This window comes from Marinitoga sp. 1155 (assembly GCF_001021175.1).
Classification (GTDB): domain Bacteria; phylum Thermotogota; class Thermotogae; order Petrotogales; family Petrotogaceae; genus Marinitoga.
In genome coordinates, this window is the sequence record NZ_AZAX01000008.1 from 1 (window position 1) to 57,671 (window position 57,671).

The window sequence follows — 57,671 nt, forward strand, 5'->3', positions numbered from 1 at the left end:
TAATTTTAGCAAAAAAAAAAAAGAAGTCAACTATACCATGTAAAATTTAAGTAAAATTATAATTGTTTTTTATTTTCTAAAATTAAAAATTTTCACATAATTATTATATCAACTGATATATTTTTATTTTTATTTTTTTGTTTAATTTCAATAACATAATCATCTTTTTGTGTGTCATATCCTTTTATTTTTATTTTTCCTCTATCTGGTATTATAAACATTCCTATTGTTTTTATTAATGTTGTTTTTCCTGCTCCATTTGGTCCAAAGATTGTTACTTTTTCTCCTTTGTTTATTGTAAGATTTATATTTTCCAGTGCTTTTATTTTGTTTTTATATATTTTTGTCAAATTTTCGGGGGAGCAAATCGCATCTTCTAAGCCATCATAATCTTCAAAAGAAATAAAAATAGGTAAATATTTATCTTTTATTTTTTCAACTATATCTCTTAAAAATGTTGTTTTTCCACTTTCTACATCCTCTTCATTATTTAAAAAAAGGTTTTTTACTTCAAAATTATTTGATCACCTGATATATTAATTATCAACTTAATTATTGAAAATATACTGTAAATTTTTTTATTTGTATTGACTTTTCTTTTTTTTTTTTTATATAATACTTGTGAATAAAATTTTAAAATGAAGATTTAGTATAATTTTAATTTAAAAAGGGGTTTTTGTATGTATTTGATTGATGCTACATATATTTCTAATTTCATTCTTATACAAAAAGATAATAAATTTAATACATTGAAAAAGATTCCGATTTCAACTTTATCAAATAAACTTATAAAAGATATTAGTTTCTATAAAGTAAAAACTAATAATAATGTAGAAGTACCATTACCAATATTAAACAATAAAATTATCAAAATAAAAAATAAATTAATATGTGCAAATGAATTAATGAAACAAATTCCACTAAAGTAAACTTTTCACAGGAGGTGGCTTTATGGGCATTAGAATGGATGCTATTTATGAAGGGAATGTTAGTGGGTATGGACATGTTAATCAAGGAAGATACGTTACAGGTTCAGAAGCATGGGAAAAATTTCAACAAAGGAAAGCTCAAAAAATTGAAGAATTTAACCAAAAAGGCATTGAAGGATGGAAAGAAACTAAAGAAGCAGCAAAGTGGGGAGGAATTGGCGGGGCAATAGGATATCTTGGATTGGCAGCCGTTAGTTCTAATCCAATTACGTTATCAGGGTTGGCTGGAGGAATAGTTCTTGGAGCAATCGAAGGAACAATAACTTCTGATATAGCTTCGTGGGGTAAATGATAATGAATAAAAAAATATTATTTAAAGTTATTAAAAGTATAAGCCCTTTAATATTATTAACCGTAATAATTAAAAAATTTAGTGATTATCCAGTTTCAACAAAAGATCTTATAGGATATATTTTAATTTTTAGTTCCATTTTATTTGTGATGTTTAATTTACAGGAAAACTATAACATTAATAATAAAATAATAACTAAACAACTTATTATTTTATTTGTTATAAATAATTTCTTCTTTTTATGGGGGGCTCTGCCCGTGGTTATGGCTATGAATATAGTTTCTATTTTTATATATTTTGAAAAATTACCCGGCATGAAAAAAGATTAATAAAAATATCTCCAAGAAATATTTCAGGAGAAAGAAATACTCGTTGAATTTATTAACATGCATCAATATTAATAAAAATGCCGGAATTTCCGGCATTTTTATTATTTCACCTTTGTTGGATGTCTATTCTTGATGAAATCATTGTTTCCAAACCAAAACTTTCAGCAACTTTTAAATACTCAGAAGTTTTTAATAATCACCCAAATTTTGTGATTTCAAATACCAATCCTGTAGAAATATCTTTTAATCTTATTATATCCTGAAGCGTTTTAAAGGATTCATCCAACAAAACAGTATATTTCGTTAAAAGGTCTTTTACTGCGGATTCACTTCCAACAGGTAATGGTTGTTCTATTGCTACTACGTTAAGATCTTTAAATACATCAAGTATTTTTTTTACTTCATAATGGTTAAATATACCTTTAAAATCTATCCATATTTTGTATTTATCAATATTTGCTTTTAATATATCCAATTCTTCTAAAGATATTTTTTCAATGAATTCAATTTTAATCATTAATGCATCTATTAATTCATCATAAACAGCATATCCCATATCATTATAAAAATATAATTTTTTCATTTTCTTCTTTCCTTTTCCTTGGCATTGCGTATTCACCCCTTCCAAGATTTGGATAAAAAATAAGAAAGTGATATCATAAAATTGAAAAAAAGAAAGGGGTGTTTTTTAATGAGAAAACGAACTAATTATGAACCTGAATTTAAGTTTGGCTTTTTCAGCAAAGCTGAAAAGATTTATTTTTCTTTATTATAAAATCATTTAATCCTATTAACTGCTGTAAGCAGTTAAAGAATATCTTTCTGATGATTCATTAACTCTAACATATTTTGCTTCGCAAAATAGAAATAGGTAAAAATTTTAATTATATAAAATATTTTTTATCTTCGATAAAAATGGGTTAAAAAATATAAAGATTCTAATTATGATGATAACGTGTTTCATTTTAAAAAAGGTCGTCCTAGTTCTATGATTTCCGATATTTCTAAATCATGCTGCGCAAGCTGTATGATTTTTTATTTTATAAATTTTTATATATATTTTTATGTTTATTTTTCTTATTTGGTTTTGCGAAGCAAAATGCTTTGGTATTATTAAGTCTAATTCAAATAATACTAATGATTCTGTTGTTTTAGAGAAAAAACTTAAATATTATGAACAATCGTTATGATTGTCTTCTTCTTGAAAAAGAACTTCTTATTAAAATGCAAGAGGATGAAATTAATTTTTTGAAAAAACAACAACAACAGAAAAGAAAGTAACTTTTATTGGTGATTTGTTGATTATTACATGATGCTTTGCATCATGATATTTTGCTTTTTTTATTTGTTTTAATATATATATCTTTTAAATATATCTTTATGATTTTTTAGTTTGAAAACAAACTAAAAAACTTATGGTGTTTCTTTAAATTATATGCTTAATCATTATAAGATTAAACGTAGCACTTTCTATTTTAAATCAAGATTGTTTTTTACTGTTAATCGTTATAGTAGGAAAAATAAATGTTTTAAAGGTTATTCTTTGAATACTAAAGGTGAAAAGATTTATGATGTGCATATTAAAAAACTACTTGTTGATTTGTTATCGATTGATGATCCTAACATGCTCCGCAGGTTTTAGGATTTTTTATTTTAATTCTTAATATTTTTTTCTTGATTAAAAACCAAGAAAAAACTTTCTGTTGTATTTAAACAAAAATACGGTATTATTATTAATCACAAAAAAATTCATAGATTAAGAAAAGAACTCAATTTAACTCGAAATTATCATCGTCATTCAAAACATCCTAGAAAAAGACCTAAAAATCATAATATTACTGGTCCTAATCAGTATTGGGAAGATGATATTAAATTTGTTTTTTAATATTTATGGAATAAATATTATTATGTTTTTTTATAATTATATTTTTTATTTCCTTATTTCTTTGCGAAGCAAATGTTTCGGATTTGTTGGTATTCTAAGTATTATTGATTTTAACATGCTCATTATCATTCGCAAATATTTTGATTTTCAATTAGTATTTTATTCTTTAATAAATAAAATTAAAAATTTTATTTATTAACAGGCTATTAAATTTAGAAATGCTATACCTCAAAATTTAATTATTAGAACTGATAATGGTCCTCAATTCAAAGCTAATATTACTATAATTTTTGGCAAAGCCAAAAATTATTCGGTTTTTATTTTAATAATTATTTTTCATTAAACAGCTTTTCGAAGAAAAGCCGTTTATGAGTGATCTCAATATTACTCATGAATTTGGATATAAAAACAACCTAACATGCTTCGCAGATTTTAGGATTTTATTTTAATTCTTAATACTTTTTTCTTGATTAAAAATCAAGAAAAGCTTTTATTGAATCATTTCATTCTTCTGTCCAAAGAGAATTTGTTGAATATATTTCTTTTAACGATATCGATGATGTTTATAATTATTATATTTCCTATATTTATTTTTATGATCATTTTTGCTTCGCAAAAAATAATTTTGATTTTTATAATAATTTTTAATGCTATTCATATTTTAAAATAACTATATAGTTTGTTTATAAGTAATATCTATTTATTATACTATTTTATTTTTTCGCTTTTCGAAGAAAAGCTGCAAAAGGTCTTTAAAGTACCTTACTCCCGATTTCATTTTTTATCTTTTTAATGATAATTTCAATGATTTTATTTCGTCTTATGATTTTTCTGATTTTTTCGTTTCTGTGAAAAAATGAGTTTTTCTTATTTTTTGTCTAATTTTCGGGGGTCAAGTCGCTTTCTCCATCTTTGGTATCCTCCTTTCCGAAAAGAAGGATATCATTATTTCTTTATCCTTTTTGTACATTTTTGTTCATTTTTATTTTCCTCTTTTTGTTCTTTTTTATTTTACCATTTACAACATCTTTATAATGCAAGATCGGATATAGTAGAAAATAAAATTTTATATAAAATACTTGGAGAATTTATTGCTTGTTTGAAATTGAAAAATAAAAAATATACTAAATTTATTGATTTTACTTTAGAAAATGATAATATTTTACATTTTTGGTCATGGGGAATTGATGAAAGTAATTTGGAATTAAAAGTTTATTTATATACAATAATGAGACTTTATAAAAAAAAATGTAAAAAGGATTTTATCAATAACATTTATAACTATTTTGATGCTGAGAAATTAAAAAAAATTGATTTGCTTTCTGAATATTGCGACTATTTAAATAAGAGTTCTGTAAATATATACAACGAATTAAGTGAAACATTGAAAATAATAAAAAAGAAAATTTGAGGTGTTTAAAAAATATACAGACCATTTTGGAGGGATAAAAATGGAAGAATTCTTGTTTGAAATATTTCTTAGCGAAATTAGACGTCAATGCGAATTTTCTTTTATTGCATTAAGACAAATTGAACTAGGATTACAAAATAATAATGTAGAGATTGTATGGTATAACTTACAAAATTTTTTAATATCAGTTGCAAATATTTCTAAAATTCTTTGACCAAACCAAAATTATAAGCATCGAGGTGAGAAACTACGACAAAGATTGAAAATTTCAGAAGATTCTTTAATAAAATCAAGAAAATTCAGGAATCATTTTGAACATTTTGATGAAAGATTAGATGAATGGTTTAAAGCGACAGAAAATTATAACTATGTAGACTCAAACATTGGGGATATTAAAACAATAAATGGTATTGATGTGAAAGATATTCTTAGAAATTTTAACCCTAAAAATTTCGAACTTATCTTTAGAGGAGAAAAATATGAATTGCAACCGGTAATTAAAGAAATAAATGAGATCTATTTTAAAGTTAAATTTGAAATAAAATAATTCATATAATTTTGGACTTATCACTGACTTTGATAATGAAATTAAAAAAAATGAAAAAAGAATATCAATTGGAAAAAGTAATAGTAGTAGCAGATAGAGGAATGATGAATAGAGATAATATAAAAGCTGTAGAAAAAACATTTCGAACGCTAAAAAATTATCTAGAAACAAGACCAATATTTCACTGGACACCAAAAAGAATAAAAGGGCATATAGTAATGAGTTTCATATCTTACATAATACTAAGAACACTCGAATTAGAACTAGAAAAAAACAACATAGAATACTATCATGATAAAATAAGAGATGCTTTAAAAAATATGGAATATTCAGAAATAAGAATAAAAGATAAAAAATTTGAATTAAGAGTTAATTTGAGCGAATTTCAAAAAAATAGATTAAAAACATTAAAAATAGAAATTCCAAAAAAAATGACGGATTTAAAAGAGTTTAAAAACAAATATCACTAAAAGCCGTATTAAAAGCCGAAAAAAGGAAGGTGTGTGGCTAATTTTAGTTTTAATAAAAAATTAACATAGTATATTTTTCTGATTATTTAAGAATTTTAAACTTTGCTTTGGAATATAAGTGTCAAACTCAGGGCAATTATAATTAGGAAAAATGTTAGTAAAAAACTCCAGCAAAAGCTGGAGTTATATTTTTTCAATTATATAATTTTCAATATTTCTTTTTTCTGAATTGATGTTAATTCCTATTATATATATTTCCTTTCCTCTGTATTTTTCGTAATATTTCTTTTCTTTTATCTGGTTTATTGCATCAATTGCACTTTTATCCACTTTGATTTCAAAAAGATATATCCTTTCATCAAACTCTATTACTAAATCGCTTCGTCCTAAGTTTGTTAATTCTTCTGCTTTTACGTCTATTCCTGCTGATGCTATTATTGTAAATATTAATGAATGATAATACTTTTCTTCTTTTTTGTGTAAGTTATACGGTATTGCACTTATTATTTTTTTTATTTCTTCTATTAATCCTTTTATGTCATTTTTTTCTATTTTTTCATATATTTCATATACCCTTTCATATGCTTCTTCTTTTGGTTTGTAATTTGATTCTAATATTAATTTTGAAAAACTGTTCTTTACTTCGAGATTTGGATAATCTAATATGTATTTTTCTTCAAATCCATACATTTCTTTTCCTTTAAATGTTAAATATCCAGCTTGTGTAAAGAATATATTTGCATTTGCATCTTCTATTTCCCTTGTTGTAAAATCATCGCTACTTACTGTGTTTTTTACTAAATCCTCATAGGTTACTTTTTTGTCTTCTATATATTTTGATAGAAATGATGGTGAGCCACTTTCAAACCAGTAATTTTGAAATTTCTTTTTTTGAAAGAATTTTAATATTGAAAATGGATTATACACATAATGTTCTCCGTCAAATGAGAATCCATTATAGTATCTTTTCATTTCTTTTAGTAATTCTTCCTTTGTTATATTAAACTTTTTTGCTGTTTGTTCTATATATTCAACAAAGTAATATTCTATTTCTTCTTGAGTATATCCAAGCATCTGAGAATAATCTGTATCAAGAGATATATCATTTAAATTATTAAGTGCTGAAAATACTCCTGTTTTTGTGAATTTTGTAATCCCGGTTATGAATACAAATTTTATGTATTCATCTTTTGTTTTTACTTTTTTATAGAATTCTCTTAAAAATGCTCTAAATTCTTCCGCTTTTTCTTTATTGTTTATATGTTCTAATATTGGTGATTCATATTCGTCTATGAGTATTACTGTTTTTTCTTTGTATTTTTTACTTAATTCTTCTATTAAATTTCCAAATTTTGTTGGTACATCATCTATATCTGGTATTATATTATATTCTTTATACAATTTATCCAGAGTGTTATTTAATGATTTTTCAAATATATTAGTGAAATGTGATATAATTCGGTTGTATAAAAATTGGTTTGTAAAAAGTATATAAAAATAAATAAAACGGGATTTTTGATCCCGTTTTATTTATAATAATATATGGTGAAATGCACGAAAAAATTAACTTAAAGTTTTTTGCTGAATAGGTTTAGTGTTTATATTTATTATCTTCTTCCTCGTGGCATTGGTGCAGGATTTCTCATAGGTGAATACCCTGGCATTTGATTGTATGGTGCAGGATTTCTATAATTATAATTATTGTAGTAATTATTCATCATAGGTTTGTGATTCCAATTGTTGTAATTTAAGTTGTGAGAATTTCTCATTCCTCTAAAATTATTAACAGGTCTTCTGTTTGGAATATAACCTTGCATTGTTGTATATCCAGAACCTCTCATTGCCATACCTCCAAAACCATTTAACACTATTTCTTTACCATCTATTTTGCTTTCAATTGGTTTAAATATTGTTTCATCATTTAATTTAATTATCCAACCTTTTAATTCTATATTTTTTCCTACTTCTAAATCATTTACAAAATAAGAATTTGCATGTAATTCAACAATTTCACCGTTGTCAATTTTAACCTTAATTTCTAACATTCCTGGATAATTTTCATTTTCTTCAATAGATTCAATAGTTCCATTTGCAGTAATTAATTCTTCATCTGAGAACATATAACCGCCACGAATTCCTGAATAATTCTCATACATTGGTGCAACATCTGAATCATGATATACCCTTGGAGCATTTGCATTAAATGCAAAAATAGAACCTGCCATCATTCCACCAATTAATAATACTGTTAAAAACTTTTTCATAATAACACCTCCATAGTATTTTTGTTTTTTTATTTGTCCTTCGACAACTATATAATAACTTACTTACCTTAAAAGAAACTTAGTATTTGCTTAGAAAAGGCTTAGAAAATTGTAGATGAATAAAAAATATTAATGGTATAATAACATTAGAGAAACGAAAGGAGGATTCTATGAAAATATTGATAATTGAAGATGAAAAAAGTATTTTGGATCTTATAAAAATGAACTTAATTCTTGAAAATTTTGAAGTTATAACTGCAGAAAATGGAGATAAAGGGTTGCTTTTATTTAAAAAAGAGTATCCAGATCTTGTTGTTTTGGATTTAATGCTTCCAGATTATGATGGTTTTGAATTGTTGAAACAAATGCAATTTATCAATTATAAAATTCCTATAATAATATTAACTGCTAAAAATAATCAAAATGATAAGTTATTAGGATTAGAATTAGGGGCAGATGATTATATTACAAAGCCGTTTGATAGCAAAGAATTAATTTTGAGGATTAGAAATATTTTAAAAAGGATAAAAAAAGCAGAAATAGAACCAAGTGGATTTTCTATAGGGAGATTAGAAATAAAAAATAAATCCCGTGATTTTTATATAAATAAAGAAAAAATATATTTAACAAAAAATGAATTTGAATTGATGAATTTATTTATGAGTAATTATAATCAGGTTTTATCAAGAGATTTTTTGCTAGAAAGAGTTTGGGGATACGAAAATGATGTTGATACGAGAGCTGTTGATATGGCAATTCAAAGATTAAGAAAAAAGATGGGAAAATATAATAAATATATAAAATCAATTTATGGTGTTGGATATAAATTAGAGGTGGATGATGAAAAATAGCATAAAAAATGAAATATTATTTTTAAATATATCTTCCACTATTATTATTTTAATAGTAATTTTTTTTATAACATTAAATACATTTCAAAAAAATATTATATCAAATGTTATAAATAGAATGACAGAGTATAGTCAGGAAAGTCAGATATATATTATAAATACATTAAAAAAATATAGGAATGAAAATATTTATACTAAATTAAATGAACTTTCGCCATTTATTGCCGACTATTTATTTAGAAAATATCATTTCCATATCGAAATATATGATAATAGAAAAAATTTGCTTGCTGATAGTGTGATTACAAAAAAATTATATGTATATCAGGATATTCATTATGCTGCTAATAGTATGAAAAATTATATATTAAAAAAGGATGGAAATGAAATTACTTTGTTTTTTTCAAGTCCAATATTTTTTGAAAACGAAGTTATTGGAGTTATAAGGTTTATTTATCCAATGGAGTTAGAATTTGGATTAATAGACAATATAAAAATTACTTTAATTATAATTAGCCTACTTTCGATACTTGCTGTTGTTATTTTGAATTTCTTTTTTTCTAATTCAATTACAACACCAATAAGAAAATTACAGGAAGAAACAGAGAAAATAGCTAATGGAAATTTTAATGAACGTATATCTATTAAAAGTAATGATGAAATAAATTCTCTTGTAAAATCATTTAATATTATGATTGAAAAATTGGAACATTATATAAAGTCATTAAAAGAAGAAAAAGAAAAACAAAAAGTTTTTATAGATAATATAACTCATGAATTAAAAACACCTATAACTTCAATATTAGGTCATGCAAATCTTCTTTTAAGATTAAAAGATGAAAAAGATAAAAACATTTCTATAAATTATATTACAAAAGAAGGTAATAGATTATTAAAGTTGGTTGAGGAATTACTTTACATATCTAAAATGAATAAAAATGATTTTGAATTTAATTTTAAAAAACATAATATAAAAAAGGTTATTGATGAATGCGTAGGTATATTAAATCCAAGGTTAAAGAAATTTTCTATAATAGTTGAAAATAATATCGAAAATAGAATTCTATTATTTGATTATGAAAAGATAAAAGAAGTAATTTTAAATATTCTTGACAATTCAATAAAACATAGTAAATGTTCTAAGATAACGATAGAATCCTTTTTAATAAATGAAGAATATTATGTTGTTTTGAAAGATAATGGTATTGGCATAAAAAAAGAAAATTTAGAAAAAATTTTTAATCCTTTTTTTTCAAAAAGTGGGAAAACAAGTTATGGACTTGGATTGTGTATAACAAAAGAAATAATGAAAAAACATAATGGAGATATAACGATTGAAGGAAACAATGGAACTATAGTAACTTTGAAATTTTCAATGGAGTGGATAGAAAATGGATGATAAAAAGATAAAGAGATATATATTTATTTTTTTGTTTCTGGTGATAATAATAATATATTTTGAATCATATATCTTAAATAAAGATTTTAATAGAGTGTTTTTTATAAATGATAAAAATGAAATGATAAGAAGATATAATTCGTCAACGCCAATAAAAATGATAGTTTCAATGAAATATTTATCTTTCTATGAGATAAAAGATCCCGATTTTATTTTCGATATATGGGAAAGAATTAATAAATTACCAGTTTATAATTATATATCTCCTTCAACAGAAAAAGAAAACTACAAAGGTATTTTTGGGAAAATCTATTTTTTAGATGGAAGTATAAAATATTTTGAAATTGAAAAAAATATAAAAATAAATGATATGATATATGGAACTGAAAACAATGAAGATTTACAGTATATCAAAGAAAGGCTTAAGGAGAAATTATTTTTACCAATTAACCTGGCAAGTGAAATTGTAAATGAAAATAATAAAGTAATAGCTTTTAATCATGAAAAGGGAGTATATATTGAAGATTATAAAAATAAAAAGAGATTGTATAAAATTTTAACTATCTCAGAAAAAGTAGCTTCTGCTAAAATAATCGGTAAAATTTTAGAGGATAATAATATACCCTTATTTAAAATAAAGATTCTAAATAATAATAAAGAATTTCTTCAAATTAACGTCTTAAATAATGATTACTTCACAATCTACTACCTAAATACTTTCCTATATATGATGAAAGGAAATATATTAACTTTCCTAAAGAATTTATTTTAATATAGTTACATTTTTAATACATTTTTGAGCGTATATTAAAGCATTTTTTTATTATTATATTATTGTATAAAAATTTAAGGGGGGAATTGAAATGAAAAAAGGCATATTGTTTATGTTGATTTTGTCTCTATTTGTATTATCATTTTCCGAATTAATTATTTATAGCAGTGTTGACGAAGCAAATGCGAGAAAGATTTTAAATGCATTTTCAAAGCAGACGGGTATAGAGGTAAAATATATTTTCCTTTCTTCTGGTCCAGCATTAGCAAGACTTGAAGCTGAAAAAGAGAATCCGCAGGCTGATGTTTGGTTTGGAGCTCCAATGCCAAATCATATTATTGCAAAAGAAAGAGGATTGACTACTTCATATAAAACTACAAGTGTATATGGCATTGCTCCTAATTTTTATGATGTGGAAGGTTATTATCATGCTTTTTATATGAACCCGCTGGGTATAGGAGTTAATTTGAAAGTTTTAGAGCAGATAAAAGCAGACCTCCCAAAGAGCTGGATGGATTTATTAAAAACTGAATATAGAAATATGATTCAATATCCAAGTCCTCAAACTTCTGGTACAGCTTATGCATTTATTACTGGATTAATATCAGTTTATGGTGAAGATGGAATGATAGATTATTTAAAAAAATTAGCTAAAAATGTTCAATCCTATACGCAAAGTGGAACAGGACCTTCGAAGTCAGTAGGTGTTGGTCAGGCGGGATTGGGAATTCAATTCACTCCAGCATTTTTCCAGTTTAAAGAACAGGGATATCCTATTGAAGTTGTATTTCCAAAAGAAGGGGTTCCTTATGAAGCAGCATGTGTATCTATTGTAAAAGGTGCAAAACATAAATATGAAGCAAAAGTTTTAGTCGATTGGTTATTATCGAAAAAAGGCCAACAAACAATTGTTGATGAAAAAACATTTTTCTATCCTGTAAGGTCTGATGTTAATTTTGGTACATTACAGCCATTATCAACAATAAAATTAATTACTGTTGATGAAATTTGGGCAGCACAAAACAAGAAAAGAATTGTCGAAAGATGGATAAAAGAAGTTTTACCAGTTAAATAATAAAGGGGGACTCCCCCTTTTTTTTGGAGGGATGGATTTATGAAAATAAGAAATAAGGAATTTTATAATAAAATAAAAAGTATGCTAAATAATCCATCTTTATTAATTTTAATTGTTTTGATATTTATTTCGTTATTTATATTTATAATTTTTCCATTATTTAAGGTTTTTATAGTCAGTTTTACCAATGAAGATGGAAGATTGTCATTGGAAATATACAATTCTATTCTTTCTAATGATTATATGAAACAGGGATTTAAAAACAGCATTTTAATAGCAACATTAACTGCTGTCATTGGAACCTTAATAGGTTTTCTCTATGCTTATACCGTAAATAGAGCTGATATACCATTAAAGAAATTTTTTAAAACTATAGCGGTTATTCCTATGGTGTTTCCACCGTTTATAGGTGCTATGGCTATAATAATGTTGTTCGGTTTTAATGGTATTATAACAGCAAAAATTTTTGGTATAAGAACATTTCCTGTTTACGGAATTTGGGGATTAATGATAGCTCAAATAGTAACTTTCTTTCCTGTAGCTTTTATAACACTTGATGGGGTTATATCTACAATTTCACCAACTCTAGAAGATGCGGCATTTAATTTAAAAGCTTCCAGATGGCAGGTTTTTACAAAAATAATTTTGCCCTTATCTGTTCCAGGTATTGCAAGTACAATGCTAATTTTATTTATAGAATCACTGGCGGATTTTGGAAACCCTTTAATATTAGCTGGTTCGAGATTCCCGGTTTTATCAGTGCAGGCTTATCTACAAATAACAGGAATGTTCGATTTGAGTAGTGGCGCAGCATTAGCTGTATGGTTATTGTTACCATCATTAATAGCCTTCATTTTGCAAAAATATTGGATAGGAAAAAAGAAATATATAACAGTTACCGGCAAACCAACGACATCGCAATTAAAAAGTGTTAATAAATTTGCAAAATGGTTTTTGTTTGCCTTGTGCTTAATTATTTCATTATTTATTTTATTAATATATGTTACTATTTTCTGGGGTGCATTTACAAAGATTTGGGGAATGAATAATGAATTTACACTGGATAATTTTAAGTATGTATTTGATGTCGGCAAAGAAGCGATAAAAGATACATTAGCAATAGCTTTAACTTCTACACCTATATCAGCAGTTTTAGGTATGATAATAGCATTTTTGATTGTTAGAAAAACTTTTCCAGGGAAAAAAACACTGGAATTTGTATCATTACTTAATTTTGCAGTTCCTGGTACAGTTGTTGGTATAGGATATATACTTGCATTTAATTCAAAGCCATTATTGTTAACAGGAACATTTGCTATATTAGTATTAAATTTTATATTTAGGTATATTCCTGTGGGAATTCAAACTGGAGTTTCGCTGTTAAATCAGATAGATCCTGCAATTGAAGAAGCAGCATATACACTTGGTGCAAATGATAAAGTAGTTTTTTCTAAAATAACATTGCCATTGATTGTTCCAGCATTTTTTTCTGCACTTGTTTATTCTTTTGTAAGGGCAATGACAGCAATTAGTGCTGCAATATTTCTGGTATCTGCAGATTGGAATTTAATGACAGTTCAAATATTAAGTCAAACAGATTCAGGAAGGCTGTCTGAAGCTTGTGCTTTTTCAGTTGTGTTAATACTTATTATCTTATCATTTATGCTATTAATGAAAGTCCTTTTAAAGAATAAAATTTCTATAGTAAATAACGATTTTGCGTCTGAATAGGTAGGTGTCAAGTATGAGTCTGGAATTAAAAAATATATATAAAATTTTTAAAAGTAAAGAGAGTGAAACAATAGCTGTTAATAATTTTTCTCTTAAAATTGATAAAGGACAGTTTGTAACCTTTCTTGGACCTTCTGGATGTGGTAAAACTACTACATTAAGAATGATAGCTGGGTTTGAAACTCCGACAAATGGGAAGATATTTCTTGATGAAAAAGATATTACTAATATTCCTCCCAATAAAAGAGATGTTTCCATGATGTTTCAAAGTTATGCTTTATTTCCTCATATGACAATTAAAGAAAATATAGAATTTGGGTTAAAATTAAAAAAATTATCTAAAAATGAAATAGAAGAAAAAACGAAAAGAATAATACAGTTAATAGGTCTCGAAGGTATGGAAAATAGACGTCCAGATCAAATATCTGGTGGACAACAACAACGTGTTGCACTTGCAAGAAGTCTTGTGATGGAACCGAAAGTTTTATTATTTGATGAGCCCTTATCAAATTTAGATGCTAAACTTAGAGAATCCATGAGATCTGAAATCAGAAAAATACAAAAAGCATTAAAAATAACAAGTGTTTATGTAACCCATGATCAGATAGAAGCAATGAGTATATCAGATGTAATAGTTGTTATGAATAAAGGAAAAATAATGCAAGTAGGAACTCCTTTTGAAATATATTCCAGACCAATGAATAAATTTGTTGCTGATTTTATAGGTAAAGTTAATTTTATTAAAGGAAAAATAATAAAAAAAGAAAAAGATGTATATCATGTTTATAGTGAAGAAATAGAAAAAGAATTCTATTGTACAGGAAATAACGAATTGAAAGAAGATGAAAAGGTTTTAATAGTATTAAGACCTGAATCATTAAGTTATAAGAAAAAAGAAAATTCTATTTCTGGTGTTGTAAAAAAAGTAACTTATCTTGGCTCATATGTTGAATATGAAATTATAACTGGAAAAAATAAAATAGTAAGTTGTGTTCTGTTTAATCCAATTGAAAATAAAATACCGCAGATAGGTGAAAACATTAATCTTTATTTTAGTAATATAGCTTCCTGGATAATAGGAGATGAATAAAAATTAATATCTTTAATATGGGGGTGTAAAAATGAAGAAGTTATTTTGTTTGGTTATTGTTTTAGTATTAAGTGTCATGATTTTTTCAGCTGGTGATGTTGTAAAAGCATATACAACATTAGAAGAACCACTTGCTAAAGAATTATTTGATAAATTTGAAGAAGAAACAGGTATTAAAGTTGAATGGGTTAGACTTTCAACCGGAGAAACAGTTGCAAGGCTTGAAGCAGAAAGGGAAAACCCACAGGCTTCAATTTGGGTTGGTGGAGTAGGTTTAGGGCATGTTGAAGCAAAGCAAAAAGGTTTAACCACGCCGTATAAGTCACCTTTGGCACAATATACTCCTGCACAATTTAGAGATCCAGAAAATTATTGGATTGGGCTATACATAGGTGTATTAGCATTTGCAACAAATACTGAAAGGGCAAAAGAATTAGGATTAGAAGCTCCAAAAGGCTGGTTTGACATTATTGATTCTAAATATAAAGGATTGGTTAGAGTGGCAAATCCAAATACATCTGGAACAGCTTATAATGTTATAACTACAATTTTACATATGTTCCACGAAGATGAAGAATTAACTTTTATGTTTTTACATCAATTAGATGATAGTATAGACCAATATACCAAATCTGGTTCTGCTGGTGGAAAACAAGCAGCAATTGGGGAAATACCTTTTGCTATTGGTTATGCTCATGATTTATTTAAATTAATTGCTAATGGAGCTCCATTAAAAGTTACCGTTCCAATGGAGGGGACAGGTTTTGAATTAGCTTCAATGTCTTTAATAAAAAACGGACCAAATCCAGTTACAGCAAAAAAATTATACAATTGGATGTTAAAAAAAGAAGCTCAAGAAATGATATCAGAATGGTTTGTATTACCTGTTTCAAAATTAGCTCCAAAAGATAAAGCACCATTAAATATTGAAGAACTAAGAATAGTAAATCAGAATTTCGTCTGGGATGCAGCAAATAGAGAAAGATTAGTAGAAAGATGGAATAAAGAAATTGGAGCAAAGTAATATAATACATTAGGCGGCATTAGCCGCCTAAATTAAAACTCATATAGGGGTTGAAATATATGTTTACTTATAAAAAGATTTTATATTTTATAATTTTGCTATTGCTAATATCTGTAATAGATTTTTGGATATTTTCTAATATAAAATCATCTTATAATAAAATGTTAAATGATACTCTTTTAAAAACAGGGCATATTATATCAAAGTCTATAAGTGAAGATGAAAAAGATTATAACTCATGGATTGAAAAGTATGAAAAAGAAAATGAAACATTGAAAATTATATATATAGATGGACTTCCGGATTTTTTCGAAAGTACAGAATATTATATAGATAAAAATATTTATAATTTTTATAAAAATTTGATAGAAACTGATGAATTTAAAAAAGGTATAGAAAGTGCCGAGTATAGCGAATTTTATATTACTAAAAAAGATTATGAATATAATAATTCTAAATATAGAATAATATTTTCACCTATTCTAAGTGATGATTATGATGTTTTGGGAATAGGAATATTATTTTTTGAAATTGATAAATATTTAAAATTTTATAGTTTAGCTAATATATTTATGTTTTCAATAATAATAATTTTTATCTTAATTTATGGAATAATAAACTTTTCAAGAGATCCAATAATGAATTTTATTATACTTGCTATTTTTATAATAGTTGCTGTATTTACAGCTTATCCATTATTTGAGGCTTTTAGATTAACTTTTATAAAAAATGGTGAATTCTCACTTGAAATATGGAAAAAGATATTAACTACAAATCAGTATTTAAAAGCTTTTTGGGGAAGTATTAAACTTGGTATCTCTACAGCAACACTTTCAACATTAATAGGATTCTTATTTGCATTTGTATTAACAAGAACAACAATAAAAGGAAAAAAGTTTTTCAGTACTATGGCAACGTTACCAGTGATTTCACCACCTTTTTCTTTAACTTTATCTATTTTATTATTATTTGGAAATAATGGCTTGATAACTAAAAAAATTTTACATCTTCAGAATTTTAGTATATATGGTTTATTAGGATTAACTCTGGTTCAAACAATGGGCATGTTTCCAATTGCTTATTTAACAATGGTCGGGATTTTGCACTCAATAGATTCAACTCTTGAAGATGCTTCTTTAGATTTAAATGCTTCTAAATTGAAAACATTTTTAAGTGTAACACTGCCTTTATCAATGCCGGGTATATTAAGCGCATGGTTATTGGTTTTTACCAATTCATTGGCAGATTTTGCTAATCCTTTAATTCTTTCTGGAAATTATAGAGTTTTATCAGTTGAAGCTTATTTGGAAGTTACAGGAATGAATAGATTAGGGAATGGAGCAGCATTATCAATTTTATTATTATTACCAACAATAACAGCCTTTTTAGTTCAAAGATTCTGGGTTTCAAAAAAATCTTTTGTAACCGTAACGGGAAAACCATCACCAAGAATTACTGAATTGGTATCAAAACCGGTAAAAATAATACTGATAAGTTTGATTATATTTATAATAATATTTTTGATTTCTTTATATGGAACAATAGTAGCAGGCTGTTTTGTGAAAAATTGGGGTATAGATTATACTTTTACATTAGAAAATATAAAAGAAGCATTACAAAGAGGAAAAGATGCAATAACAGATACGGTTACTTTAGCTTCAATAGCAACCCCGTTTGCTGGTATTATAGCAATGATGACAGCATTAATTTTAGTAAGAAAAAAATTTATTGGGAAAAGAATATTTGAAATTTTAATAATGGCACCATTTGCAATTCCAGGAACATTAATAGGTATTAGTTATATTTTAGCTTTTAATAAACCACCTATAATTTTGGTTGGAACTGGTGCTATTATAGTGATAAATTATATTATAAGAGAACTTCCTGTGGGGGTTGAAGGAGGAATTGCAGCGTTAAGACAAATTGATCCATCAATAGAAGAAGCAGCACAGGATTTGGGTGCAGATGTTCCTACAGTTTTCAAAACTATAGTATTACCATTATTAAGACCAGCATTTATATCTAGTTTATCGTATACTTTTGTAAGATCTATGACAGCTGTAAGTGCTGTTATTTTCCTGATTTCAGCAAAATGGTATCATATTACTGTTTTGATTTATAATTTCTCAGAAAATTTAAGATTTGGTCTGGCAAGCGTATTGGCTACTACTTTAATAATAATAGTATTAGCAGCTTTTGGAATTATGAGATTATTGGTTAAAGAGAGTGAAACGCTGGAAAAAACAGTTTCTCAATGAGAGGTGAAACAATGACTAAAAAACAAGTATCCCTAAAATTAGAAAAAGTTACTAAAATATTTTATGATAAAAAATATAATACAAAAGTAATAGCGGTAAATAATTCTTCATTTGAAATAAAACCAGGAGAATTGGTTACATTGTTAGGACCATCTGGATGTGGAAAAACAACAACATTAAGGATGGTTGCAGGTTTTGAGGTTCCAACAAATGGGAAAATATATATAGGAAATGAGGATATAACTTTTTTGCCCCCAAACAAAAGAGATACTGCAACTGTTTTTCAAAGTTATGGGCTTTTTCCACATATGACAGTTTTTGATAATGTGGCCTATGGATTAAAACTAAAAAAAATGAATAAAGAAGAAATAAAAAAGAAAGTAATAGATACATTGGAAATGGTTGGGTTAAAAGAACTTGCAAATAGGGCGCCGTCTAAGTTATCAGGAGGTCAACAACAAAGAGTAGCTCTAGCGCGTTCAATTATAGTTGAACCATCAATATTACTTTTAGATGAACCATTATCGAATCTTGATGCTTTACTAAGAGAACAAATGAGAATAGAAATTAGAAAAATTCAAAAAAAACTTGGAATTACGGCAATATATGTTACACATGATAGAGTTGAAGCTATGAGTTTATCAGATAAAATAATTGTTATGAAAGAAGGTAAAATAATCCAAATAGGAACACCCAATGAAATATATGAAAACCCTAATTCTAAATTTGTTGCAGGTTTTGTTGGAAAAGTTGCTTTTTTTGAAGTAAAAATTGAAAATATAGAAAGAGAAAAGTGTATAGTAAAATTTAAAAATAAAATTTTAGAAATTCCTAAATATGAAAAAAATGTTTCTGTTGGAGAAAAAGCGATATTAATGGCAAGACCAGAATCTCTAATTTTGAAAGATAATGATGGTTTAATAAAAGGGAGAGTAAAAATAAATGTATATTTGGGAAATACAGTTGAATCATTTATAGATACAGAATTCGGTGAAATAATGGTTCAAATAGATAATCCGTCCTTAAAAAAAATATATGCAGAAGGAGAATCCGTGTATATTGATATTGTTCCAGAGTTGTGTAAAGTGTTAAAAAATTAAATATCCCTTCCTTGATATATATAGTTTATAAAAAAAGCCTCGCTTATTGCGAGGCTTAATTTTTTGAGTTTAATTTTCTTTGACTCTTTTGGCCATTTCTTTGGCTAGATTTCTTAATTTTTCATAATGTTCCTTATGTGCAGAGAATTGTACTTCGACAGGATCGCATACCATTTCCCATTTGTTTTTCTTTATATATTCAACTATACCTTTTACTCCACCACCACTCCAACCGTATGTACCAAACACTCCAAATACCCTATTTTTAATGCCCTTATGTTCTAAATTAATTAATAAGTTTTCCATTCTTGGAAAAATACCATTATTATATGTATTAGTTCCAAATAAAACACCTTTAAATCTCCATATTTCATTGATTATAAATGATTCATGTACTTCAGAAGAATTCATTATCCTAATATTTTTAATACCTTCATCAGATAAACATCTAGCTATATAATCAGCCATTTTTTCTGTATTTCCATACATCGATCCATATGCAATAACCACACCTTCTTCTGTCTCGTATTTGCTCCATTTATCATATAAAGATATAATTCTTCCTGGATTTGTTCTCCATACAGGGCCGTGAGTAGAAGCGATAATCTTTACATCTAATCCTGATAACTTTTTCATAGCTCTTTGAACCATAGGGCCAAATTTTCCAACTATATTAGAATAATATCTTCTTATTTCATTTTCATAATACTCTATATCAACCTCATCATCAAAAACGCCACCATCTAATGTGCCAAAACCACCAAATGCATCACCTGCGAATAAAATCTTTTCTGTTTCTTCATATGTCATCATGGTTTCTGGCCAGTGAACCATTGGAGTCATATAAAATTTTAATTTATGCTTTCCAAGATTTATTTCATCACCATCTTTAACTTCATATAAATTTGATTCAATACCATATAAAGCTTTTAAAAATTCAAAAGTTTTTTTATTACCAACAATTTTTATATCTGGATATGCTCTTAAAATATCGGAGATAGAACCTGAGTGGTCTGGTTCCATATGATTGATAACCAAATAATCTAACTTTTTACCTTCTAGAATATTATTAATTTTTTCAATAAACAAATGCGTTTTTGTAGCTTTTACAGTATCAAATAAAACATTTTTTTCATCTTTTATAATATATGAGTTATAAGTAACACCTTTTGGTAAAGGCCACATGTTTTCAAATAAATGAGTATCTCTATCATTTAATCCAACGTAAAAAATGGAATCTGTAATATTCAAAATATTATCCATATTAATCCCTCCTGATTTGAAATTATTTTAATTTTATTCTTTATATAATTATACTATATATTAAGAAAAAAAAAGTTTAATTTTAAGTGAAAATTTTAGTATATATTATATTATACCATATAAATAATTTTTTATATACTTGTGATTTTAGACACGAAAATTTTGAAAATCTGGTAATATAATTAAATTATTGAAAGATCATAAGAGGAGGTTGATTATGAAAAATAAAAATAATATAATAAGGTTTATAATGTATATTTCTGAAATAATATTTTTCATAATATTTTTAATATTATTGAAAAATCAGGTATTAATAAAATGGATTTTTATTTTTCTTGCAGGTCTTTTATTATCTCCGCTATTTGGTAGATTTTATTGTGGTTGGATATGTCCTATAAATACTATATTTAAACCTATAAATTTTGTTTATAGAAAAATGAAAATTTATAGATTACGAACACCGTCTTTTTTAAAGTCAAAAATAATTAGATTCATATTTTTATTTTCATTTATACTACTATTTATTATTACTAAAATACTAAAGATTAAATTAAATATTTTGTTATATGTCATAGGATTAGCTACACTGATAACTCTCTTTTTTGAAGAAGAATTATGGCATAAACATCTTTGCCCATATGGCTCGATGTTGAGTATTGCTTCGAAAAAATCATTAAAAAGATTGAATATTGATGAAAATAAATGTATAGGTTGTGGAATGTGTCAAAAAGTATGTCCTACTAATACTATAATTACACTTGATAATAAAAAAAGAAAAATACTATCCAGTGAATGTTTGATGTGTTTTGAATGCCAGAAGATATGTCCCACAAATGCAATAACATTAAAAAATACTATTAAAGTCCATGTTAAATAACATGGACTTTTTTGTTATATAATATTATATACGATGTCCAAAAAGTAAAGTCGCTCAAACCTTGATTGTTAATCCTCAAAAATAGCTCATTCTTGCCGGTCGTATCAGACTCACATCCGTGTTCGGCTTCACTCAATTTTGCATCCGTGCAAAATTGACCGGCTTCATTCGCTATTTTTTCGGACAATCTGCGAGTTTTCGCTTGCTTTACTAATTGGACACCCTATATTATATATTTAGAATAGGAGTGTGTGTAATGAAAATACATGAAAAATTAAAAAAATCATACGATATATTATCCAAACATTATGAATTTGATGTTGATACAAAAACATTTAATGCATATTATGAACGTCCTGCAATGATAAAAGCTATAGGAAAAATTAAAAATTTAAGAGTTTTAGATGCTGGTTGTGGAGCTGGTTATTATACTAAATGGTTGATTGATAATAATGCTAAAGAAGTAGTAGCAATAGATTTTTCAAAAAAAATGGTAGAGGCCACAAAAAGAAAAGTGGAAAATAAAGCACATGTACTTGAATTAGATTTGAATGCCAAATTACCTTTTAATAATAATTATTTCGATATGATTGTTTCTGCTCTAACCTTGCATTATGTTAAAGATTTAAATTTTACATTAAGCGAATTTAAAAGAGTTTTGAAAGAAAATGGAGTACTTATATTTTCAATTAATCATCCAATTATGACATATTTATATTTTTCTTTAGAGAATTATTTTGAGGAAATTCTATTGGAAGATTTAATAAATAAAGTTCCTGTTTATTTTTATCATAGATCATTTGATACAATTTTTGATGCATTATATAATAATAATTTTTTTGTTGTAAATATGTATGAGCCAAAACCAACAAAAGATTTTTTAAAAATGGATGAGAAAAATTATAAAAAACTTATGAAAAAACCAAATTTTCTGATTATTAAAGCTATAAAAAGTAATGTTACAAAATAATTTAATTTTATATTTAACAAAAAATATGATATAATTGTTGTGGTAATTTTATAAATTACTATAAAAAATATTTAGTAAAAAATATTAAAAAGGAGGTAAAAATAAAGGGGATGGGAATATGGAAGAAATAAGAAAAAAGTTTAATTTTGTTTTTCAAAAAAATATTGAAGATTTAAAATTGAAAAAAATGAAAAAAGCAGACTCTATTTCAAACGATATTGTAATTTTTGCTGATAAGAATAACGTATCGTATTATGCATCAAGAGATGGGAAAATCTATATTTATTTTGACAGTGTTTATTATATTATTGATAATATAGAAGATATATAAGAGCTGTTAAAAACAGCTCTTATATATTTTTATAGTATATTCCAATAAACAGTATTATTTTTTATAATATTTGTTATCTTTTTTTCTTCTTTTAAATAACTTAAAAAACCCATAATTGTTGTATTATATAAATAGTATAGAGTAGCATTGTTTATATTTAATCCGTAAGAATATAACATATAAGATATAATTTTTTCAGTACTTTTTTCCGTATTTAAAAAATTCAGTATCTTTTCTTCTATTTCTTCAATTCTTTTATAATTTTCCTTTGCTAAAGTGGAAATGTTATTAAGTAAAGTGCCATGAGATGGAATATAATAATCATAATTCATATTCTGCAAATTTAAGAGAGTTTGCTTAGCATTTTTTATATTTACATTAACAGGTATCTTGTGTTTTTCTAATAATTCTTCAGAAATTAAAGCATCTCCACAAAAAAGTACATTTTCAAAAGCAATACCTTTTTGGAATTCTGTGTGTCCATCAAGAGGTAATAAAGAAATTTTATTATTTTCTATAATAATATTTGAAAGAAGTTCATCAATAATATTAGTAACCTTTGAAGGTTTAGCTAATAAAAATTTATTTCTGAGTTCTTTAATAGGATATGCTCCCGAATATAGAAAATAGGGCATATATATAGGATTTTCTATCATACTTATCTCAGCTCTTGTTGAAAATATTTTTACTTCTGGTATATGCTTCTGAATATAATGATTTCCTCCAATATGATCCGCATGAATATGAGTATTAATAATATATTTTAGATTAAAGCCATTTTCTTTCAAAATTTTTATTATTCTTCTTCCTTTTGAATCATCACTTCCAGAGTCAACTATTAATACATCGTTTTCTTTATTAACTCTTATAACTCCAATATTTGTAGTATCATTGATATAATATACATTTTCTGTAATTTTTTGTAATTTCATACTTTCACCATCCCATAATTCTTTTTGTTCTATTTATTGGAAACTCACTATATACTATTCTAATCTATTAATATTAATGAAAAGTGTTTTTATGTTAATAAAAAGAAAAAGGAATAAAAATGAAAAAATGAAATTTTTCTTATGTTGAATAAATTGAACCAAATTCTAATGTAAAGTGTTTAAAAAAGTTGATTATATCTAATTAAATTTAAATATGATTAAAAATATCAGGAAATGTTTCGTTTATGAATTTTCATAAGATTGTAAAATATGTTATAATATAAAAACCAAAAATCTAAATAGGGGGTGTTTTTTATGAAAAGGATGTTTTTGATACTTTTTTTGATTGTTGCTATTTTCACTTTTTCTGCAGTGAAAAATGTTATTTATATGGTTGGCGATGGAATGGGATTAAATCAGGTTATGTTAGCGAGTTATCTTGAAGGAAGATTAATTAATTTTTTGAAAACGCAAAATCTTGGATTGGTTACGACATTTTCTGCAAATAGTAATGTAACAGATTCAGCAGCTGCAGGAACAGCGTTATTCTCTGGATTTAAAACAAATAATGGAATGATTGGAATGCTACCAGATGGCACAATTGTACCATCAATTGCTGAAATAGCTGCTAAAAAAGGTGTAAAAGTTGGGGTTATATCAACATCAAGAATTACCCATGCAACTCCAGGAGCAGTATATGGACATGTCACAACAAGAAAAGATGAAAATACCCTTGCAGAGCAATTAGTTAATAGTCCAATCACATTGGCTTTTGGTGGTGGATGGAGAAATTTTGTAGCTAATGGAGGAAAAAGAAAGGACGGAAAAGATTTAATAAAAATAGCAAAGGAAAAAGGATTTGATTATATAACTACAAAAGAAGAGTTGTTAAATTATGATGGAAATAAAGTATTAGGTTTATTTAACTATAGTCATCTTCCAGCTGCTTCAGATAGAGTTAAAGAACCTATGTTAGCTGATATGACTAAAAAAGCTTTAGAAATTTTATCAAAAGATGGGAATCCGTTCTTTTTGATGGTTGAGGGTTCTCAAATAGATTGGGAAGGACATGGAAATGATCCATATGGCGTTTGGAAAGAAATTTTAGAATTTGAAAAAGCTTTTGATGTAGTTATGGAATTTGTTAAAAATAATCCGGATACTTTAGTTGTTATTACTGCTGATCATGAAACTGGTGGATTGGGACTTTCAACAGGTGGATATTATTTTGACGTTGAAATGGTAAGAAAATTTACAAAAAATACAGATTTCATTTCCAAAGAGGCTAAAGGAGACAAAAATAAAGTTAGAGAATTAGTAAAAAAATACTATGGTATTGAATTAACAGATGATGATATGGAATATTTCGATAGATTAATAAAAGAACAGGCTGGTTCATATTATGCATTTTCAAATGCTATTGGAAGAGTTGTTAGTAGAAAAGCACATATAGGTTGGACTACTTTTGATCATACAGGGGCACCTATTCCGGTGTATGCCTTTGGAGCTGGAGCAGAAAACTTTAATGGTTTTTATGATAATACTGAAATTCCAAGGATAATAGGAAGATTAGCAGGTTATTCATTAACTTATCCCGTTTATGAACTTCCAGTTAGTGGAGCACATTAATATAATAATGTATGTTTATTGTTGTAAAAAATTTTATAATCTATAAATTTTATACTAAAAATTATAAAAAACCGGCATCTTTAGTTATAACAGATGCCGGTTTTAATTAACTTACGTTAATTAACTTACGTTTTCTGTAACCTGTATTTTTTCTGCTTCCTCAAACATCTTTCTTATCTCATCTATCCTTCGTTTTAATATTAGGTTTCCGCTGGTTAATTCCTTTTCAATCTTTTTTATTGACTGACTTATTGTAGAATGATTTTTTCCTATAAAACTTGAAATATCCTTTACTTTCATTTTTCCATAATTCTTAAGCATAAATGCGAGAATTTGTCTTGCTTCAGATATTTCCTTTTTTCTTGTAGAACTGAATAATTTTTCTCGAGTTAAATTATATTCCTTGATAACAGCTTCTAAAATAAGATTTTTCTTTAAAACTTTTAAAGTTTCTTTTGTTTGAGGAATACTTTTTTTATGAGCCTTTAAAGAACTATATAATTTTTTCACTGTTTCAATATTTACTTTTTCTCCTGTAACTTTACTGTGGAAAAATAGATTTAAAATTAATCCTCTCAACCTTCTAAGGTTATTGTCTATATTTTCAACTAAATATGTAACAACATCATCTGTTAAATAAACTGAACTCATCTCTGCCATTTTTTTAGCTATTTTTAGTTTAGTTTTTTTGTCAGGTTCATCAACATTTACAACTAACCCCATTTCAAACCTGCTTATTAATCGTGGATGAAATGTCGCCAATTCTTCAGGTGTTCTATCAGAACAGATAATTATTTGTTTTCCAAGATTAAAAAGAGTGTTAAAAGTATGAAAAAGTTCACCTTGTGCCATATCTTTGCCAATTAAGAATTGGACATCGTCAATTAATAATATATCAATCTTTTTTCTATATCTCTCTCTAAAATCATCCATTTTTTCATCTCTTAAGGATTTCATTAAATCATTCATAAATTCTTCAGCTGTTACATACATTACTTTTAAGTCAGGCGATGTTTCCATTAAGTGATTACCAATTGCATGTAAAAGATGTGTTTTTCCTAATGCAACATCTCCGTATATAAACAGAGGATTGTATTTTCCTGGATTATTGGCAACCTCTAAAGCAGAATAATAAGCTACACGATTTGCCTCTCCTATAACAAAATTATCAAAAGTATATTCAGAATTAAAATCAGAGAGTTTTAACGGTCTATTTTTTATTAATGGACCAGATTTTTTCTTAGTTGATTTATCAGCCGGGATAAATGTAAATTCAGCTGATATTCTTCTTGAAAGAATATCAGATAAAGTGTTGGAAACTAAAGCTCCATACTTTCTTGCTACAAAATCTTTAACAAACAGGTTTCCTATTCCTATAATTACTTTTTTATCCTGTATTTCCAATATTTGGGCAGAGGTAAACCATTGTTCCCAGGTATCATGATTTATCTTGGATTTTAGCATTTCTAATAATTCTTCGTTTGTCACATCAATTACCCCCTGACCAAAATTAAAAAGAATGTATAGAAAAAATTTTATCTTAAAAAATGTTTAGCATTATATAGGATATCAGATTTAACATATATAATCAAGAAAAAATTTTATGAACTTTGTTGAGATTTGAAACTTAGTGAATAAAGGAATTTAATTAACATAATATGCTATAAAAGTGTATTTTAGAAAATTCCTAAATTTAACCACTTTAATATTTTTTTACTTTCATTAAGAAATATGTCTATTAAATAAGCTTTTTTTCTCATTTTTGTGAATAGGTTAAAAAAGAAAAAGTTCATAAAATTAAAGAAATTTTTTAACAAATAAACTAATAATTTCTTCTAAAAATTGGGTATCCTCTACTGTAAATGGTTCTAATTTATGACTGTCTATATCCAGCTCTCCAAAAACATTTCCGTTTTTATCAATTATTGGAACGACAATTTCGGATTTTGTTTTATCGCTACAGGATAAATAATTTGTTTCCTTTGTTACGTCTTGAATTACAAATGTATTTTTTGTAGATGCTGCCTGACCGCATATTCCGCTACCAAAAGGTATTTTAATATGTTCAGTAGGTTCTCCTAAGTAGCTACCAAGTATCAATAAATTTTTATCATTATCATCAGTTAGATAAAATCCAACCCAATTATAATAATCAACATTTTCATATAAAGTTTTGACAATTTTTTCCATTACTTTATCTATATTGTTATTGTCATATATGTATTTCTCTATTTGAGATAATAATTTGGCAAATAAAGCTTTTTTTGAATTGACAGGATTTTCATTTATAAATTTTAATATTGCATTTTCAACGGTTTTTCTGATATCAATATTATTTAAAAAATGGTAGAATGCATCTATTAATATTACAGTGCCATAGTATGTCTCAATATAATAAAGAGGTTTTAGCCCGAGTAGTCCTGTTATATAGACAACAAAGTCACCTCTTTTAAGTTGGAAATATTCAGAATTTCTTGAAAGTTTCATAACAATATCTTTTTTTATTTGCAAAAAGTTATTCTCCCAGTATTGTTTGAACATATCAAGATCTTTTCGTTTAATTTCACCAAGATACTTTTTAATTTTTTTATTATTTAGATTTTCTAATTTTTCATATTCTCCTATAATTTTTGGTTTATTCTGTTTGTATTCTCTCCAACCATCAAACCAAAAAATTTTGTCTTTATTTAATATTTTCAAAAATTCTGGTGTAAAGTCCTGTAATATACTTCTCATAAAAAACACCTCCTGATTTTAGTTATTTTTTTTATTTTACCATTTATTTCTTACAGATTTTTTTAAATTATATTTGAATAATAATGTTAAAAATAGTATAATAATATAGAATATAAAAATATGGAGGGATAGAATGACAATAGCAAAAAAACTATATGATATGGCTTTGAAAAACATTGATGATGAAATTATTGAAGATTTTGTGATTGGTATTGGAGAAACTGCGGTTAAATTAAGTGATGGTAGAACAGGATTTGTCGCTACAAATAAAGAAGACACTCTCGGAAAATGTGAAGAATTTTACAAATGTATGGGGTTAGATGGAATGCCTGAAAGTAAAGCAGAAGTTGGTATGAAAGTAAAAGATTTATTAAAAGTAGGCTTGTTTTCTGGAGATCCTCTTTTGAGATCTGTATCTTATGCTGCGGTAAATGCGATTTTTAATAAAAATCCAGAAAGATTTATTGAAGGCGATACGTTGAAATTGATGGAATTTAATAAAAAAGATATAGTAGGAATTGTTGGAGAAATTACACCGTTTGTTGATGCTTTAAGGCCAAAAGTGTGGGATGTTCTTATTTTTGACAGACAGCGAAGACATGACCAGATTTTACCTGACTGGGCAATAATAGAAATGTTGCCTAAATGTACAGCTGTTATTATTACGGGAACGACAATTGTAAATGGTACAATCGATTATATATTAAATTATATAAATACTGAAAGAGTTGCTATTGCAGGTCCTTCGACTATAATGGTTGAGAATGTATTTCCTGTAAAGATTTTGTCTGGTTCATTTATAGAAGATCCAGATAAATTATTTGATTTAGTAAAAAAAGGTGCTGGCACCAGGACATTATTTAGAAGTGGTGCTGCACGCAAAGTAAATTTAATATTTTAAATATTTATATAATTCTTTCAATGTATAGATGGAATCAGAATAGGTTATATTTTGGTTCCATCTTTTTATTAGTATTGATTTTATACCAAAATTGTTTCCGCCGACTATATCAACGTTATAATTATCTCCAACAAAAATTACTTCATTTTTTTGTAAATTCATTTTATTTAATGTATATTCAAAAATTTTCGGATCAGGTTTATACATTTTAACTGAATATGATGTAATTAAAAAATCAAAAGGAAAAGGTTTATTTTTCAATGCAGGAATTACAAAATCATCATCAGCATTAGATAGTATTGCTATTTTTATTTTTGCCTTTTTTATTGTTTTTAAAAATTCAACATCATCATATGGTTTTAATTCAATAAAGGTTTTATACATTTGGTTAATATACCATTCTTCTGAATTTTCTAATTTATAAAACTTTTTTAATTCTTTAAACATCAAATTGTAATATTCTCTTTCGGGTTTAAATGGTTTTAAATGATATGAATTAAAATACTTATTATATACGTTTCTGATTGTTTTTTCTAAATCTATTGCGGGAATATTAATCTCTTTAGAAATAATTTCAGCTATTGGAAGAAAAAGATGATTGGCATTTATCAATGTACCATACAAATCGAAAATAATACCTTTTATCAAATCAATCACTCCTTATTTTTCATTTATTATTATTTGACAGTTCAATTATATCATAATTGTATATAGTCAATGATTAATTATCTAAAAATTTACTAAAATATTATATACTTAGAATTAAAGTATGTTATAATTGTAATGAAAATTAATCTTGGGGAGGGAACTATATGATGGTAGATAGACAGGAATTTTTACAACCTCTAATTACAAAAACTAATTCAAAAATTGTGATGTTAGTAATGGATGGTATTGGAGATACAGTAGTTAATGGAAAAACACCTTTACAGGCAGCTAATACACCAAATTTAGACAAAATTGCAACAGAGTCAGATTTAGGTCAAACAATACCAGTTTTACCAGGAATTACACCAGGTTCAGGACCAGGACATTTGGGTATTTTTGGATATGATCCTATAAGATACCAAATTGGAAGAGGAATTTTAGAAGCATTAGGTATAGATGTTGAGGTTGGAGAAAAAGATGTTGTTGCAAGGGGAAATTTTGCTACAATAGATGGTGATACTGTAGTTGATAGAAGAGCTGGAAGGCCAAAATCAGAAGAATCTGCAAAGATAGTTGAAAAATTAAAAGAAAATATTAAAGAAATTGATGGGGTTAAGATTCAATTTTATGCAGGAAAAGAACATAGATTTGTAGTTAAATTAACAGGTGAAGGTCTTGATGATAGAATTGAAGATGCTGACCCGCAAAAGGAAGGGTTGCCTATAAAATGGGCTCATGCAACTCATCCAGATGCAGAAAAAACTGCTGAAATATTTACAAAATTAATGAAAAAAATTAGAGATGTTTTAAAAGATGAACCAAAGATAAATTTTGCTTTAATTAGAGGTTTTTCTAAATATCCAAATATTCCGCAATTTCCAGAAGTATATAAAATGAGAGCAGCTGCTATTGCTGTATATCCTATGTATAAAGGATTAGCAAAATTAGTTGGAATGGATATTTTAAATGTCGACGGAGAAACACCTTCAGATGAGTTTAAGACTTTAAAAAAATACTGGAATGACTATGACTTTTTCTATATACATATAAAGAAAACAGATTCATATGGTGAAGATGGGAATTTTGATGCAAAAGTTCATGTAATAGAAATGGTAGACGAAGCATTACCTGAATTATTAGAATTAAACCCTGATGTATTAGTTGTTACTGGCGACCATTCTACACCTGTAGCTATTAGCGGGCATAGTTGGCACCCAGTTCCTTTTATGATTAAATCTCCTTATACAAGAGCAGGATTATCAAAATCGTTTGATGAATTTGAAGCAGCAAGAGGTTCTATGGGAACAATTTATGCTGTTGATTTAATGGGATTGTTAATGGCAAATGCAAGAAAACTTGAAAAATTTGGAGCATAATGCCATTTTTTATAAATCTATTTTTTAGTGTAATTGTTTTAATACTTTTTGTAAAATTGAAAATGATAACTACAGCCATAATTTTTATGGCTGTAGTCTTTTTTCTATTTAATTACTCATTAAAAACAAAAGTATTTTTTATACTAATATTGTCTTTAGTGTTAATTAAAACAATTACTTCATATTCAATTCCGACAAATAAAGAACTAGGGATTTTAGGAACAATTATTGATAAATCAAATAACTATTATATAGTAAAAACTAATGAAGTTTATTATGATGATTCTTGGAAAAGTATAAAAGGAAAATTGTATTTTTCGTATAATAAATTTACTACTGATCCTTTTGAAATAGGTAATAATATATACATTGTAGGTAAAAAAACTAATGGTAAATTCGATCCAATTTATATGGCTAACTCTTCAGAAAAAAGTATATATTCTGTAAGGAATTTTTTTAAAAAAAGGATATACAGGAATTTTCAATATGATAATAGAGAAATACTTTTTTCGGTAGTTTTTGGTGGATTAAAAGGAAAAAATGCGGAAATCTTTAAAAATACAGGACTCCTGCATTTGTTTGCTGTATCAGGGTTCCATGTCTATATAATTTATTCCTTGTTATATTTTCTATATTCTTTTACACTTTTTCCCATTAATATTAGAAGATTAATTACTATAATAATATTATTTATATATTTATCAGCATCAGGATTTTCAGATTCAGCAATGAGGGCAACTTTTTTGCTCTCTATAATTGAATTAAATAAATTAATAGGATGGAATGTTAATTCAAAAAATATTCTTGGTCTAATTGGTGTAATAAATTTATTGTATAATCCTAATGTGCTTTTTTCTGCAGGATTTTTAATGAGTTATTTTGCAGCACTTTCAATATTAATAATTATAGAATATACAAATAATCCATTTTTAGTCACATTATCTGCATTTTTAGCTGTGCTACCTTGGAGTATTTTGTTTTTCAAAGGTTTTTCTTTTGTAGGAATATTTTTAAGTGTTTTTTTTACACCAATAATATATTCGCTAATGATTTTATCTGGATTGTATATAATTGTACATTTGCCAGATTTTGTATCCAATTTTGTAAATTATTACATATCCATTATAAAGAGTCTTTTGCAATATATAAATAGATATATACCATATATTACATTAAAAGATAATTCTTATATATTTTTATATTTTATATCCATAATATTATTAATTTTTTTCCATATAGTTATTTATAAAAGATATACGATGTCCAAAAAGTAAAGTCGCTCAAACCTTGATTGTTAATCCCCAAAAATAGCTCATTCTCGCCGGTCGTATCAGACTCACATCCATGTTCGGTATTTTGCATCCGTGCAAAATTGACCGGCTTCATTTTTCTCTTAGATTTTTTATACCTAAAAAATCTAAGAGAAAAAAGATATTCAGAGGAGGAATAGAAATGTCTGGAAAATTTATATTAATTGTAGGTCCTATGTATTCTGGAAAAACATCAGAACTTATATCTTTTGTTGAGATTTATACATTGGGTAGAAAAAAAATAAAAGTATTTAAACCTATTATAGATGATAGATATTCTTCTGAATACGTTGTTTCTCATACAGGAACAAAAATTAAAGCTATACCAATAAAACACTCGAAAGAGATGTATGAACACTTGGATTATGATGAAAAAGCTGTTTTTGTAGATGAAGTTCAATTCTTTGATGAAGAATTGAAAGACGTTATTCTTGATTTGATTAAAAAAGGAATAAATGTATATTGCTCCGGATTGGATTTAACCTATAAAAATAATCCATTTAAAACAACAATTCTACTTTCCGCTTATGCCGATGAAATAATTAAGAAAAAAGCTGTTTGCCATGAATGTGGTGAATATAATGGAACAATCTCGTTTAAAATTGTTGGTAATGGTTCTGAGATAGATGTAGGTGGATTTGAAAAATATATAGCAGTTTGTAGAGATTGTTATGAAAAATTGAATTCAGAAAAATAAAACTATGAAAATTATAAGACTGTCTAAAAAGTCAAATTCACTCAGACAGCTTGATTGCTAATCCTTAAAATTATTCATTCTCAGCCGTCGCTCAAACAATACATCGTGTATTGTTTCGCTCAAAATTACATCCATGTAATTTTGACGGCTTTCATTCACAATTTTAAGGGCAATCTTCGAGTCTTCGTTTCATTTGAGACTTTTTAGACGGCCTAAAAATTATATTATTAATGCAAAAATTAATAATAAGTTTCAAATTTATTTATCTACAGTAGTTGACTAAAACTCAAAGATATGATAAAATATCTTGGAAAGTTAATAAATTTGGAGAGGTGGCCGAGCGGTCGAAGGCGCACGCCTGGAGAGCGTGTGACGGGCAAAACCCGTCCGTGGGTTCAAATCCCACCCTCTCCGCCATAAAACAGAGCGATGTGCTCTGTTTTTTTATTACTATTTACATTTTGTTATATTTTATGATATAATATAAGAAATCTTTGGAGGTATTTGTTATGAGTTTTTTTCAAAAATGGAAAATGCGATGCCCTATTATAAGATTCATTGAACGCTTAAGAATGAAAAAAATAAAAGTAAAAATAGGAAAAATTAAATAACAAAGTGAATTCTGAAAAATTTTTAAGTGAATTTCGTTGTTCGAAATGTAATATTATCGTAATTTTTTATTAATTTTAATTTGTTAAACTACTGCAAAAGTTAATATGTAAAACGAACAAACGGAGGCGCAACCGAGAAGAGTAATCTACCTATCGCTTGGGTAGGCTTGGGGTAGATGAAAGGCGAGGTTGCCGAAGGATGTAAGATATACCCGTCTTACATGCCTGGTTGTATAGGGAATACCTATGCAACTGTCGCATGAAAAACATGCGGAGAGCCGTTTGGGATAATATTTATTGATAATATTATTTCAATTTGGCCTTCCGTTGTGGAAGGCCATTTTTATTAGGAGGGATAATGTGAAAATTGGAATTGTTGGTGCTACTGGAGAAGTTGGTAGAACAATGATAAAGGTTTTAGAGGAGTTTGATTTGGATATTACAGAGTTAAGATTGTTTGCATCAAAAAAATCACAAGGAAAAGAAATAAAATTCAAAAATAAAAATTATTTTGTTGAAGAATTAACTGAAGAAAAAATGAAAGAACATTATGATTATCTACTTTTTTCTGCAGGGAGCACGATTTCAAAAAAATTTGCTATTATAGCTAGTAAAAATGGGAATACTGTTATAGATAATTCATCAGCATTTAGAATGGAAAAAGATATACCATTAATTGTTCCTGAAATTAATGGAGATATTATAAAAAATTATAAAGGAATTATAGCAAATCCAAATTGTTCTACGATTCAAATGGTTTTAGCTTTATCAAATATACAAAAAGAAATTGGTATTTCTGAAATATTTGTAAGTACGTATCAGGCAGTTTCTGGTGCTGGAAATAAAGGAATGAAAGAACTTTTGGATCAAGAAAATGGGAATAATAACATTAACTATTTTCCCGATTTAATACACCACAATGTAATTCCATTGATAGGAAATATAATGCAAAATGGTTTTACAGAAGAAGAAATGAAAATGGTGAATGAAACAAGAAAAATTTTTAATAATAATAAAATAAAAATATATCCAACAGCAGTAAGAGTTCCTGTTTTATACGGACATTCCGAAAGCGTAGCATTTAAAATAAATGGAAAAAGTTCAGTAAAAGAATTAAAAAAACTTATATCAAATGTAGAAAATGTTGTATATACCGAAGAATTAATAACCCCTTTAAATGTAGCTGGAAGTAATATTACTTATGTTTCCAGATTAAGACAAATTGAAGAAGATACTTTTCTGTTATGGATTGTAGCTGATAATGTTAGAGTTGGTGCCGCTACAAATGCTGTGAGGATATTATTAAAACATTATGAGTTGAATGGATGATAATATGAAAAAAATCCCATTTGATATTAATTATTTACTAAAAAATTTTCCAACACCATTTTATGTTTATGATGAAAGAGGAATTTTGAATTCTTTAAAAAAATTACAAAATTCATTTAATTGGTGTGACTTTAAAGAATATTTTGCTGTAAAAGCAACACCTACGCCCTACATATTAAGAATTTTAGGAGAAAATGGGGCTGGAACTGATTGTAGCTCTATGGCTGAACTTATCTTATCGGAAAAATCAGGAATTAATGGAGAAGACATACTTTTTACATCAAACAATACACCTATTGAGGAATATAAAAAAGCATATGATTTAGGGGCTATAATTAATTTTGACGATACAGATCATATAAAAAAATTTTTAAATAAAATAGGCAAACCAGATATAGCTTCAATAAGATATACTCCTAAAAACGCATATGGTACTGAAGTTATAGGTAATCCAAAGAATTCAAAATTTGGTATGCCTTATAAAAAGGTTTTAGAAGGTTATAAGATTATGATAGATTCTGGTATAAAAAGAGTTGGATTTCATGCTATGCTTGTTTCCAATACATTAAGTACAGATATTATTACCAGAAATACTCAAATCATTTTTGAAGCAGTCAAAAATATTTCAGAAAAATTAAATATAGAATTTGAGTTTATAGATATAGGGGGCGGCTTTGGTATCCCTTACAAGCCTGAAGAAAAAGAGTTGGATATTAATTTACTGAGTAAAAATATAAAAGATCTATACAATTATTATTTTAATGATTTTAAACCAAAATTATACACAGAAAATGGAAGATATATTACAGGACCACATGGTTATTTAATAACAAAAGTATTACATATCAAAAGTAGTTATAAAATGTACGTTGGGGTTGATGCGAATATGGCAAATTTAATGAGACCAGCTATTTATGGAGCATATCATCATATTACGGTATTAAATAAATCTGGAGAATATGAAACATATGATGTTGTTGGGTCATTATGCGAAAATAACGATAAATTTGCCATTAATAGAAAATTACCTAAAATCGAAGAGGAAGATATTTTAATAATCCACGATGTCGGAGCTCATGGACATTCGATGGGATTCAATTATAATGGAAAATTAAAATCTGCTGAATTTGTTTATGATGGTGAAAAATTTAAAATGATTAGAAGAGCTGAAACATTGGATGATTATTTTTCAACAATAATATTTTAAGCGAATCAGAAGATTCGTCAAGGAGGGGATATTTATGTTTAATGGTGTTGGCACTGCTATTATTACTCCGTTTAATGAAAACTTTGAAGTTGATTATAATGCATTAGAAGAATTTGTGAATTTCCAATTAGAATTTGTTGATGCATTAATAGTTTTAGGAACAACTGGAGAAGCTCCAACAATAAATGAAAAAGAACGAGAAAAAATAGTTTCAAAAGTAGTTGAGATTGTAAATAAAAAGATACCTGTTATTGTAGGAACTGGATCCAATAATCCAGAGCATGTATTGAATAACAATAAACTTGCGGAAAAGAATGGCGCTGATGGATTGCTTATAGTAAGTCCTTATTATAATAAATCAACCCAAAAAGGTTTAGTCAAATACTTTACCTATATTGCTGAAAGAACTGAATTACCTATAATCTTATACAATGTTCCATCAAGAACAGGAGGAAATATTTTACCTGATACTGCTATTGAGATTTTCGATAAAAACAAAAATGTTATTGGTATAAAAGAAGCAAGCGGAAACATTTCACAAATAGCAGAATTAATATCAAATAAACCCAATGAGATGTTAGTTTATTCAGGAAATGACGATCAAGCATTACCTTTAATGGTATTAGGTGGAAATGGCGTAATATCAGTTTTCTCAAATGTTTTGCCAAAACAAATGAAAGAATTAACTGATGCAATATTAAATGGGAATTTTAAAAAAGCTCAGGAAATTAATAATAAATATAATATTTTAATGAGAAAACTATTTGTTGAAGTAAATCCAATACCTGTAAAATATGCTGTTTCTAAACTTGGATACTGTAAAAATATTGTACGATTGCCTTTGGTAGAACTTAGTGAAAATGGAAAAATATTAATTGATAAATTGTTTGAGGAGTTGAGCATATTATGAAATATGGAATAATTGGAAGAAATGGAAGGATGGGAAACGAAATTTATAATCTTTTTTCTGAAAAAGGGCATAAATTGGTATTTTCGTATGATAAGAATGGAGAGAATTTTATAGAAAATCCTGATATATTAATAGATTTTTCCTTACCTGAAGTTTTTAATAAGGTAATAGAATACACAAAAAAATTCAAATGTCCTTTAATAATAGGAACTACTGGTTTAAGTAATGAACAGATAAATGAATTAAAAACCTTATCACATGAAATACCAATAATTCAGAGCTATAATTTTTCTATTGGCATTCAGGTATTACTAAAGTTAGTAAAATTAGTTGATAAGTTATTAGATGATGCCGATATTGAAATTTTTGAAGTACATCATAGATTTAAAAAAGATAAACCTTCTGGAACAGCTAAAATGATTAAGGAAGTGTTGAATAAAGAGGTTAATATATCTTCTCTACGATTGGGAAATGTTTCTGGTGATCATTCAATATATTTTGGAAACTTAGGTGAAGTTATTACAATTTCACATAGAGCATTATCAAGAAGAACATTTGCTGCAGGAGTTTTAAAGGCTGCTGAATTTTCTTTGAAAGTTGTAGCTGGTTTTTATACATTTCAGGATATCTTTGAACTTACTATGAAGGAGGATTAATATGAATTCTTATGAAATAATTGAATATATTGCCAGATCTAAAAAATCAACACCTATAAAGGTATATCTGCGTGGAAATTTAAAAGATATACCATTTGAAGAATATTATGGGAACGAAAAAGTAGGTATATTATTTTGTGAATTAGAAGAATTTGAAAAATTTTTAAATAGCAATAAAAATATAATTGAAAAGTATAGAATAGAAATGGATAGAAGAAATTCGGCAATACCTTTATTAGATTTAAAAAAAATCAATGCAAGAATAGAACCTGGTGCAGTAATACGTGATCTAGTTGAGATAGGAGATAATGCTGTAATTATGATGGGTGCAGTAATAAATATAGGAGCAAAAATAGGAAAAAAAACGATGATAGATATGAATGTTGTTATAGGAGGAAGAGCACAAATTGGTAATAATTGCCATATAGGAGCAGGTTCCATTATTGCTGGTGTTATAGAACCACCAAGTGCAGACCCTGTAATTATTGAAGATAATGTCTTAATAGGTGCCAATGCAGTTATATTGGAGGGTGTTAAAGTAGGGAAAGGAAGTGTTGTTGCAGCTGGATCTGTAGTAACAAAAAATGTGGATCCGTATACAGTAGTTGCAGGAATTCCAGCAAGAGTTATAAAAAAAGTTGATGAAAAAACAAAAGATAAAACTAGACTATTAGATGAATTAAGAAATTTGTAGGTGATAAAATGAATATAGTTGTACAAAAATACGGCGGTTCATCTGTGGCAACTCCGGATAAAATAAGATTTGTAGCAAATAAAATTAAAAATAAAGTTAGAGACGGTTATAAAATAATTGTTATAGTTTCTGCAATGGGAAAAACTACGGACAATTTAATAAAATTGGCAAAGGAAATTTCTATTAATCCTCATCCAAGAGAATTGGATATGCTTTTAGCAACGGGAGAGCAGGTTTCTGTTTCTTTGCTTTCTATGGCTTTAAATGATTTAAAAATAAGTACAAAATCATTGAATGCTTTTCAAGCAGGTATATTTACTACATCTGATTTTAATAATGCTAGAATACAAAAATTTAAAATATCAGAAATAATAAAATTATTGGAATATTATGATGTTCTTGTAATTACAGGTTTTCAGGGTATAACAGAAGATGGAGATTATACAACGTTAGGAAGAGGCGGTTCCGATACGTCTGCAGTCGCTTTTGCTGCTGCTTTAAATTGTAATTGTGAAATATATAGTGATTTTCCAGGGATTTTCACTTTTGATCCCCAAAGATACCCTGATGCAAAAAAGATAGATTATATAACTTATGATGAAATGCTTGAAATGGCGTCATTAGGAGCAAAAGTTTTACATAATAGAGCTGTGGAGGTGGCCAAAAAATTTAATGTTAAGATTTATTGTGCAGGTACTTTTTCAAATGAGGAGGGAACATATGTGGTTTCTGATAATATTGAGAATCCTGTAGTTACAGGAATGAGTGTTATGGAAAATCAGACTCAGGTCACAATAACTAATTTGCCATTTAATCATGCCATTATATATAATCTTTTTGAAAGTATAGCGCAAAAAGGTTTTAATGTAGATATGATTTCAATTATAAATATAAATGAAAAACTAAATGTCTCATTCACAATTATCGAAGAAGAAATGTCTCATTTTGATAATTATTTAAAAGAGGCTTTAAATACTTTCAATGAATCTCAAATAACGTATGAACACGGATATGCAAAAATTTCTGTAGTTGGTATTGGAATGAAAACTGAAAAAGGTGTCGCTTCAAGATTTTTTAAAGCGCTTGAAGATATTCCAATAAGAATGGTTACTACATCAGAAATAAAAATATCCTGTCTTATTGATAAAGAATATTTAAATGAAGCGACAAAAGCATTAATAAAGGAGTTTGAATTATGATTTTAAAATTATATGATTATTTTAATTTACAAATTGCTACTGCTAAAGGTGTATATATTTATTCAGAAAAAGGGGGAAAATATTTAGATTCATTTGCGGGAATTGGTGTATTATCTTTTGGTCATTCAAATGACAGTTTAATTCATATAATGCAAAGAAAAATGGAAAGATATATGCATATATCCAATTTCTTTTTGGATGAAGATGCTGAATATGTTGCTCGAAAATTAGTTCATTTTACTAGAAAGGAAGGAGCAGTATTCTTTACAAATTCTGGCGCTGAAGCAACTGAAGCAGCATTAAAAGCCATTAAAAAAATATCAACAAATAAAAAAAATAAAATTATATATTTCAAAAATGGTTTTCATGGAAGGACATTAGGTGCTTTATCTATAAATGGCTTTGAAAAATTAAAATTTCCTTTCAGACCTCTTTTGCCTCATTGTAAAGAATTTATTTTCAATGATATTGGTGGTTTTGATGATTACATGAAATATCATGGCAATGAAGTTGTAGCGGTTTTTGTAGAACCTATTCAGGGTTCTGGAGGAGTTCTTCCTTTAACAGATGAATTTGCTGAAATATTAAATAAACATCATAAAGAAAAAAAGTTTATTCTTGTTTGTGATGAAATTCAGGCTGGTCTTGGAAGAACGGGAAAAATTTTTTCGTATGAACATTTTAATTTGAATCCTGATATAATTACAGTAGGAAAATCATTAGGTGGTGGATTACCATTAGGAGCGACAATATTTTTGAATGAAACTATAAATATTTTAAAACCTGGTGATCATGGTTCTACATTTGCTCCTAACCCAATAGCTTTAGCTGGAGCTAAATATATATTGGAAAATATTCCAACGTTACTAACAGATATATCTAAAAAAGGACAATATATTATCAAAAAAATCGAAGATATTAATTCATTAAAAATAGTTGATATAAGAGGGAAAGGCTTAATGATTGGAATTGAATTAGATGATTCGTATCCAAATTTAAGAGATAAAGCTTTTCAAAAAGGATTATTGCTAAATGTTATTTCTAATAATACAGTAATTAGATTATTACCAGCGTTAAACATTTCTTATAATGAAATAGACGAAATTATTAAAATATTGGAGGAATTATTATGATATCTCCTGTTGAATTAAGACATATATTACATCAAAATCCTGAATTAGGATTTGAAGAATTTGAAACAACAAAAATTTTAGAAAAAAATATAATAGCTCTATCAAAACAATATAATACAAAAATTAAAATATTAAAACCTCTAAGTACAGGGTTAGTTGTAAAATATACACCTTTAAAAAATAATAATTATATTTTATTCAGAGCAGATATCGATGCGTTGCCAATAAAAGAAAAAAATGAAATTAAATTTAAATCAAAAAATAATTTTATGCATGCATGCGGTCATGATATTCATATGTCCATTTTATATGGTCTTATAGAATACGTTTTAAAAAATAATATACAAAAAAATCTTTTATTTTTATTCCAACCTGCTGAAGAAGGAGGTGGAGGAGCAAAAAAAATATTGGATTCTGGTATTTTCAATAAATTTAATATTTCCAAAGCTTATGCTCTTCATGTTACAGATGAATATGAAAAAGGAACAATAGCTACATCGAAAGGGGGTTTGTTTGCCTCTGCTGTTGAAATAGATATAGAATTTTTTGGGAAAAATGCACATATAGCCTTTCCACAAGATGGAAAAAATGCGTTAAATGCAATGAGAATATTTTTAGATTCTATAGAAAAAATTCCAAAAAATCCAACTTCACCTTTACTATTCGGGATTGGCAAGATTCAATCAGGGGAAGTTCGAAATGTAATACCATCATATGCAAAAATTGAAGGAAGTATTAGATCTTTAAATCTTGATTATACAGAAAGTTATATTAATAAATTGAATAAAATATTAAAATCAATAGAGAATTTTACAGAAGTAAAATATGAAATTACAATAGGATCTAGATATAAAGAAGTAGTTAATGATGAGTATTTATATAATGAATTTATAGAAAAAATAAATAATGAATATCAAATTATTAATTGTGGGTACAAAATGACAGGTGAAGACTTTGGTTTTATTGCTGAAAAATATCCATCATTAATGTTTTGGCTGGGGACGAGAGTTGATAAAAAATTTGGGTTACATTCCCCTTATTTTTTGCCAGATGATAGTATAATAAACATAGGAATCGAAATCTTCAAAAAAATTTTAAAATAAAAATATATGGAGTTTATATATCTTGAAGTATCCATTTTTCATTTTATCCCCCATTCTTTAAATTGTGTTGCACAATTTAATTATACTATAAATGAAAAGAGGTTGGTACAAATACCAACCTCTTTTTTTAAATCAATTTTGCTTACTTATATCAATATTTAAATCTAAATCAGAATTGTATATAGTAATAATTTCTGTTGCATCTGGTGTATATAAGCTGAAATCTAAATCAACATCTTCATCTGGTAAGTTAATGTTTGTATAGACATTTATCGTATAATTTCCATTTTTATATTTTCCAAGATGAAAGTTTCCATTTTTGTCTGAAAAAGTTATTCTTAATAATGTTGAATCATCGCTTATAGTAACAATAGCTTTTGAAACAGGGGTTGAATTGTCAGTGATGTTTCCTTTGACTAAGTATAGATCATTGGCATTTCCTCTTCTGAAAGTTGGTTTTAATACGGGTGAAAGTTTATATATATCGTTATTACCCATTTGGTGTAAAGATCTCACAACGTCAAAATCCAATACCAATTCTCCGCCTTCTCCAATATTTATATCCACATTTGGTATTAAGATATCTGATTTCATAAGAATAACGGAATGATCTTCCCCTGCTATCGTAACTGTTGCATCTTTAACCGTCATTTTTAAGTTTACGAGAGTAGAGTTTTCGGGTATTTCAAAGTTAAATAGGGTTGTTTCTGTTCCTGCTAAACTTAGAATATCATATTCTTTTTCAATAGAAATAGGGGTTGAAGTTACAGTTTCACCGTCTACAGTTTCATAAGTATAGGTGAAATCTTTAATATAAACCCATAAACTATCAACTTCACTTACTGGCCTATCTGTTAAAAGAACCTTTACTGTTGAATTTACTACATCTGCATCTTCGTTTACGTTTGCTACACAACTAATCAATGAAAAACTCAAAATCAATAATACTAGTAAAATATATGCTATCTTCTTCATACAAATCCCTCCTTAAATTATCTTTGATGTGTTTTTAGAATAGTTATAAATTGCATTTTTATTATACATAATGAACCTTAGAAATTTCTTAAAAATTTGAAATTAGAATACTAAATAATAATATTACTGAACCTGCAAATTGATTTAATGTGATCTGTTCTTTTAATATAAAAAAAGACAAAAAAGCTGAAAATATAGGTTGAACTAAAAACAGTATAGCGGTCAAATTACTTCCTATCTTTTTTTGATATTTCAATTGGAGAAAAATTACTATAATACTTCCGATAATTGCGGAATATAAAATTGTTAAAAAAGAGAACATTGAAATTTTAAAATCAATTTTGAAAAAGAGCATGGTAAAAAAACTAATTATAGTTACAGTAAGAAATTGAAAGGTTAATAAATCCTTTTCATGAATTTTTTTACTGAATTTAGTAATTAAAACTATATGTAATGCGAAACTTATAGCACATAATATCATTAAAAAATCCCCTAAATTAAAACCATTTATACCTCCAGATAAAAGATATGAACCTATAATAGAAAATAAAAATCCCAATCCCTGATATTTATTAATTTTTTCTTTATCTATTAAATAAGAAAACAATGGAATAAGTATTATATATTGAGATGTAATGAATCCTGCTTTTGTTGCTGTTGTATATTTTATGCCAATTATTTGGGATATGTAACCAATAGATAAAACTAATCCTAAGATGAAGGAATAAAAAAATTTTCCTCTTTTAAAAATAAAAAAAGAAATAATGGTTGCTATTGAAAATCTTAACGTAACATAAATTAAAGGGTTTGTATTTGCAAGCCCGATTTTTTGTATTGGAAAGGTGCTTCCCATTAAAACAGCAGCTAATAAAATATATATAATAGATTTTTTCATAATTTCCTCCAAAGTTTGTTATTACTTTTGGAATAACCTATTTGTATACTATTATAACAAATATTATAACAAAAAAACCACCTGATGGGGGTCTTTTTGTTTTTTTGGAATATAATAATCTTGATGTTTTCTTAATATTTTACTTGAAAAAACTAAAAAAATGTGATATCATAAACATATGACTAAAATAATAAACAAAAGTTTAGGTGATATTATGACAAATAGAGAAAAGGAAATATTAGAACTCGTAAAATCAAATCCATTTATAACTCAGGAAGAAATAGCCAGAATACTCAATATTGCCAGATCTTCTGTAGCAGTACATATAACAAATTTAATAAAAAAGGGACATATTTTGGGAAGAGGATATATTATCAATGAAAAAGATTATGTTGTAGTAATTGGTGGTGCAAATATAGATATAAATGGATTTCCGAAAGGAATTTTAAAAATGAATGATTCTAATCCTGGAAAATTAAATATATCTTTAGGTGGAGTTGGAAGGAATATTGCAGAAAATATTGCAAGAATGGATATAAATGTAAAAATGATAACAGCACTTGGAAAAGATATATATGGGGAAAAGATTTTGGAACATTCGAAAAATATAGGAATAGATATGAAAGATTCTATTATCTTAAACGATTATAATACTTCAACATATTTAGCTATTATTGATGAAAATGGTGATATGGCAGTTGCTTTGTCTGATATGGATGTTTGTGACAGAATAGATGTTGGTTTTATAAAATCTAAAAAGAAAATAATAGAAAAAGCAAAGTTGTGCGTAATTGACACGAATATTCCAGAAGAAAGCATAAAATATTTAGTTAATAATTTTAATGTTGCTTTTTTTCTGGATACTGTTTCGACTTCAAAAGCAAAAAAGGTTAAGGATATCGTTGGAAAATTCCATACAATTAAACCAAATAGGTTGGAAGCAGAAGTTTTAACTGGTGTCGAGATAAGAAACGATAATGATGCGAAGACAGCATGTAAAATTCTTTTAGAAAAAGGAGTAAAAAATGTTTTTCTAACTTTGGGTAAAGATGGTGTAATTTGTGCAAATAAAAAAGAATTATTTAAAATAAGTATACCAGAAATAAAGGTTATAAATGCAACAGGAGCTGGTGATGCATTTTTAGCCGGTTTGGTATATAGTTATTTAAACAACTATTCTTTAAGAGAATCTGTTGTTTTTGCGATAGGCGCATCTGTCATTACATTGTCTTCAAAAGACACAATTTCAGATGAATTATCTGTAGAAAATATAAAATTAAAAATAAAGGAGTTGGGATTATGTTAGAAAAGTATCTTGTTATATCTGATGAAGTAAGAAAAGCATTGAAAGAACAGAAACCAATTGTAGCTTTAGAATCAACAATAATATCTCATGGAATGCCATATCCACAAAACGTTGAAACAGCATTGAATGTTGAAAGAATTGTAAGAGAAAATGGTGCTGTACCTGCTACAATTGCTATTATAAATGGGAAATTAAAAGCAGGATTAATTGATGACGAAATAGAATATCTCGGAAAAAAAGGCCAAGAAGTAATGAAGGTTAGTAGAAGGGATATTCCATATGTAGTTGCAAAAAAAATGGATGGAGCTACAACTGTTGCAGGAACAATGATTATTGCATCAATGACTGGAATTAAAGTCTTTGCAACTGGAGGAATAGGTGGAGTTCATAGGAATGCTCAAGATACTTTCGATATTTCTGCGGATCTCCAGGAACTTGCAAATACAGATGTTGCAGTTGTTTGTGCAGGGGCAAAATCTATATTAGATCTAGGATTAACGCTTGAATATCTTGAAACATTTGGTGTTCCTGTAATTGGTTATAAAACGGAAGAGTTGCCGGCATTTTATACAAGAAAGAGTGGATATAAGGTAAATTTTAAACTTGATACACCTGAGGAAATAGCCGAATTTTTAAAGGTAAAATGGGAATTAGATTTAAAAGGTGGGGCTGTTATAGCAAATCCAATACCAGAAAAATATCAGATGGATTATGAGATAATAACAAAAGCTATAGATAATGCTATAAAAGAAGCGGAAAAACTTGGAATAAAAGGAAAAGAAACAACACCGTTTTTACTTTCTAAAGTAAAAGAAATTACTGGAGGGAAAAGTTTAGAATCAAATATACAGCTTGTATATAATAATGCGAAATTAGCAGCTCAAATAGCGAAAGATTTATAATTGAATTTGTCAAATCTCTATTATCCAAGAGTGTATAATACGATGTCTAAAAAGTTAAATTCACTCAGGCAGCGATTATCCTTTTACCCACCGTAGGTGTTAATATTTGCGAAGCAAATATTAAAATGTTTTTATTTTAAAATCTTAAATCTTTATCCTATAACCCGCTGTAAGCGTGTAACACCGGAGGTATATCATGAGAATTTTTTGTACATCGGGACCTGTTGATAAAAAAACATGTTATTATATTGAGCGACCAGATATAATGGAAGAAGCACTTGAACATATAGAAAATTGGAGATATTTTAATATTATATCTCCAGAAGAATCAGGTAAAACTACATTTTTGAAAACATTGATAGAAAATTTAAGAAACAAATATTTAACAATATATATATCATTAAATGGATATGGAAAAATAGGTTATGATGAATTCAAAAAAAAATTTATAAATGATTTTAGAAAGTCCCTTAAAGAGATGGGAGCGGATGAATTAAAAATAAAAAATTTAAAAAGAATAAATAATATTATTTTGGAAATAGCAGAAAAAGAAAATAAAGAAATAATATTGATGGTAGATGATTTTGAAAAATTAAAAACTTTAGAAGTATTAAATGAATTTTTGCATACAATAAGAGCGATGTTTCATATGAAAAAAGAATATAAATTGAGAAGTGTAATATTTTCAGGTGCAAAATATATTCCTATAATGCCTGATGATAAAGGGAGTCCTTACAACATAGCAGAACACATGGAAATACCCTACTTTACCAAAGAACAAGTATATGATTTACTTTCACAACACGAAACAGAAACAGGACAAATATTCGATGAAAAAGTAAAAGAATTAATATGGCATAACGCAGCAGGACAACCAGGACTAACCAATGGACTTGCATATGATTTAGTAATGAAAAAAGCAAAAGGAGAAAAAATAATAACAGAAAAACATTTTGAAAAAACGTTATATGATTACATGTATGTTTATATAGACAAAAACATAGCAAATATAATAAACAAAGCAAAAAATGAAAAGGATTTAATAATGAAAATATTATTTGAACCAAATAATGTAGAATTTAATATATATGACGAAAACATAAAATTCTTATATTTAAATGGTTTAATAGACAATTGTAATGGAAAGTGCTGTGTAAGGGTACCATTATACTATAAAGCATTATATGCAAGGTTTAAACCAAAAGTAAATATTGATAATAGTTGATTAACGATGATTGAAATAATAGTGATTATCTATATAATTTTTGTGAGGTGCGTCTAAATGAGACGAGCTTTCGGATTATTAAGCATAATAATATTTTTTATTTTTACAAGTGTTAGTATTTTCATTAATAAAAATTGGTGGAATATTCTCAACTATACTTTCAGCAAACTTGGAAAACCAGCGCTCGCTTTATCGCCATGGATTTTTTCTGTAGGAGTCATAATCGGTGGAATTTTTATGAGTATCCATGGATTTCTTGTTATTTCACACTCCGAAAACAAACTTAAGATTGTTGGAGGCTCTTATGTTATACTATCAGGAATTTTTATGATTCTTTCTGGGGTTTTCTCTGATGGGACGAAATCACACGATTTTATAGCGCTTTCTACATTCTTGTTTTTCTATACTGGAAACCTATTATACGGTCTTGGAAGCTATGACAAGAAGATTAGAAATTGCTTTATAACCATTTTTATTGCCGCAATTGTTGGACTTTTACTCCCAATATGGCCGTCACTCGGGATCCTTGAAGTTTACGGTTTATCTTTGGTTGTTATTGAATGTATACTAATTATCTATGAAAAAGACCCTGTTTTATCCTTAAAATAATATGTTTTGTCTTATATCATAATTATATTTTAATTAATAACAAAAAATCAGGCTTTTTATGCCTGATTTTTTATTTCTACATTCAGAGGTTTCTTTCTAAATGGTCCCTCACAAGAAAGGTAACACCATTACAATGCTTGTTTTGTTGTATAATATATAATATTATATACATTATATAATAAATATTATTTGAAATTTTCTACTTTTATATAAAATATATTATATATTTTATATAAAACAATGAATAATATAAATAAGATTTTATAAATAGAAGATTTGATATTTATATTATATATAAATTATAATATATTTTATATAGATAAATTATATTTATAATATAACATATGAAAGATATACAATTTATAAAATATATACAATGTATAAATTTACTTCTGAAAAAACTGTGTATTTTCAAAAAAGTAAATCATTTATTTTAAAAATCACTACTTTTATAAGCGATAAAAATAGTTAATAATGTCTATTTTATGCTTTATTAAGGCTTTTTTATTAACTTCGGTAAATTTTGATTTACCGAAGTAAAAGGAGGAGATTATCAATCAATACTGCTAAAAAATTTATTTATTTAAATTCTCCGATTTTAGACACTATAAAAAAATCGGATGATTATTTTATCATCCGATTAATAAAACGCCTTTTATATCGCAAAATTCTTTTTAAGAAAATATTACATAAATTTTACTACAAAATGAGTAAAAATCATATAAACAACTTTCTCTTTTGAACTTTTATAAGATTATTAATATTATTTTTTTTCTGATATATCCATATTAACAACAAAATAATCCATTGTAAATTTAAAAATCAAAATATGCCGGGTTTGATTATATGTGAAATGTGAAAAATATCCATAAATATAAAATACAACTCCATATAAAAAAACAGAAATTATAAAATTCTTAAAATTTCTCTTATTCTTTTTCGTTCCCATATATTTTTCTCTGATTATTGCAATTATTATAATCATAATACTGGTTAATAAAAATTTAAGAGATATAATAGAAGGATATTTATATGTAAAAGGAAATTTTGTAGTCAAAAAACTTGGCATCAGATACCAATAAAAAAAAATTTCAAAAATAGTGTATAATATTGTAGCTTTATCTTTCTTAACCAATAAAAATATTTTTTTTATATCAATCACCTCAATAAGTATATAATACTTTTTTAAATTCTATTTTAGTTGAAAAAATTTCGTATCCTGCTATATAAAAATCAATGTTATATAATCCTAAAAATTTTTGTGTATTTTGTTTAAATACTACTGTAATGTTTTTATTTGGATTTGTGAAATCTGGAGATATAACATTATAATATGCATTATATATTATATCATCTTTTGTTAATACACAAAAAACAGGTAAATATTTATCGCTTTTTAGTATTTTTTTAATTTTTAAATTTACTAAAATTTTATTCTGCGCCACCAATTGCATTTTTTATACCCCCGTTAACACCATTCGCAGTTCTCTCAGCCACTTCCCTTGTTTTACCAGTTGCATAATCATGCAATTCCATATTATACAACTTCCAGTAATCACTTGATTCGTGAGAAATACCATCGTTAATATACATTCTATCCCTCCTATTTGATAGTTTCTAAAAGTGTAATAAAAAGAATGTATTTTCAAAGTTATCATTTTCACTTATTCAATTCATAATAATTTTATCAAATAGGTTGTCTAAAAAGTTTCAAATGAAACGAAGGCTCGAAGATTGCCCTTAAAATTATGAATGTAAGCCGTCAAAAAAACAGGATGTTTTTTTGAGTGAAGCTTTNNAAAAAAAAAAAAAATCAACAACATTGAAGTAAATTATTTCTAAATTTTTCTTTTCATAAATTTAATAAATTTACACAATTATTATATCGTTTGATATATTATTATTGTTAAATTTTCGTTTAATATGAGTAATATTAATCAGATATGTCCTTTTTAAAACCAGGCTATTTTAGACTCGATAAAAAAATCGGATGATTAATTTATCATCCGATTAATAAACACCTTTTATATCGCAAAATTCTTTTTAAGAAAATGTTACACACAAATTATTTATAATTTAATGAATACCATTACTATTTTTTAAAATTTCCCATCCTTTTTCAGCTGTGAATTCAATAAGAATTATTTTTTCTTCTTCTAATAACCTTATTAAATTTTCTTCAAATCCACTTTTTGAAACAAGAATAAAATTATCTATCTCCATCTTCAATCTTTCTGTTTTAAGTTTTAGATTATAAAAATCCTTTACATTCATCTTTCTATTTCTCCATTTTATTTCCGCTGCATAAATTTTATTATAAAAATCCTTTCCCAGCATATCTATTTCAATGTCCTTATTCCAATAATTGCCTGCTTCAATTAAATTAAATTTTTCTTTTAAATAATTTATACTCTGTTTTTCAAATTCAAATGATACATATTGTGGCAAATCCCTTTTTATAACTTCCAAAACATTTGAGTAATCATTTAAATCCACATTTTCCTTATATGGAAAAATATATCTATACCAGAAATTAAATAACTGATCATCTATCTTATACAAAAAATTTTTTATTCTATGTGGATTTTTCGTAAATGCTGGATATATTCTTTTTACTATCTTTAAAAGTTGAAGGGATTTTAAATATGGTTGTATTTTTCTGGAGTCTTTTTCTCCAATAAATGTTGTTATCTCATTGATCTTTGTCTTTCCGTTAGCAAGTGCTTCAAGAATAGATTGATATACAGAAGTTTCCCTTAATTCTTGAGTTAAAATAAAATATGGTTCTTCTTTCAATGGAGCGCCAAGCGTTAAAAATAGCTTTTCTATATTCTCAAAAATATCGATATTATTATCCCATAATTGTAAATAATATGGAACGCCTCCTATAATTGAATAAACAATCATTAAAAAATGATAATCATAATTCGGAAGAAACAAACTAATATCTTTAAAAGCAATAGGATTCAACATTAAATTTCCTGTTTTCCTTCCATATAATGGATTATTATAACTCAAGATACCTTCCATAAAACTTATGCTTGATCCACATAAGATTAGTTTGATTTTAGAATTTTCAAATTCATCAATCAATAATTGAAGTATTGAAAGCATTTCCTGATTCTTTTCAACCATATACTGAAATTCATCTAAAATTAAAATTAAATTTTCTTTTTTTGATAATTCAAACAGAATTCTAAATGCATCTTCCCAGTTTTCAAAAGTAATTTTGCCAAAATTCAAAAATTCTCCTACTTTCATTGAAAAAATTTTTAACTGTTCTTTTGGAGAAATTTTTCTTGCAGTATAATATAATGTATTTTTGTTTTTTGATACTTCTTTTAATAAAAAACTCTTCCCAATTCTTCTTCGGCCATATAATATAAAAACTTCTTTTCTATTGGAATTCAAAATCTTTTCAAAAAAATCTCTTTCCTCAAATCTATCTATAAAAATAATTTCACCTCCAAATTAAATTATACTAAACTAAATTAGTATAATTTAAATTAGTATAATTTAAATTAGTATAATTTCAATGTAATTATATCACAAAAAAATCAATTTTACTATATTGTATACAAAAAATAAAAGCTTTCCAAAAATGGAAAGCTTTAGAAATAATTTTTAGAAATATGCTTTTATATTAAGAGAAATTGAGTTTGTTGTTTCAAGTGATTTCATCGGATGATTTTCATTTTCTGCATATGCATATTTAAAAGAAATTCCAGGTTCAAAATTATCTATTCCAGAATAATAAATTTTAACATTTGCCATATATCCTGGAAGATATGCATCATTAATTTTCGCAAAATCAATAAGACCTAATCCTTCTAAATTAAAATTGTTAATCTTCATTTTTATATAAGTATCTCCACCAAATGAAATATGATCCTTTAATTCTTCATTTGGAAGTCCATTAAATCCTTCAATCCCAAAAGTAAACTCCTCACCTGAAGTATATTCTATTCCAAAAACCCCTTTTACATAATATTTCTCAAAAATCTCAACATTTGTTGATGATGTTGTTAAAACAGTTTCAGTTGGTTTGGATGTATCAGGTACATAATAAGATGTATTTACAATAACATAATTTCTTTCAGGCATTATAAATGCTGCCTCACCATGATAACTTATAGAATCAAAGAAGTTTGAAACTCCCTGAAGATCTATTGTTACTGAATTTCTCTTTGGTCTGTAAAATACAGTTTTTGATATACCTGTTCCATCTTCAGAGTATGAAATATCAATTTTTTCTGGAATCATAAAATGGTAATGATCATGAACAAATCCAAGTTTTATGTCATAATTCATAATATTCATTGAAATCTTTGATTCAAAATTTGAATTATAAATTGACAATTCATCTGTTGATGTTGAATTTGCTGTAATTGTATTTACTTTATATGTATTTGGTAATGATAAAAGTGTTTGACCAAGATATATTTCGTTTATCTGTTCATCAGTAAAATCTATTGTCTTTAATGTTGATGGATTTGCAAGGAATTGATTGATTTGATCCTGAGTTAATCCTTTACTTAAAAGTGTTTTTACTAATTCTTCTGTTGCACTTTCTACTTCTTCGTGTTTTGCTTTAAAGATATATGTTAATGTAGAATCATTTTCTGCAATTATATTTTCGTTGATTGTTTTTGGATATAATATAAATTGAGGTATATCATCATAAACTTTTGATGTAAAGGTTAATTCATATCCATAATCGTTTATATAACCATTTATTGTTATTCCATCTACAGGCAATGGTTTTAAGTCTTCAAAGATATTTATTCCATTATATGCATTTAAAAGAACAGATGGGCTATATAATGTTGCACTTCCATTATCCTGAATAAACCTTCCAAATCTTATCGTTGTATCATTTAGATAAACATCTGCATATCCTTCATTTAAAATATATAATGCCCATGGAAGTGAAGGTTTTATTATATAAGAAGGAATTAAAGATTTATATGTATCTCCAAGATCTATTTCATAATCAAAACCATCTATTTTAAAGAAATCTATTGACAATTTGTAATAAAGAGTATCGAGTTCATTTTCAATTGTAATGTTTGTTTTTAATCCACTAAACGTAGTTGATGCATCATTTGAAAAATTATATCCATATATATAATTTATATCACCTGCAATTGCAAATATTGAAAAAATTAATAGCATTATTATAATAATTGATTTTTTCATAATTATAACCTCCTGATTATTGATATTTCAACACAGGTTTTGAAATATTCCTTTTGTTGAAAAATCTTTTTGTAATGGAAATATCGAACTCTACATTTTTAATAATCAATATAGTTGAATGGTTTTCTTCAATATTATTTAATTCAATTCTTGTTGCAAGAATATGTCCAGAAAAATTCTTTATGTCACTAAAATTCATAACTTTTATCAATTTATTAGCTTTGTTATAAAATTCAATCTTTTCAAATAAAAGATCTTTTTTAACAATAGTAGCAACTATCTTTCCATAATCGCTATCTGATTCGTGTGGAATTATTTCCACAATATATTCCTTTTCTGTTTCATTGATCAAATTAGCATCATAATCACCATTTTGTTCGTTATAAAGTAAAGATATATCGTTGTATTTAAAGTCAGAGCCCACGAATTTTCCGTTTTTTGCGCCACCGGATATTCTCTTTGTTTTTCTGTATGCAGGCATATAAAGGTATATTTCGTCGTCAGAAAGTGTTAACAAAGTTATCCTTTTAACTTCTGCAGGTTTATTAAATCTTACAAGTGCTAATGTATCTTCTCCATCATGCATAAGATACATATCAAACTCTCTTTCTCTTATTTCACCATTTGAATTCTTTAATTGCATGATTACAAGCGATTTTTCTGTTTTGAAGTTATCATGTGCATCTTTAACTTTATCAAGTACATCCTGCCCTGTCATTGAAAAAATTGAAATTACAAAAGTCAATAAAATTACAATACTAATCTTTTTTTTCATAAATATCTCCTCCTCACTTTTTTTGTTTTAAAATAGAATCTTTTGAAAATTTATTTAAAAGATTATTATTTAGCATAGTCATCAATATAGGGAATATTGTTAATGTTAAAATTGGGGCAACAAGCATAGCTGTAGCTGTTAGAATTCCAAATTGACTTAACATTCCTATTTCAGAAAAGATAAATGTTGCGAAACCTAAGATTACTGCAAGAGAATTTATAACTATTGCTCTTCCAGATGTCGCAGATGTTCTTACAGCAGCTTTAAATTTATCTTTACTTAATCTATACTCTTTTTTAAATCTTGTAAGATAATGAATAGTATAATCAATACCTGTTCCTATTGTTATTGATGCAATTGTTACTGTTGCAGCGTTTAACGAAATTCCGGTAATTCCCATGATTCCAAAATTTACAATTATTGTTAAAGTAATAGGTATTAATGCGAGTAATCCCAATATAATGGAATGCATTTGCAAAGCAAATAATATAAATACAAGAACATATGCAAGCATCATACTTTCTTTTTGATTTTCAAATACCATATCATTTACTTTGTTTGTAAGAACTGGAATTCCCGTAATTCTAACACTTAAAATTCTTTTCCCTCCAGGAATTGGAACTTCTTCATCATTTACATATTGTGAAAGTTCTTTTATTTGAGCATTTGAAATGCCTAAATCCATATTTTTTAATTTTGTTTCTACATAATTTGCTCTTAATATGGGTTCGTAATCATATATAAAGTATTCATAATATTCTGAAATATATTCATCTACTTCTTTTCCATTTAAGTAATTTTCAAATGTTTTTATGCTGATTGGTTCTTCACCATATTCTTCAAGATATTTGTTAAATAACTTTAAAATATAGTTTTTATCAAGTTCATTTATTATATTTTCTATATTTATTTTTTTTGTTTTTATAAATAGATCTGTTATCTGTGATATATATTTGCCTTTTCTTGAAATAATAAATTCCTTTATTTCATTTTCAAATGCTTTTACGTGTTCGGTATTGTCTATATCAAATTCTTTAATTGTGTATTCTGTTAGTATATTTTCATTAATATAGTTCTTTAATTCTTTTTCAAATATTTTTACCTTGCTAAAACTTTTTGTGTTTACCATCATTTGAGAAATTGATTCATTTGCTTCTTCAGAAAGTATCTTATCTATACCTTCGCTACCTTCAATCAACATATAATCTTGCTCCATGGCTGAATTAGAACCTGGAATATATTTTATGCCGGTAAATCCTTCTGTTAAATTGGCAACAACATCTCCAATATTGGTAACCTGTGAAATTATTTCATAATTTTTAGAGAATTCAGATACATCTCTTATGGCTCTATTAAAATAAAAGTCTCTAAAATTATTTTCATTTTTTGCAAGAAAATCTACAAATATATAATCATTACCTCCAAAGTTTTCTCTTAAAAATTTAGAACTCTGAACCATATTTGTTTTTGCGCTCATAAAATTTTCAATTTGCATATCTGATTTGATTTTTGGAATAAAGAATGTTGTAATTAAAACAACTCCTATAATCAATAAAAGTGTGAGAGCTCTATGATGAACTAGTTTTTCTGTTATATATTTTAAAATATGGCTTTCACCGTCTTCAGAGAGATTTATTTTTGATTTAGGTTTAAAGATTATAAGCATTGATGGAACAAATACTGTTGCCATTAATAAAGCCAAAGCTATACCAAGAGAAGTAAAGATACCAAGTTGCCACACTGGTGTTAGGTCAGCAGTCAACAAAGATAAAAATCCAGCAATTGTAGTAAATGCACTTAAAATAACAGCAGTTCCAACATGTTTTAATGTTTCATTTACTGCTTGTTCGGCAGAAATACCTCTATGCAATTCTTCATAATATTTACTTATTATATGTATTGAATATGCAGTTCCTATACCAACTACCGCTATAGGCACAGCTGATGTTGTTATATTAAAGTCTATTCCAAGTAATTCCATTATTCCAACTGTCCATATATCTGCAAGCAATACAGAAATAATTGGTAATAAAACGCCTGCTATATTTTTGTAACTAAAATAAAGTACTCCCATAACGAGAATTAAAACAATAGGAATAAGTTTTAAAAGATTATCCTTTACTATTTCTTCTATTTCTCTGTTGGCAATAGCAGTTCCGAAAATATAATAATTAACATTTGCATTTTTAAAGACATTTTCCACTTTTAAGCCTGCTGATTTTTCTTCTACATTTTTCTTTAATCCTATAGCAAATAATACGCTTTTCCCATTTTCAGAAATAAATTTTCCTTTTATCATTTCATCATTTTTAAGCTCTTTTTTTAATAATTCAGGTTCGTATGAATTCTTATTTGAAAAATCATATGTTGATTTAAGATTTCCAACAGAAATGTCTCCATCTTCTGTGGTACTTATTCTTGGGGCATTTACTGGTGATATAACATTATCCACAACATCTAGTTTTTTTAATGTTTCAGTTAGTCTATAAATTTCATCAAAATGTTTATAAACATCATCGTATTTAACTGCTGTCAAAATCATACCGTTTAATCCAAACCTATCTGCGACTTCGTCATAAATCAATTTGTCTGGATCGTCCTTTGGTACATAACTTGAAATGTTGTCCCTTACGCTAACTTTTGAAGCATAGAGACTAAAAAAAACTGTTAATATTAATATAGAGACAACTATAACAGAAGCTTTTTTGCTGTTTAACTGCATTTTCATTCCTCCTTATATTTGGTGGCAAATATTGAATAGTTTTACGTTTGTATTTATACCCCTTATTTGTTTCATTAGTGTTTAAAAATAAAGAATTTTTTGGTGGCAAATAATTAAGACTTAATTAATGTGGTAAAATATATATAGAAAGGGATGAAAGGAGTATTGAAATGATAATAGTAGATAAGATAAAAGATGATAAAAAAGCTGAAGAGTTTTTAATGGAGATTGGTGTTTTAAAATTAAAAAAAGAATGTCCATATTGTGGTTGCAAAGAAATTTATTCAATTAGAAGAAATCATTTTAAGTGCAAATCATGTAGAAGAGAATGGTCTAAATATAATGAGAGTATTTTTAAAGATATAAGAATAAAGCCTTTGAAATTTATAAAAATAATACATGAACTTGCTAAAGGGAAGATGCTAAAAAGAATCTCTGAAGATCTAAAAGTTTCATATAACACTGTTTTGAAGATCAGGAAACTGCTTTTAAAAAGATTTATAAAGAAAATTTTTGGGATAGACAAAGTCAAAGAAAAATTTTCAATTGGTATAAGATTTAAAAATAATGATATTGAGTTAAAATATATAGAAGAGTTGTATATAGAAGAATTAGAAAATATAACCAATGAAAAACTCGGAAGATTGTATATATTCAAAAATATACATGGATATGATTTATATATAGTTTTCTCTGAAAAGGTTATTAAAAGTCTGGAAAAGAAATCAAAAAAAATAAATCTTAAAGAAGCGAGAAAAGAATTGCGTAATTATATCAAGCATTTTTCAGAAAAAATTTTACGTGGAAAAATTTCTAATAGACACACATTGCTTTTTACCCTCGCTCAATCATATGTCATTCAAACTTCTGGAAGTGAAAATCTTTTTTTGATTTTTATGGAATTACTAAAATCAAATGAAGAGATTCCAGAATAACTGGAACCTTTAAATATAGTCTTCAAATGATATAAAAATTATTTATGGACATAATATTATATTTCTCCACCATATGCAATCTGCACAGGATGGTGTATTTCCCCAGCAATCCTGTTCTGTTGATTCGAC

General features: G+C 26.6%; 55 protein-coding genes, 1 tRNA gene, 1 pseudogene and 1 riboswitch (1 of these 58 running past the window's edge). Of the genes and pseudogenes, 38 read left to right on the forward strand and 19 right to left on the reverse strand.

Going from position 1 to position 57,671, the window contains the following annotated elements; all coding sequences use genetic code 11:
• Positions 1-92 precede the first annotated feature (92 nt).
• Positions 93-350 (reverse strand): ATP-binding cassette domain-containing protein, encoded by a 258-nt coding sequence (locus tag X274_RS03635; RefSeq protein WP_052913160.1) that lies wholly within the window; start codon positions 348-350, stop codon positions 93-95.
• 330 nt (positions 351-680) lie between these two features.
• Between X274_RS03635 and X274_RS03640 the strand changes: the two genes are divergently transcribed.
• Genes X274_RS03640 through X274_RS03650 form a run of 3 tightly spaced genes read left to right on the forward strand, consistent with a single transcriptional unit; the run spans position 681 to position 1,610 of the window.
• A complete protein-coding gene (locus X274_RS03640) occupies positions 681-929 on the forward strand; it encodes a hypothetical protein (protein WP_047265454.1) in 249 nt (82 codons plus the stop codon).
• Positions 930-951: 22 nt separating this feature from the next.
• The gene (locus tag X274_RS03645) at positions 952-1,281 is read left to right on the forward strand and encodes a hypothetical protein (RefSeq protein ID WP_047265455.1); all 330 of its coding nucleotides are present in this window, start codon (positions 952-954) and stop codon (positions 1,279-1,281) included.
• 2 nt (positions 1,282-1,283) lie between these two features.
• The gene (locus tag X274_RS03650) at positions 1,284-1,610 is read left to right on the forward strand and encodes a hypothetical protein (RefSeq protein ID WP_047265456.1); all 327 of its coding nucleotides are present in this window, start codon (positions 1,284-1,286) and stop codon (positions 1,608-1,610) included.
• Positions 1,611-1,806: 196 nt separating this feature from the next.
• Here X274_RS03650 and X274_RS03655 read toward each other — a convergent pair whose 3' ends face one another.
• Positions 1,807-2,193 carry a hypothetical protein gene (locus X274_RS03655; RefSeq protein WP_047265457.1) on the reverse strand — a complete coding sequence of 129 codons (387 nt, stop codon included), beginning with the start codon at positions 2,191-2,193 and terminating at the stop codon, positions 1,807-1,809.
• Between the two features lie 2,407 nt (positions 2,194-4,600).
• On the opposite strand from X274_RS03655, the gene X274_RS03660 reads away from it, so the two are divergent.
• The 4 genes and pseudogenes from X274_RS03660 to X274_RS03670 all read left to right on the forward strand — a co-directional run.
• Positions 4,601-4,906: a hypothetical protein gene (locus X274_RS03660; protein ID WP_156166125.1), complete on the forward strand. Its 306-nt coding sequence runs from the start codon at positions 4,601-4,603 to the stop codon at positions 4,904-4,906.
• A 40-nt stretch (positions 4,907-4,946) separates the two neighbouring features.
• Positions 4,947-5,120, forward strand: coding sequence for a hypothetical protein (locus X274_RS11935; RefSeq protein WP_156166126.1), 174 nt, complete (start codon positions 4,947-4,949; stop codon positions 5,118-5,120).
• Positions 5,121-5,165: 45 nt separating this feature from the next.
• Complete coding sequence (locus X274_RS03665; RefSeq protein WP_047265459.1) at positions 5,166-5,453, forward strand: hypothetical protein; 288 nt, start codon at positions 5,166-5,168, stop codon at positions 5,451-5,453.
• 128 nt (positions 5,454-5,581) lie between these two features.
• Positions 5,582-5,923, forward strand: a pseudogene (locus X274_RS03670) (IS1634 family transposase); the annotation flags it as partial.
• A gap of 183 nt (positions 5,924-6,106) precedes the next feature.
• Here X274_RS03670 and X274_RS03675 read toward each other — a convergent pair.
• Both X274_RS03675 and X274_RS03680 read right to left on the reverse strand, forming a co-directional pair.
• On the reverse strand, positions 6,107-7,453 hold the full coding sequence (locus X274_RS03675) for an AAA family ATPase (protein ID WP_084822622.1): 1,347 nt from the start codon (positions 7,451-7,453) through the stop codon (positions 6,107-6,109).
• A gap of 77 nt (positions 7,454-7,530) precedes the next feature.
• Positions 7,531-8,187 (reverse strand): hypothetical protein, encoded by a 657-nt coding sequence (locus X274_RS03680; protein WP_047265461.1) that lies wholly within the window; start codon positions 8,185-8,187, stop codon positions 7,531-7,533.
• Positions 8,188-8,357: 170 nt separating this feature from the next.
• On the opposite strand from X274_RS03680, the gene X274_RS03685 reads away from it, so the two are divergent.
• The 9 genes from X274_RS03685 (at position 8,358) to X274_RS03725 (ending at position 19,487) form a co-directional block, all read left to right on the forward strand.
• Complete coding sequence (locus X274_RS03685; protein WP_047265462.1) at positions 8,358-9,038, forward strand: response regulator transcription factor; 681 nt, start codon at positions 8,358-8,360, stop codon at positions 9,036-9,038.
• Positions 9,028-10,437: a sensor histidine kinase gene (locus X274_RS03690; protein WP_047265463.1), complete on the forward strand. Its 1,410-nt coding sequence runs from the start codon at positions 9,028-9,030 to the stop codon at positions 10,435-10,437. Before X274_RS03685 ends, X274_RS03690 begins: the two co-directional genes overlap by 11 nt.
• Positions 10,430-11,209 carry a DUF3919 family protein gene (locus X274_RS03695; RefSeq protein ID WP_047265464.1) on the forward strand — a complete coding sequence of 260 codons (780 nt, stop codon included), beginning with the start codon at positions 10,430-10,432 and terminating at the stop codon, positions 11,207-11,209. Before X274_RS03690 ends, X274_RS03695 begins: the two co-directional genes overlap by 8 nt.
• 91 nt (positions 11,210-11,300) lie before the next feature.
• Positions 11,301-12,284, forward strand: coding sequence for an ABC transporter substrate-binding protein (locus tag X274_RS03700; protein WP_047265465.1), 984 nt, complete (start codon positions 11,301-11,303; stop codon positions 12,282-12,284).
• Between the two features lie 39 nt (positions 12,285-12,323).
• Entirely contained in the window at positions 12,324-14,015 is a 1,692-nt protein-coding gene (locus X274_RS03705; protein ID WP_047265466.1) for an ABC transporter permease, read from the forward strand.
• A 13-nt stretch (positions 14,016-14,028) separates the two neighbouring features.
• Entirely contained in the window at positions 14,029-15,105 is a 1,077-nt protein-coding gene (locus X274_RS03710; RefSeq protein ID WP_047265467.1) for an ABC transporter ATP-binding protein, read from the forward strand.
• A gap of 31 nt (positions 15,106-15,136) precedes the next feature.
• Entirely contained in the window at positions 15,137-16,129 is a 993-nt protein-coding gene (locus X274_RS03715; RefSeq protein ID WP_047265468.1) for an ABC transporter substrate-binding protein, read from the forward strand.
• Positions 16,130-16,188: 59 nt separating this feature from the next.
• Positions 16,189-18,387, forward strand: a complete 2,199-nt coding sequence (locus X274_RS03720; RefSeq protein ID WP_047265469.1) for an ABC transporter permease — start codon at positions 16,189-16,191, stop codon at positions 18,385-18,387.
• A gap of 11 nt (positions 18,388-18,398) precedes the next feature.
• Entirely contained in the window at positions 18,399-19,487 is a 1,089-nt protein-coding gene (locus X274_RS03725) for an ABC transporter ATP-binding protein (RefSeq protein WP_047265470.1), read from the forward strand.
• Between the two features lie 69 nt (positions 19,488-19,556).
• Here X274_RS03725 and X274_RS03730 read toward each other — a convergent pair whose 3' ends face one another.
• Positions 19,557-20,750 (reverse strand): FprA family A-type flavoprotein, encoded by a 1,194-nt coding sequence (locus X274_RS03730; RefSeq protein WP_047265471.1) that lies wholly within the window; start codon positions 20,748-20,750, stop codon positions 19,557-19,559.
• Positions 20,751-20,967: 217 nt separating this feature from the next.
• Here X274_RS03730 and X274_RS03735 point away from each other — a divergent pair, with 217 nt between their 5' ends.
• The 3 genes from X274_RS03735 to X274_RS03750 all read left to right on the forward strand — a co-directional run bounded on the left by X274_RS03735 (position 20,968) and on the right by X274_RS03750 (position 22,928).
• Positions 20,968-21,627 (forward strand): 4Fe-4S binding protein, encoded by a 660-nt coding sequence (locus X274_RS03735; RefSeq protein WP_052913161.1) that lies wholly within the window; start codon positions 20,968-20,970, stop codon positions 21,625-21,627.
• A 256-nt stretch (positions 21,628-21,883) separates the two neighbouring features.
• Positions 21,884-22,597 (forward strand): class I SAM-dependent methyltransferase, encoded by a 714-nt coding sequence (locus tag X274_RS03745; protein WP_047265473.1) that lies wholly within the window; start codon positions 21,884-21,886, stop codon positions 22,595-22,597.
• A gap of 118 nt (positions 22,598-22,715) precedes the next feature.
• Positions 22,716-22,928: a hypothetical protein gene (locus tag X274_RS03750; RefSeq protein ID WP_047265474.1), complete on the forward strand. Its 213-nt coding sequence runs from the start codon at positions 22,716-22,718 to the stop codon at positions 22,926-22,928.
• Positions 22,929-22,957: 29 nt separating this feature from the next.
• On the opposite strand, the gene X274_RS03755 is transcribed toward X274_RS03750, so the two are convergent.
• On the reverse strand, positions 22,958-23,860 hold the full coding sequence (locus tag X274_RS03755) for an MBL fold metallo-hydrolase (RefSeq protein ID WP_047265475.1): 903 nt from the start codon (positions 23,858-23,860) through the stop codon (positions 22,958-22,960).
• A gap of 315 nt (positions 23,861-24,175) precedes the next feature.
• On the opposite strand from X274_RS03755, the gene X274_RS03760 reads away from it, so the two are divergent.
• Positions 24,176-25,489: an alkaline phosphatase gene (locus X274_RS03760; RefSeq protein WP_047265476.1), complete on the forward strand. Its 1,314-nt coding sequence runs from the start codon at positions 24,176-24,178 to the stop codon at positions 25,487-25,489.
• A gap of 120 nt (positions 25,490-25,609) precedes the next feature.
• Here the strand turns inward: X274_RS03760 and dnaA are convergent, their stop codons facing one another.
• Positions 25,610-26,977, reverse strand: coding sequence for a chromosomal replication initiator protein DnaA (dnaA, locus tag X274_RS03765; protein WP_052913162.1), 1,368 nt, complete (start codon positions 26,975-26,977; stop codon positions 25,610-25,612).
• Between the two features lie 309 nt (positions 26,978-27,286).
• Positions 27,287-28,225, reverse strand: a complete 939-nt coding sequence (locus tag X274_RS11940) for a GAF domain-containing protein (protein ID WP_047265477.1) — start codon at positions 28,223-28,225, stop codon at positions 27,287-27,289.
• A 133-nt stretch (positions 28,226-28,358) separates the two neighbouring features.
• On the opposite strand from X274_RS11940, the gene X274_RS03775 reads away from it, so the two are divergent.
• On the forward strand, positions 28,359-29,126 hold the full coding sequence (locus X274_RS03775) for a Rossmann-like domain-containing protein (protein WP_047265478.1): 768 nt from the start codon (positions 28,359-28,361) through the stop codon (positions 29,124-29,126).
• Here the strand turns inward: X274_RS03775 and X274_RS03780 are convergent.
• Positions 29,115-29,774, reverse strand: a complete 660-nt coding sequence (locus tag X274_RS03780) for an HAD family hydrolase (RefSeq protein ID WP_047265479.1) — start codon at positions 29,772-29,774, stop codon at positions 29,115-29,117. The two genes, X274_RS03775 and X274_RS03780, sit on opposite strands and share 12 nt — an antisense overlap.
• Positions 29,775-29,941: 167 nt before the next feature.
• On the opposite strand from X274_RS03780, the gene X274_RS03785 reads away from it, so the two are divergent.
• From X274_RS03785 to X274_RS03840, 12 genes are all read left to right on the forward strand, one after another.
• Positions 29,942-31,150 (forward strand): 2,3-bisphosphoglycerate-independent phosphoglycerate mutase, encoded by a 1,209-nt coding sequence (locus tag X274_RS03785; RefSeq protein WP_047265517.1) that lies wholly within the window; start codon positions 29,942-29,944, stop codon positions 31,148-31,150.
• On the forward strand, positions 31,150-32,424 hold the full coding sequence (locus X274_RS03790; protein WP_047265480.1) for a ComEC/Rec2 family competence protein: 1,275 nt from the start codon (positions 31,150-31,152) through the stop codon (positions 32,422-32,424). Before X274_RS03785 ends, X274_RS03790 begins: the two co-directional genes overlap by 1 nt.
• A 178-nt stretch (positions 32,425-32,602) precedes the next feature.
• Entirely contained in the window at positions 32,603-33,157 is a 555-nt protein-coding gene (locus X274_RS03795; RefSeq protein WP_047265481.1) for a thymidine kinase, read from the forward strand.
• A 326-nt stretch (positions 33,158-33,483) separates the two neighbouring features.
• Positions 33,484-33,574, forward strand: a tRNA-Ser gene (locus X274_RS03800).
• A gap of 307 nt (positions 33,575-33,881) precedes the next feature.
• Positions 33,882-34,057, forward strand: a riboswitch (Lysine riboswitch).
• 71 nt (positions 34,058-34,128) lie between these two features.
• Positions 34,129-35,097, forward strand: a complete 969-nt coding sequence (locus X274_RS03805; RefSeq protein WP_047265482.1) for an aspartate-semialdehyde dehydrogenase — start codon at positions 34,129-34,131, stop codon at positions 35,095-35,097.
• Entirely contained in the window at positions 35,090-36,304 is a 1,215-nt protein-coding gene (locus X274_RS03810; protein ID WP_231580377.1) for a diaminopimelate decarboxylase family protein, read from the forward strand. The genes X274_RS03805 and X274_RS03810 overlap by 8 nt, the downstream gene beginning before the upstream one ends.
• A 34-nt stretch (positions 36,305-36,338) precedes the next feature.
• Positions 36,339-37,214 (forward strand): 4-hydroxy-tetrahydrodipicolinate synthase, encoded by an 876-nt coding sequence (gene dapA / locus X274_RS03815; protein WP_047265483.1) that lies wholly within the window; start codon positions 36,339-36,341, stop codon positions 37,212-37,214.
• Positions 37,211-37,870, forward strand: a complete 660-nt coding sequence (locus tag X274_RS03820; protein ID WP_047265484.1) for a 4-hydroxy-tetrahydrodipicolinate reductase — start codon at positions 37,211-37,213, stop codon at positions 37,868-37,870. Before dapA ends, X274_RS03820 begins: the two co-directional genes overlap by 4 nt.
• A 1-nt stretch (position 37,871) precedes the next feature.
• Complete coding sequence (dapD, locus tag X274_RS03825; protein ID WP_047265485.1) at positions 37,872-38,564, forward strand: 2,3,4,5-tetrahydropyridine-2,6-dicarboxylate N-acetyltransferase; 693 nt, start codon at positions 37,872-37,874, stop codon at positions 38,562-38,564.
• An 8-nt stretch (positions 38,565-38,572) separates the two neighbouring features.
• Positions 38,573-39,763: an aspartate kinase gene (locus X274_RS03830; RefSeq protein ID WP_047265486.1), complete on the forward strand. Its 1,191-nt coding sequence runs from the start codon at positions 38,573-38,575 to the stop codon at positions 39,761-39,763.
• Positions 39,760-40,896, forward strand: a complete 1,137-nt coding sequence (locus X274_RS03835; RefSeq protein WP_047265487.1) for an aspartate aminotransferase family protein — start codon at positions 39,760-39,762, stop codon at positions 40,894-40,896. Before X274_RS03830 ends, X274_RS03835 begins: the two co-directional genes overlap by 4 nt.
• Positions 40,893-41,999 carry an amidohydrolase gene (locus X274_RS03840; RefSeq protein WP_047265488.1) on the forward strand — a complete coding sequence of 369 codons (1,107 nt, stop codon included), beginning with the start codon at positions 40,893-40,895 and terminating at the stop codon, positions 41,997-41,999. The genes X274_RS03835 and X274_RS03840 overlap by 4 nt, the downstream gene beginning before the upstream one ends.
• 132 nt (positions 42,000-42,131) lie before the next feature.
• Here X274_RS03840 and X274_RS03845 read toward each other — a convergent pair whose 3' ends face one another.
• Positions 42,132-42,923, reverse strand: coding sequence for a DUF4382 domain-containing protein (locus X274_RS03845; RefSeq protein ID WP_197073319.1), 792 nt, complete (start codon positions 42,921-42,923; stop codon positions 42,132-42,134).
• 139 nt (positions 42,924-43,062) lie between these two features.
• Positions 43,063-43,869: a DMT family transporter gene (locus X274_RS03850; RefSeq protein WP_047265490.1), complete on the reverse strand. Its 807-nt coding sequence runs from the start codon at positions 43,867-43,869 to the stop codon at positions 43,063-43,065.
• 214 nt (positions 43,870-44,083) lie between these two features.
• Here X274_RS03850 and X274_RS03855 point away from each other — a divergent pair, with 214 nt between their 5' ends.
• The 4 genes from X274_RS03855 (at position 44,084) to X274_RS03870 (ending at position 47,911) form a co-directional block, all read left to right on the forward strand.
• A complete protein-coding gene (locus tag X274_RS03855; protein WP_047265491.1) occupies positions 44,084-45,175 on the forward strand; it encodes a PfkB family carbohydrate kinase in 1,092 nt (363 codons plus the stop codon).
• Positions 45,169-46,077: a pseudouridine-5'-phosphate glycosidase gene (locus tag X274_RS03860; protein ID WP_047265492.1), complete on the forward strand. Its 909-nt coding sequence runs from the start codon at positions 45,169-45,171 to the stop codon at positions 46,075-46,077. Before X274_RS03855 ends, X274_RS03860 begins: the two co-directional genes overlap by 7 nt.
• Before the next feature lie 196 nt (positions 46,078-46,273).
• Entirely contained in the window at positions 46,274-47,302 is a 1,029-nt protein-coding gene (locus X274_RS03865; protein ID WP_047265519.1) for an AAA-like domain-containing protein, read from the forward strand.
• 57 nt (positions 47,303-47,359) lie between these two features.
• Entirely contained in the window at positions 47,360-47,911 is a 552-nt protein-coding gene (locus X274_RS03870; protein ID WP_047265493.1) for a DUF998 domain-containing protein, read from the forward strand.
• A gap of 763 nt (positions 47,912-48,674) precedes the next feature.
• Here X274_RS03870 and X274_RS03875 read toward each other — a convergent pair.
• The 7 genes from X274_RS03875 to X274_RS03900 form a co-directional block, all read right to left on the reverse strand.
• Positions 48,675-48,980 carry a hypothetical protein gene (locus X274_RS03875; RefSeq protein WP_156168609.1) on the reverse strand — a complete coding sequence of 102 codons (306 nt, stop codon included), beginning with the start codon at positions 48,978-48,980 and terminating at the stop codon, positions 48,675-48,677.
• A 94-nt stretch (positions 48,981-49,074) separates the two neighbouring features.
• Positions 49,075-49,365: a hypothetical protein gene (locus X274_RS03880; protein WP_047265495.1), complete on the reverse strand. Its 291-nt coding sequence runs from the start codon at positions 49,363-49,365 to the stop codon at positions 49,075-49,077.
• The gene (locus tag X274_RS11945; protein WP_156166129.1) at positions 49,343-49,504 is read right to left on the reverse strand and encodes a hypothetical protein; all 162 of its coding nucleotides are present in this window, start codon (positions 49,502-49,504) and stop codon (positions 49,343-49,345) included. The genes X274_RS03880 and X274_RS11945 overlap by 23 nt, the downstream gene beginning before the upstream one ends.
• A gap of 483 nt (positions 49,505-49,987) precedes the next feature.
• Positions 49,988-51,370: an ATP-binding protein gene (locus tag X274_RS03885; RefSeq protein ID WP_335337576.1), complete on the reverse strand. Its 1,383-nt coding sequence runs from the start codon at positions 51,368-51,370 to the stop codon at positions 49,988-49,990.
• Between the two features lie 165 nt (positions 51,371-51,535).
• Positions 51,536-53,110, reverse strand: coding sequence for a hypothetical protein (locus tag X274_RS03890; RefSeq protein ID WP_047265497.1), 1,575 nt, complete (start codon positions 53,108-53,110; stop codon positions 51,536-51,538).
• Between the two features lie 16 nt (positions 53,111-53,126).
• Complete coding sequence (locus X274_RS03895) at positions 53,127-53,885, reverse strand: outer membrane lipoprotein-sorting protein (protein ID WP_047265498.1); 759 nt, start codon at positions 53,883-53,885, stop codon at positions 53,127-53,129.
• 13 nt (positions 53,886-53,898) lie between these two features.
• Positions 53,899-56,613 (reverse strand): efflux RND transporter permease subunit, encoded by a 2,715-nt coding sequence (locus X274_RS03900; protein ID WP_084822625.1) that lies wholly within the window; start codon positions 56,611-56,613, stop codon positions 53,899-53,901.
• A gap of 164 nt (positions 56,614-56,777) precedes the next feature.
• Between X274_RS03900 and X274_RS03905 the strand changes: the two genes are divergently transcribed.
• The gene (locus X274_RS03905; protein WP_047265500.1) at positions 56,778-57,542 is read left to right on the forward strand and encodes a transposase; all 765 of its coding nucleotides are present in this window, start codon (positions 56,778-56,780) and stop codon (positions 57,540-57,542) included.
• Positions 57,543-57,584: 42 nt separating this feature from the next.
• Here the strand turns inward: X274_RS03905 and X274_RS03910 are convergent, their stop codons facing one another.
• Positions 57,585-57,671: the end of a tungsten cofactor oxidoreductase radical SAM maturase gene (locus tag X274_RS03910; RefSeq protein WP_047265501.1), read on the reverse strand. It continues 1,002 nt past the right edge of the window; only the last 87 of its 1,089 coding nucleotides appear in the window; its start codon lies off the right edge, out of view; it ends in the stop codon at positions 57,585-57,587.

Excerpts from the sequence above, each read along its gene's own strand:
- X274_RS03755 (WP_047265475.1), bottom strand. The coding sequence starts at position 23,860 with ATGAAATTACAAAAAATTACAGAAAATGTATATTATATCAATGATACT.
- X274_RS03735 (WP_052913161.1), top strand. The coding sequence starts at position 20,968 with ATGAAAAATAAAAATAATATAATAAGGTTTATAATGTATATTTCTGAA.
- X274_RS03650 (WP_047265456.1), top strand. The coding sequence starts at position 1,284 with ATGAATAAAAAAATATTATTTAAAGTTATTAAAAGTATAAGCCCTTTA.
- X274_RS11945 (WP_156166129.1), bottom strand. The coding sequence starts at position 49,504 with ATGTATATTAACGATGGTATTTCTCACGAATCAAGTGATTACTGGAAG.
- X274_RS03725 (WP_047265470.1), top strand. The coding sequence starts at position 18,399 with ATGACTAAAAAACAAGTATCCCTAAAATTAGAAAAAGTTACTAAAATA.
- X274_RS03840 (WP_047265488.1), top strand. The coding sequence starts at position 40,893 with ATGATATCTCCTGTTGAATTAAGACATATATTACATCAAAATCCTGAA.
- X274_RS03720 (WP_047265469.1), top strand. The coding sequence starts at position 16,189 with ATGTTTACTTATAAAAAGATTTTATATTTTATAATTTTGCTATTGCTA.
- X274_RS03870 (WP_047265493.1), top strand. The coding sequence starts at position 47,360 with ATGAGACGAGCTTTCGGATTATTAAGCATAATAATATTTTTTATTTTT.
- X274_RS03880 (WP_047265495.1), bottom strand. The coding sequence starts at position 49,365 with ATGCAATTGGTGGCGCAGAATAAAATTTTAGTAAATTTAAAAATTAAA.
- X274_RS11935 (WP_156166126.1), top strand. The coding sequence starts at position 4,947 with ATGGAAGAATTCTTGTTTGAAATATTTCTTAGCGAAATTAGACGTCAA.
- X274_RS03835 (WP_047265487.1), top strand. The coding sequence starts at position 39,760 with ATGATTTTAAAATTATATGATTATTTTAATTTACAAATTGCTACTGCT.
- X274_RS03645 (WP_047265455.1), top strand. The coding sequence starts at position 952 with ATGGGCATTAGAATGGATGCTATTTATGAAGGGAATGTTAGTGGGTAT.
- X274_RS11940 (WP_047265477.1), bottom strand. The coding sequence starts at position 28,225 with ATGAGAAGTATATTACAGGACTTTACACCAGAATTTTTGAAAATATTA.
- dapA (WP_047265483.1), top strand. The coding sequence starts at position 36,339 with ATGTTTAATGGTGTTGGCACTGCTATTATTACTCCGTTTAATGAAAAC.
- X274_RS03785 (WP_047265517.1), top strand. The coding sequence starts at position 29,942 with ATGGTAGATAGACAGGAATTTTTACAACCTCTAATTACAAAAACTAAT.
- X274_RS03750 (WP_047265474.1), top strand. The coding sequence starts at position 22,716 with ATGGAAGAAATAAGAAAAAAGTTTAATTTTGTTTTTCAAAAAAATATT.
- X274_RS03860 (WP_047265492.1), top strand. The coding sequence starts at position 45,169 with ATGTTAGAAAAGTATCTTGTTATATCTGATGAAGTAAGAAAAGCATTG.
- X274_RS03695 (WP_047265464.1), top strand. The coding sequence starts at position 10,430 with ATGGATGATAAAAAGATAAAGAGATATATATTTATTTTTTTGTTTCTG.
- X274_RS03685 (WP_047265462.1), top strand. The coding sequence starts at position 8,358 with ATGAAAATATTGATAATTGAAGATGAAAAAAGTATTTTGGATCTTATA.
- X274_RS03710 (WP_047265467.1), top strand. The coding sequence starts at position 14,029 with ATGAGTCTGGAATTAAAAAATATATATAAAATTTTTAAAAGTAAAGAG.
- X274_RS03830 (WP_047265486.1), top strand. The coding sequence starts at position 38,573 with ATGAATATAGTTGTACAAAAATACGGCGGTTCATCTGTGGCAACTCCG.
- X274_RS03700 (WP_047265465.1), top strand. The coding sequence starts at position 11,301 with ATGAAAAAAGGCATATTGTTTATGTTGATTTTGTCTCTATTTGTATTA.
- X274_RS03640 (WP_047265454.1), top strand. The coding sequence starts at position 681 with ATGTATTTGATTGATGCTACATATATTTCTAATTTCATTCTTATACAA.
- X274_RS03795 (WP_047265481.1), top strand. The coding sequence starts at position 32,603 with ATGTCTGGAAAATTTATATTAATTGTAGGTCCTATGTATTCTGGAAAA.
- X274_RS03745 (WP_047265473.1), top strand. The coding sequence starts at position 21,884 with ATGAAAATACATGAAAAATTAAAAAAATCATACGATATATTATCCAAA.
- X274_RS03715 (WP_047265468.1), top strand. The coding sequence starts at position 15,137 with ATGAAGAAGTTATTTTGTTTGGTTATTGTTTTAGTATTAAGTGTCATG.
- X274_RS03820 (WP_047265484.1), top strand. The coding sequence starts at position 37,211 with ATGAAATATGGAATAATTGGAAGAAATGGAAGGATGGGAAACGAAATT.
- X274_RS03680 (WP_047265461.1), bottom strand. The coding sequence starts at position 8,187 with ATGAAAAAGTTTTTAACAGTATTATTAATTGGTGGAATGATGGCAGGT.
- dapD (WP_047265485.1), top strand. The coding sequence starts at position 37,872 with ATGAATTCTTATGAAATAATTGAATATATTGCCAGATCTAAAAAATCA.
- X274_RS03730 (WP_047265471.1), bottom strand. The coding sequence starts at position 20,750 with ATGGATAATATTTTGAATATTACAGATTCCATTTTTTACGTTGGATTA.
- X274_RS03775 (WP_047265478.1), top strand. The coding sequence starts at position 28,359 with ATGACAATAGCAAAAAAACTATATGATATGGCTTTGAAAAACATTGAT.
- X274_RS03850 (WP_047265490.1), bottom strand. The coding sequence starts at position 43,869 with ATGAAAAAATCTATTATATATATTTTATTAGCTGCTGTTTTAATGGGA.
- X274_RS03875 (WP_156168609.1), bottom strand. The coding sequence starts at position 48,980 with ATGCCAAGTTTTTTGACTACAAAATTTCCTTTTACATATAAATATCCT.
- X274_RS03790 (WP_047265480.1), top strand. The coding sequence starts at position 31,150 with ATGCCATTTTTTATAAATCTATTTTTTAGTGTAATTGTTTTAATACTT.
- X274_RS03890 (WP_047265497.1), bottom strand. The coding sequence starts at position 53,110 with ATGAAAAAATCAATTATTATAATAATGCTATTAATTTTTTCAATATTT.
- X274_RS03895 (WP_047265498.1), bottom strand. The coding sequence starts at position 53,885 with ATGAAAAAAAAGATTAGTATTGTAATTTTATTGACTTTTGTAATTTCA.
- X274_RS03905 (WP_047265500.1), top strand. The coding sequence starts at position 56,778 with ATGATAATAGTAGATAAGATAAAAGATGATAAAAAAGCTGAAGAGTTT.
- X274_RS03865 (WP_047265519.1), top strand. The coding sequence starts at position 46,274 with ATGAGAATTTTTTGTACATCGGGACCTGTTGATAAAAAAACATGTTAT.
- X274_RS03705 (WP_047265466.1), top strand. The coding sequence starts at position 12,324 with ATGAAAATAAGAAATAAGGAATTTTATAATAAAATAAAAAGTATGCTA.
- X274_RS03655 (WP_047265457.1), bottom strand. The coding sequence starts at position 2,193 with ATGAAAAAATTATATTTTTATAATGATATGGGATATGCTGTTTATGAT.
- X274_RS03810 (WP_231580377.1), top strand. The coding sequence starts at position 35,090 with ATGGATGATAATATGAAAAAAATCCCATTTGATATTAATTATTTACTA.
- X274_RS03855 (WP_047265491.1), top strand. The coding sequence starts at position 44,084 with ATGACAAATAGAGAAAAGGAAATATTAGAACTCGTAAAATCAAATCCA.
- X274_RS03760 (WP_047265476.1), top strand. The coding sequence starts at position 24,176 with ATGAAAAGGATGTTTTTGATACTTTTTTTGATTGTTGCTATTTTCACT.
- X274_RS03690 (WP_047265463.1), top strand. The coding sequence starts at position 9,028 with ATGAAAAATAGCATAAAAAATGAAATATTATTTTTAAATATATCTTCC.
- X274_RS03900 (WP_084822625.1), bottom strand. The coding sequence starts at position 56,613 with ATGAAAATGCAGTTAAACAGCAAAAAAGCTTCTGTTATAGTTGTCTCT.